Origin of the sequence: Dactylosporangium sp. NPDC051484 (assembly GCF_040689395.1) — a bacterium.
GTDB lineage: Bacteria > Actinomycetota > Actinomycetes > Mycobacteriales > Micromonosporaceae > Dactylosporangium.
Genome location: NZ_JBFAZX010000004.1, coordinates 358,317 through 415,110, shown reverse-complemented (window position 1 = coordinate 415,110; position 56,794 = coordinate 358,317). Strand labels below are relative to the sequence as shown.

The following is a 56,794-nucleotide window of genomic DNA, read 5'->3' as shown; positions in this document are numbered from 1 at the left end:
CGACGGCGAGGGTCAGGGCCTCCAGCTGCGCGTCGGCGCGCGGCTCGGTGTCCGTGTCGCGCAGCAGGGCGAGCAGGTCGGCGGCGACGTCAAGCGTGGGCATAAGCATGGGCATGCGGCATCACCTTGGGTGTGTGAAGGGAAACGGTGGCGAGCTTCGGGGGCCGCGCCGGGGCGGCCGTCGCGGTTGGTCAGGCGCTCGTCGCGTTGCGCGGGTGGGCGCGGACGCCGCCGCGCCGACGGGGATCGCGGTGGGGCGGCGCGGCCGGCGCGCGCGGGTCCAGCCCCGCGCGGAACATGCTGTGCGCGAGGCGCCGCCGCGTCGCCGTCTCCAGGGCGTCGCGCAGGGCGCCGCCGCGCAGCGGCCCGCCCGGCCCGAGCAGCCCTTCGACCGCGGCGAGCGCACCGTCGGCGTCGCCGTGGTCGAGCCGGGCGCGGACGTCGTCGAGGCCCTCCGGGTGCCGGTGCGCCTCGTCGATGGCCTGCAGGCAGGGCAGTGGCGGCCCGCCGAGCGCGGCGAGCAGCTCCTCCCGGCGCAGCTGCTCGGGGTCGTGGTCGAGGGCGACCAGCGCCCCGCCCACGAGCCCGATGCGGTGCCGCGCGCCGCGGCAGTCGACCGGCCGCGTCCCGCCATCGCCGCCCGGGCCGCCGTTGTCGTCGTCGCGGTGGCCGGCCGCCCGTTGCGGGGCGAGCGCCCGCGCGACGAGCGGGTGCAGCCGGCCGGCTTCGATCAGCCCGGCGCGCAGCAGTTCGGCGTCGGGCGGTTCCCACGTCGCCGCGTGCGGCAGGACCGGAGGCGACGCGCCGCCCCGGCGGGCGGGCCGGGTCCGGCCGGAGCGCTCCAGCAGCAGCCGGTGCCGCCCGCCGAGCCGCACGACTACGGCCTCGTCGTCGCCCCGCCCGTCCGCCCGCCGCAGGATCTCGGCCTCCGCCGCCCACCGGCCCGGCCCGCCGCACCGCTCGGGAAGCTCCCCCGCCCGCCCGGCGTCCCAGAGGTGGCGGTGCAGGTCAACCCGGAAGTGCCGGTCGGGCCGCGGATGCGGGTGCCCGCACGCCCCGCCCCCGTCCCACAGCGCGAGGCTGATCCGCTGCCCGGCACCGGCCCAGGCGGGCGGCGTCCGGGCGACGAGGTGCAACCCGCCCGTGCCGCTCGGCCCGTACCGGGCCAGGGCCACGGTCAGCCCCGGCCGCAGCAGCCCGTCCGGCGCGATCCGCGGCATGTGCCAGCGCAGCAGGTCCGGCGCCAGGTGCCGCAGGTCGGCCCGGACGAGCCCGGCGAGCTCGTGCCCCCGGGTCTTCGCGAGGATTCGCAGGTTGAGGTCGACATCGACCCGCGCTGCCGCGCAGGCCCCGCCCCAGTCCCCGGCGGCGCGCCGGGCGGTGGCTGATTCGATCATCGGCGGCGGCACGGCGAACTCACGTATCCGCTGCCAGAAGAGAAGCCGGGTTTCACCATTCGCTTCGTGAGTGCGCATCAGCACGCACCTTCGGCGAACGGGACCCCCGATCTGCACTTGTAGGTAAGCATCGTGGGTAGGTTACAACGCCCCGCGCCGTCTGTCAGGCCCGTCCGCCAAGCGCGGAGGTGCGCCGAGGCCGCGTGGGGGCTCCTCATCGCCCGACGAGGAGCCCCAGCAGGGCACGGTCGCTACCGGGCGGGCCGACGAGCGCGATGCCGGCCGGCGGTGCGGCGCCGGTCGGCACGCAGACGCTCGGCAGACCGTAGGCGCTGGCCGGCACGGCGCAGTGCAGCGCCTCCCGGCGCCACGTGTCGCGGCCGGCCGGGCTGAGCTCGCGCGGGTGGCCGGGGCCGCCGGCCGGCAGGGCCAGCCAGGCGTCGTCGCCGAGCAGGTCGAGCAGCTCGGCCCGCCACTCGGTCAGCCGCGCCCGGGCGCCGGCCTCGTCCTGCGCCGAGACCTGCGCGCCGAAGCGGAAGCGGCCCTCGACGTCGGCGGCGAGGGCGCGCGGGTGGGCCTCGATCCAGGCGCCGTGCACCCGCCACGCCTCCGCCGCCTGCACCTGCCGGAAGGCCAGCAGCAGCGCGTCGGGCTCGTCCCAGCTGGACAGCGTCACCTCGGTCACCGGAGGGCCGAGCAGGGCCGCAGCCCGCGCCGTACCGCCGGCGCAGAGAATGCGCGACGGCGGGCCTTGCGGGCCCGGCGGCAGCAGCACGTCGCCCACCGCGGCCAGGGTCCGCGCGTCGCGCGTGATCCAGCCGACCGTGTCGAACGACGGCGCGAGCGGCAGCACGCCCTCCGTCGGGACGGCGCCGTGGGTGGGCCGCAGCCCGAACAGGCCGCAGCACGACGCCGGCACGCGGATCGAGCCGGCGGTGTCGGTGCCGAGGCCGACATCGGCGTGGCCCGTGGCCACCGCCGAGGCCGGGCCGCTGGAGGAGCCGCCGGTGACGAGGCCGGGCGCGGCCGGGTTGGGCGGCGCGCCGTAGTGCGGGTTGGTGCCTGACAGGGAGTAGGCGAGCTCGTCGGTGTGCGCGATGCCCTGCACGTGGGCGCCCGCGGCGCGCAGCCGGGCGAGCGCCGGGGCGTCCTCGGCCGCCGGCAGCGCCTCGGCGAGCCAGGCCGGGTTGCCGCCGCCGACCGCGAAGCCGGTGACGGCGAAGAGATCCTTGACCGCGAGGCGGAGGCCGTCCAGCGGGCCGTGGCCGGCGGCCGGCGCCAGCGGCATTCCCTTGACCCGCCATACCCTAGGGTCAGCTGTCACATGAGCAGCGTGTCACGTGAGCAGGGCACTGCGCTACCAGACCGGCGAGCCCTGCCACGGTGCGGGAATATCGCCGCCCGGCCCGGTGCTGAGCATAGTTTGTGAGTGAACTACCGCTTTCCGTCCTCGATGTCGCACCGGTCGCCGTCAACGGCTCCAACGGCGAGGCCCTGCGCAACACCACCGAGCTCGCCCGCCGGGTCGAGGCGCTGGGATATGGCCGGTTCTGGGTCGCCGAGCACCACAACATGCCGGCCATCGCGAGCTCCTCGCCGGCCGTCCTGCTCGCGCACCTCGCCGCCGCCACGTCCACGATCCGGGTCGGCTCCGGCGGGGTGATGCTGCCCAACCACGCCCCGCTCGTGGTGGCCGAGCAGTTCGGCACGCTGGAGGCGCTGCACCCGGGCCGCATCGACCTCGGCGTCGGCCGGGCGCCCGGCACCGATCAGTACACTGCGCTCGCCCTGCGCCGCACGATGGAGGGGCTGTCGGCGGAGCACTTTCCCGAGGAGCTGCAGGACCTCATCGCCTACTTCGAGGGCGACGCGCGCATCCTTGCCTCCCCCGGCAAGGGCGACAAGCCCGACGTGTGGCTGCTCGGCTCCAGCGGCTACAGCGCGCAGCTGGCCGGCGCGCTCGGCCTTCCGTTCGCGTTCGCGCACCACTTCAGCGCGCAGAACACGCTGCCGGCGCTGGCGCTGTACCGCACGAACTTCCGCCCGTCGCGGTGGCTCGCCGAGCCCTACGCGATGGTCGCGGTGAGCGCGATCGCGGCCCCGACCGACGAGGAGGCCGAGTTCCTGTCCGAGCCGAGCGCGCTGTCGTTCCTGCGGCTGCGCTCCGGGCGGCCGGAGCCGCTGGCCACGCCCGAGGAGGCGGCGGCCTATCCATACAGCGAGCGCGAGCGCGAATTCGTGCTGCAGCGCCGCGAGGGGCAGGCCCTCGGCTCCCCGGACACGGTCCGCAAGCAGCTGATCGAGCTGCTGGAGGCGACCCGAGCCGACGAGTTCATGCTCACCTGCATGGTGTACGACCTGGAGGCCCGGGCCCGCTCGTTCGAGCTGATCCGCGCCGAGGTCGCACCCGCGCTCCGCAAGGTGGACGGCTGGGCTCGGGGCTAGCTCGGGACGCTACGCGAAGCGGCGGGCCAGCTCCCGCGCGCGGGCCTGCTGCACGCCCCGGGCCTGGCGCACCACGAACCGCCGCAGCGGCGCCGGGGACTCCACGGTGATCGTCTCAGTGACCGTGGTGTGGCCCGGGGCATCTGCGTGCGGCGCCAGGTCCACCTCGGCGCGCAGCCGCACCCGGCCCGGGCTGGCCACCTCGCTGACGATGCGGTCCTCACCCACCGTCAGCGCCACCCGGATCGCGTTGCGGTAGAGGCCGAAGCGCTCCACGGCCACGTAGCGCACCACGTCCCCGTCGCGCCGCACGTCGCGCACCGCCACCACCAGCGGCGACAGCCCGACGTAGGAGTCCGGGTCGGCCAGGTGCGCGCGCACCGCCCCAGGTGTCGCGGCGACGACGAACGAATGCGCGAAGACGTCGACGGCCATGGTCTGACACGCTAGCGTCACGCGATTACGGACGATCCGCCGGATGGCGGCGGCCGCGATCTTCGGCGAAGATGACGGGCGATCTTGCGGGTCGAGTGAGGTGGGGGCACGTGAACAAGACCTGGGTGCGACTGCGGCCGGTGCTCGAGGGCGACCTGGCGATGTTCCGCCGGTTCGCCACCGAGCCGGGCCTGGCGGGAGCGGCCTGGACCGGCTACCAAGAGCCGAACGGCCCGGCGCGGCGCTTCGCGCAGGACGGGTACCTCGGCGCCGAGGACGGCCGGCTCATGGTCGAGGCGGACGAGACCGCCGCGGGGTTCGTGCACTGGTTCCCCATCGGGTCGGGCCTGGCGCAGTACTGGGGGATCGGCATCGTCCTGCTGCCGGAGTGGCGCGGCCGCGGCGTCGGCTGGCGGGCTCAGACGCTGCTGTGCGACTACCTGTTCACGAGCACCCCGGCGCAGCGCATCGAGGCGCGCATCCAGCCGGAGAACATCGCCGAGCAGAAGGCCCTCGAAAAGGTGGGCTTCCTCAGCGAGGGCATACTGCGCTCGGCGGACTTCCGCGACGGCGCCTGGCGCGACGTGCTCGTCTACGGCCGCGTGCGCGGCGACCGCTGACTCCCGCTCCGCAGCCGCCGGCGTCAGGTCACGTCCGGGTGGGCTTTCAGGATCGCCTCGACGATCCCGCTCGGCGGTGACTCGACCGAGACCTCGGTCGCGGCCTCGTCCGGCGCCGGCGGCTCCAGGGCGGCGAACTGGCTGTCGAGCATCTCCGCGCGCATGAAATGACCGTGGCGGGTCGCGAGCCGGCGCGCGATCAGCTCGGGGGAGCCGTCCAGGAACACCATGCGCACCTGCGGGCGGTCCCGGCGCAGCCGGTCGCGGTATGCGCGCTTGAGGCCCGAGCACGTCACGACGCCCGGCTCGCCGGCGACGGCGCGCTCGTCGATCCAGCGGCCGATCGCCGCCAGCCAGGGTTCCCGATCGGCGTCGGTGAGCGGGATGCCGGCGGCCATCTTGGCCACGTTGGCGGCTGGGTGGAAGTCGTCGGCCTCCGCGTAGCGCCAGCCGAGCCGGGCGGCCAGCAGCGCGCCCACGGTGGTCTTCCCGGCGCCGGCGACGCCCATCACGACGAACACCGGCGGCGCGTCTGACATGCCGACACCGTACCCGCGCGGCCGGTTCGCCACACCCCGACAATATCCTTGCAAGTTCGGATATTTCACCATTTATCGCGGTGCATGGCGCGAGGTAGGGTTCATCGCGTGATCGTGCGCGCCGCAACCGATGCCGACCGGCCCTGGATTCGTGAGACCCTCGTCGCGAGCTGGGCCGGCACCCGCGTCGTCGTTGACGGGCGCGCGCGGGACGCCGCCGGGCTGGACGGGCTCGTGGCCGAGGACGGCGGGCGACTCGTGGGCCTGCTGACGTATGAGATCGGGCCGGCGGGACTGGAGGTCGTGACGCTCGACGCGACCGAGCGCGGGCGCGGCACCGGGACCGCGCTGCTGCTCGCGGCGCGGCGGGTCGCGGCGGAGCGGGGCACGGGCCGGGTCTGGCTGGTCACGACCAACGACAACCTCGACGCGCTGCGGTTCTACCAGCGGCGCGGGATGCGCATCGCCAGCGTCCGCCCCGGCGCTGTCGACCGCGGCCGGCTGGTGCGGCCGTCGATCCCGCTCGACGGGGAGTACGGCATCGCGGTGCACGACGAGATCGAGCTGGAGCTGACCGAGGCGCCCGTGCGCATCCGGACCGGCGCGCTCGGTGACCTCGACGCCGTGCTGGAGCTGCTCGACGGCGCGACCCGGTGGCTGGTGTCGCTGGGTCGCACCGGCCAGTGGGGCACCGAGCCGCACTCGACGAACCCGCGGCGCCGGGAGTCGACGGCCCGCTGGGTCCCGCCGGGCCACCTGCACGTGGCGGAGCTCGGCGGCCGGCCGGTCGGCGCGCTGGCCGTCGGCACGGCGGCGGACTGGATCCCGCCCGCCTCCGGCCCCGAGCTGTACGTCAACCTCCTCGTCACCAGCCGCGAGCACAAGGGCCTCGGCCTGGGCGGCGCCCTGCTCGACCACGCGAGGGCCCTCGCGATACGGCGCGGCCTGCCGCTGCTGCGCGTGGACTGCTACGGGGGCGGCGACCGCGCACTCGTCGGCTGGTACGAGCGGCAGGGCTTCACCGCGACCGAGCCCTTCACCGTCCGGCTGGCCGACGGCACCGAATGGCCGGGCCAGGTCCTGGAGCAGCGCCTGCCCTGAGCGCGGGACCGCTACACCGAGCGGTACGGCGGCTCGGCGGCCGCCGCGTCCACGAACGGCAGCGGCGCGGCGTCCAGGGTGTCGGCGAGCAGCTCGAGCAGCCACAGGTCGTACAGATAGCCGGACGCCCCGGAGCGGCGCACCGCGACCAGGCCCCCGGCGCCGCAGCGGACGCGCACGTCGCGCCAGACCTGGCGGACCGCGGCGAGCGAGGCGAGGGCGGCGGCGCCGGCCGGGGGCGCGCCGGCGTCGACCACGAACGCGCCGGCGGCGTTGCCCAGGGCCTGCAGGTCCGCTGCCGCGGCGCGCACCCACGTCACCGTCGTGCCGGCGGCGTTGCGGATCTCGACCTGCCGGCCCGCGCGGAAGCCGGTCAGGCGGACCCGCTCGTCCTCGTCGACGCGGACCAGCCCCGGCGGCAGGACCTCCGGCATGCCGGCGATTCCCAGGGCGGCGAGCACGGTCTCGGTCAGCTGCGCATCCACGCTGCCAGGGTCCCGCGGCGCGGGCCCCGCAGGCCACGAGGGGCACACCACGGAATCCGCGTCGCCTTGTGGTGCGCACACCACTGACTCCTGATCGGCCGGCCTACCGATCGGCGAGGTACAGCAGGACCGCACCCACCCGGCGGTGCGTCTCGCCCTCCTCGGCCAGGCCCAGCTTGGCGAAGATCGAGTTGATGTGCCGCTCGACGGCGCGCACGGTCACGAAGAGACGCTCGGCGATCGTGGCGTTGTTCACGCCGGTGGCCATCTCCGCGAGAACCTGGCGCTCGCGCGCGGTGAGGTGGCGCAGCGCACTGCTCGCCGGCCGGCTGCGCGCGCTCAGCATCGACTCGACGATGCGCGGATCGATCACCGAGCCGCCTGCGGCCACCGCCCGGACCGCCTCGGCGAGCTGACCCGGCTGCGCCAGCCGCTCCTTGAGCAGGTACGCCCGGCCCGCCACCCCGTTCTGTAGCAGCGCGGTCGAGTGCGCCGGGTCGTCGTACTGGCTCAGCACAACGACGCCGACCGCGGGGTGGCTCACCCGCAGGGCGAGCGCGGCCCGCACCCCCTCGTCGGTGTTGGTCGGCGGCATGCAGATGTCGGTGACAACGACATCCGGCACCAATTGCTCCACAGTGGACAAAAGCTCGTCGTGGTCCGCGGCGAGTCCGATTACCGACAGGTCGGACTGGTCACTGAGCAGTGCCCGCACGCCTTCCCGGACCAGCAGACTGTCATCGGCCACCACGACCCGGATTCCCATGGGTCCGTAACCTACCCGGGGGGAGCGCGTGACACAGCTGGACGACCCGCCGGCGGAGCTGCTGGGCACGGCGAAGAGCCTCGGGCGGCGCATCGGCGACGCGCTGCACCACGCCCGGGCCGACGAGTCCGTGCACCGCAGCGAGGCCCTGCTGCGCGCGGTGCTCGACTCGGCCCTGGACTGCGTGGTGATCGCCGACGCCGACGGCATGGTGCTCGAGTTCAACCCGGCGGCGTGCCGGACGTTCGGCTACGAACGGCACGAGGCGATCGGGCGGGAGCTGGCCGAGCTGATCGTCCCGCCGCAGCTGCGCGAGTCGCATCGCGAGGGCCTGCGGCGCTACCTGCGCTCGGCGCAGCCGCGCGTGCTGGACCAGCGGGTCGAGATCACCGGCATGCGCCGCGACGGCTCGCAGTTCCCCGTCGAGCTCACCATCACCCGCGTCGCCGTCGAGGGCCGGCCGGTGTTCAGCGGCTACCTGCGGGACCTCAGCGCGCGGTACACCGCCGCCGAGGAGCTCAAGGCCTCCCGCCGCCGGATCATGGAGACCGCGGTCGGCGAGCGGCAGCGCCTGGAGCGCGACCTGCACGACGGCGCCCAGCAGCGGCTCGTCGGGCTCGGCATGGCCCTGGCCCGGGCGCGCACCGCACTGCCGGACGAGCCGGCCCGCGCCGCGGCGATCCTCGACGACGCGATCGGCGCGCTGGAGGAGGCCGCGATCGAGCTGCGCAACTTCGCCCGCGGCATCCACCCGAGCAGCCTGACCCGCTACGGGCTCGGCGCCGCCCTGGCGGACCTGGCCCGCCGCTCCCCCGTCGAGCTGCGCGTCGGCGCCCTGCCCGAGGAGCGCTTCCCGCCGGCGGTGGAGTCGACGGCGTACTTCGTCATCAGCGAGGCCCTGACGAACGTCGCGCGGTATGCCGGTACGGATGCGGCGGAAGTCAGCCTCGGCGTCGAGGACGGTGTGCTCGTCGTCACGGTCGTCGACGACGGCCGCGGCGGCGCCGACGCGGAGCTCGGCACGGGCCTGCGCGGGCTCGCCGACCGTATGGCGATGCTCGACGGGTCGATCGAGGTGCACAGCCCGGCTGGGCAGGGCACCCTCGTGCGCGCGCGCATCCCGGTATAGCGCCACGGCGAACCCCCTGTGGTGCTGACACCACATCGAGGGTTCGTGATCGACGGGGCCCGATCCTGGTGCGCACGCCATGCCGGGAAGGGGCGGGTTCGCCGAGACTTTGTCCTGCGACCGCCGGGCGGCGGTGGCGGGACGAGGGGGAGGAAGCAGCCATGACCGCGATCGTCACGACGCGCTGGGCCGGCCCGACGTGATCAGGACAGGGCCGACAGATCGGACCTGTCAGTGATGCGGTGCACGGCGGCGACCGCGGATCGCGGCAGCGGCGCGTAGAGGTGCGGGTACACGCCCCCGGACGGGCTCCGCTCCCACCTGAGCGCCTCGCCGAGCGGCTGCGGGTCGACGGCGAGGATGACGAGTTCGGGCTGGTCGGCGAAGTATCGCTCGACGGTGCCCGCCACCTGGTCGCCGCCGGAGAGGTGGACGAACCCGTCGGCCCGGTCGAGCGGCGAGCCCTCGAAGACACCGGACACCCCGGCGGCCTCGAACGCGGACCACTCCGCGGGGAGCAGGATCTTGTAGATCGGCACGCACCCACTCTGCCACGATTCACCCCCGCCGGGTGGGCGGCGGGCGGCGACGGCTCACCCGGCGGCCGCCTAGCGTGCCCCGCGATGAAGACCAGGGCATGGCAGTGCGTCGCGGGCGCGGCGCTGATGGCGGGCACGCTGAGCGCGGCGCAGGCGGCACGCGAACCGGCTCCGCCGCCGATGGTGGAGCGGTCCAACGCCACGACCATCCACCCGGACGGGACCGGAACCGCCGTCGCGCGGCGCGACGAACGCGCCGTCTACTACGTGCTCACCGGCTCCGGCCTGCTGGCCTTCGCGGGCGTGGTCCTGGTCGGCGGCGTCGTCGGCCTGGGCGGGATGCGCGTGCCCGGCGGCGTCTCGATGGGCGTCGCGCGGTCGCGGCTGTGGTACCGCTCGATTCGCCGCGCCGGCGCACACGCCGCGTCGCGATGAGCGCGCTACTCGAACAGCGAGCCGCGGCCGCCGCCCTCGCGGAAGCGGGCCCGGCGGCGCAGCACCACCACGACCGTGTCGACCAGCGCCGTCGCCGCCAGCACGAACAGCGCGACCGCCAGCCAGGTCAGCCCGGCGATCAGCGAGAGGACGCCGAGCCCCACGCCGACGACGAGGCCGAAGAGCGCGAGGAGCAGGCGGAGGTTCAGGGCGCTGTACGGGTGCCCGACGGTGCCGCGGGCGCCCCGGGGCTGGGCGCGCATCGTTCGATCATCCCTTCAGCTGCGTGATCCTGTCCTCGAGGATCGTGGTGGCGATCGCGACGCGATGCGGCTGGCCGCGCAGGAACGCCTCGGCGAAGCGCACGGCCTGCTGGTAGGTGACCTTCGCGGGCATCGGCGGCTCGTTCGGGTCGACCGCGACGTCGACGAGGGCCGGGCCGTCGTGGGCGAGGGCCGCGCGCAGCGCCTCGTCCAGGCGGCCCGGTTCGCTGACGTGGACGCCGAAGCCGCCGCAGCCGCGCGCCCACGAGGCGTAGTCGGGGGCCGGGTCGCCGAAGCGGACGCCGTACTCCGGGAAGCCGAGCACCATCTGCTCCCAGACGATCATGCCGAGCGCGTTGTTGTTGTTGATGACGACCTTGACCGGCAGTCCGTAACGGGCCGCGGTGTGGAACTCGGCCATGAGCATGGCGAAGCCGCCGTCGCCGATGTAGGCGATGCACTGCCGGCCCGGGTACTCGTGCTGCAGCGCGATCGCGTAGGGCAGCCCGGGCGCCATGGTGGCGAGCGTGCCCGACATGTAGAACTCGCGCCGCCCGACGATCTGCCAGTGCCGCGCCGCCCAGGTGGCCACCGTCCCGGAGTCGCAGCACAGGATCGCGTCGGTGGAGGCGGCGCGGTTCAGGGCCGCGGCGAGGTACTGCGGCGCGATTGGCGAGCGCTCCGCGTTCTCCAGCCCCGCCATGCGCTCCCGCCAGTCGCGCATCTTCTCCTGGTACCTGCGCAGGTGCCTGCGGTCCTCCCGGCGGCGCAGCCGCGGCAGCAGCGACTCCAGGGTGGCCGCGGCGTCGCCGACAAGCGGCACGTCGGTCGGGATGCGCGTCCCGGCGCGGGTGGCCTCGGCGTCGATCTGCACCACGTGCGCCTGCCCGGGCTCGGGCAGGAACTTCGTGTACGGGAAGTTCGTGCCCACCATGAGCAACACGTCGCATTCGTCCATGAGGTCCTCGCTCGGCGCGGAGCCGAGCAGCCCGAGACCGCCGAGGGCGAACGGGGAGTCGTCGGGCACGACCATCTTGCCCAGCAGCGACTTGACGATCGGCGCGCCGAGCACGTCGGCGGTGAGCTCGACGAGGGCGCCGGCGCCACGCGCGCCGACACCGGCCAGGATCGCCGGGCGGCCGGCCGCGTTGAGCAGGTCGGCGGCGGCCTGCAGGTCGTCGTCGGCGGGGCGGACGGGCGGCGGGACCCATACCGGCTTGGTCGCGGGCTCGCGGACCGGCCCCACGTCCTCGTACGGGTTGTCGCCCGCGGTGGCGACCTGCACGTCGTTGGGGATGGTCAGGTGTGCCACGCCGCGGCGGGCCAGGGCGGTGCGCACCGCGATGTCGACCAGCGACGGCACCTGGGCCGGATTGACGATCGGCTCGTTGTACTCGGCCACGTCCGCGAAGAGCCGGTCCAGGTGTACCTCCTGCTGGTACGCCGTCCCGAGCACGCCCGACTCCTGCATCCCGGTGATCGCCAGCACCGGGGCGTGGTCGAGCTTGGCGTCGTACAGCCCGTTGGCCAGGTGGATGCCGCCGGGCCCGGACGTGGCGACGCAGACGCCGAGCCGGCCGGTGGCCTTGGCGTGCGCGACGGCCATGAACGCGGCCGCCTCCTCATGGTGCACGAGCACGAACCGGACCCGGTCGGCGTTGCGCCGCAGGCCCTCCATCAGGCCGTTGATGCCGTCGCCCGGCAACCCGAACACGGTGTCGACGCCCCAGGCGGCCAGTCGCGCGATGATCGCCTCGCCCACGGTCTGCTTCGTCATACGTTGCGCTTAGCCGCATCCGTCGCTTCCAAACCTCCGGGCGGCGATCCGGTACCGTGCAGCATCGACCCGCCCCCTGAGGCACGACCCCGCGTTACGGCATCGGATGCAGCAGCGCGCGCAACCGGGCCCGCACCGCCGGGTCCTTCGCGTCGGGGTGTGGCTCGGCGACGCGCTGCCCGTCGAAGCGCGGGGGCCCGGTCAGCGACCGGGCCCGATGCGCCTAGTTGCCGCCGGGGATGGTGAGGCCGCCCGAGGCGTCGGGGGCCTCGATGTCCAGGATGTCGACATAGAAGCGCAGGTCGCCGGCGGGGGCGCCGGGCTGTTGCGGGGTGTCGCCGTACGCCTCCTTGGCCGGAATGTCGAGGATGACCCGGCTGCCGACCTTGAGCCCGACCAGGCCGCGGTCCCAGCCCTCGATGACCTGGGGCTGCTGCTTCTGCTCGAGCATCCCGACCCCGACCGGGAAGGTCTGCTTGTGCTGCCAGGACGAGTCGAAGACCTTGCCGTCCTTGTACGTCAGGCCGACGTAGTTGACCACGATGGTGTCGCCGGGCTTCACGGTCTTGCAGTTGCCCTGGATGAGCACGTCAACGTGGCGCACCCCGACGCTCGGCTCCTTGCCGGCCTCCGTCTTGGGCTCCTCAGCCAGTCGCTTGTCGAAGCCGCCGAGCAGCGGCGGATACGCGGCCTGCTCCGGTGCGGGCGACGCGTTGTTCGAGGCCTTCGGCGCCGGCTTCTTGCACAGGGTCTTCTGCTCCTCGGCGCGGTTGCCGAAATACCACACGCCGGCGAACGCGCCGCCGATGGCGAGCAGGACGATGAGCGTGCCGGCGATCGCCTGGCCGGTGCGGCGCCGCCGGGCGGACTTCGCGGCGGCGACCCGGGCGGCGGCGCGCTGCTCGGCCTTCGTCAGCGGCGCGGGCGCCTTGCCCTTCGACTTCGCCGACTTGTCTGACTCTTCCGGCGCATCGCCGGCGGCGGACTCAGCGTCGGTCTCGGCGTCGGTGTCCCCCGAGGCGGCGGCCGTCTCGTCCGCGTCGGTCCGCTCGGACGCGATCTGCTCGGCGGCGGTCGCGTCGGTGACCTCGGCAGACGACTCCTCCACCGACGCGTCCGGCTCGGCCGGCGCCCCAGCCTTCGGCGAGGTGGCATTGGTCGACCTTGCCGGGCGGCGGTTCCTGCCCCGATCGCTCACAGTTCGTCGACTCCCCTGGTGGACGGCCCAGCACACGGACGGACCTGAGTTTCGTTCGGCAGAGCTTCCCATACCACACGCTTCGCGGCACGCACCGGGGTACCGCCCGATATGGCCTAAGGTCGGTCGTATGGGCAACGCTACGGGCGTCGAGATTACCGGACCTCTCGGCGAGCGCTTCGCTGAGATCCTCTCCGAAGAGGCTTTGAGTTTCCTGGCAGATCTGCATCGCGGCTTCGACGCGCGGCGCCTGGAGCTGCTCGGGCTGCGCGAGCAGCGCGAGGCCGCGCTCGCCGCCGGCGGCACCTTCGGCTTCCTGCCGGAGACGCTGGACGTGCGTGAGGGCGAGTGGCGAGTCGCCGAACCGGCACCCGGCCTGCAGGACCGCCGCGTGGAGATCACCGGGCCGACCGACGCGAAGATGACCATCAACGCGTTGAACTCCGGCGCGAAGGTCTGGCTCGCCGACCATGAGGACGCCAACACCCCGCTGTGGGACAACGTCGTGCGGGGCCAGCTCAACCTGCGCGACGCGGTCGCCGGCCGGCTGGAGTACACCTCGCCGGAGGGCAAGCGGTATGCGCTGAGCGACGGCCCGCGGCCGACCATCGTGGTGCGGCCCCGCGGCTGGCACCTGCCGGAGAAGCACATCCTGGTCGACGGGCAGCGCACCTCCGGGTCGTTGACCGACTTCGGGCTGTACTTCTTCCACAACCACCTCGCCACCCGGCCGTACTTCTACCTGCCGAAGATGGAGTCGCACCTGGAGGCGCGGCTGTGGAACGACGTGTTCGCCTTCGCCGAGGAGCGCTACGGCCGCCCGACCGGCACGATCCGCGCCACGGTGCTCATCGAGACGTTCCCGGCCGCGTTCGAGATGGAGGAGATCCTCTACGAGCTGCGCGAGCACTCCGCCGGGCTCAACGCCGGCCGCTGGGACTACATGTTCAGCGTGATCAAGAAGTTTCGCACCCGCGGCCGGGAGTTCCTGCTGCCCGACCGCAACTCGGTCACGATGACGGTGCCGTTCATGCGCGCCTACACCGAACTGCTGGTGCGCACCTGCCACAAGCGCGGCGCGCACGCCATCGGCGGCATGGCGGCGTTCATCCCGAGCCGGCGCGACCCCGAGGTCAACCGGGTGGCGATGGAGAAGGTCACCGCGGACAAGACGCGCGAGGCCGGCGACGGCTTCGACGGCTCGTGGGTCGCCCACCCGGACCTGGTCCCGGTCTGCCGGGAGGTCTTCGACGCGACGCTGCGAGACCGGCCGAACCAGCTCGACCGGCTCCGCGAGGACGTCTGCGTCGGCGCGGACGACCTGCTGGCCATCGGGCAGACACCGGGCGGGCGGACCGAGGCCGGGCTGCGCAACGCGGTCAGCGTCGGCGTGCAGTACCTCGACTCGTGGCTCAAGGGCACCGGCGCGGTCGCGATCAACAACCTGATGGAGGACGCGGCGACGGCCGAGATCTCCCGCTCGCAGGTCTGGCAGTGGCTGCACAACGACGTCACGCTGGACGACACCGGCGAGAAGGTCACCCGCGAGCTCGTCGAGCGCATCGCCGACGAGGAGCTCGCGGCGCTCGCCGGGGACTCCGGGCGGGATCTGGCCGAGGCCCGCGCGCTGTTCATGGAGGTGGCCGTGGCCGACGACTTCGTGGACTTCCTGACCGTTCCGGCGTACGAACGTATGGCATGAGTGTCGATGCGCTCGCTTCGGCGGTGCGTGCGGTGCTGCTGCCGGAGCAGATCATCACGGACCGGCAGCGGCTGCGCACGTACGAGTGTGACGGGCTGACCCACTACCGGGTCGTGCCGGGCATCGTGCTGCTGCCCCGCACCGCCGAGGAGTGCGCGGCCGTGGTGCGCGCGTGCGTCGCCAACGCGGTGCCGTTCGTCGCCCGCGGCTCCGGCACCGGGCTGTCCGGCGGCGCGCTGCCGCACGCCGACGGGGCGCTCATCGTCACCTCGCAGCTGCGCGCGATCCGCGAGATGGCGCCGCGGGACGAGCGGGCCGTCCTCGAGCCAGGGGTGATCAACCTGCAGGTCAGCCGGGCCGCTAACCCGCACGGGTACTACTACGCTCCCGACCCGTCCAGCCAGCAGATCTGCTCGATCGGCGGCAACGTCGCGGAGAACTCGGGCGGGGCGCACTGCCTGAAGTACGGCTTCACGGCCAACCACGTCACCGGCGTGCAGATCGTGACCCCGGACGGTGACCTGGTCCGCCTCGGCGGGCGGGCGCCCGACGCGCCCGGCTACGACCTGCTCGGCGCGTTCGTCGGCTCCGAGGGCACTCTCGGCATCGCGACCGAGGTCACGGTACGCCTGGTGCGCCTGCCCGAGACCGTGCGCACCCTGCTCGCCGCGTTCGCCGGCACCGACGAGGCCGGCGCGGCGACCTCGGCGATCATCGCCGCCGGCGTGGTGCCCGCCGCCGTGGAGATGATGGACGCCCTGGCGATCGAGGCGGCCGAGGCCGCGGTGCACTGCGGCTACCCGGGCGGGGCCGGCGCGGTGCTGATCGTCGAGCTCGACGGCCCGGCCGCGGAGGTCGACGCGCAGTTCGCCGCGGTGGAGGACTTCTGCCGCGCGCACGGCGCGTTCGAGATCCGCATCGCCGCCGACGACGCCGAGCGGGCGCTGTTCTGGAAGGGGCGCAAGTCCGCGTTCGCCGCGGTCGGGCGCATCTCCCCCGACTACATCGTGCAGGACGGGGTCATCCCCCGCACCGCGCTGCCGCAGGTCCTCACGCGCATCGGCGAGCTGGCCCGCGAGCACGGCGTGCGGGTCGCCAACGTCTTCCACGCCGGCGACGGCAACCTGCACCCGCTGGTGCTGTTCGACGAGTCGGTCGCGGGGCAGGCCGAGCGGGCCGAGACGGTGTCCGGGGCGATCCTCGACATCTGCGTCGAGCACGGCGGCTCCATCACCGGGGAGCACGGGGTCGGGGTCGACAAGGCCAAACACCTTCCGCGGATGTACTCCCCGGCCGACCTCGACACGATGCAGCTGCTCAGGTGCGCGTTCGACCCGCGCGGCCTGGCCAACCCCGGCAAGGTGTTCCCGACCCCGCGGCTGTGCGGCGAGGTGCCCGGCCGGCGCAAGGGCGTCCATCCCCTGCACGAGTCCGGCGTGGCTGAGGTGTTCTGAGGATGGTGTTCTGTGAGGGTGAGGTGGTCACACGGTGACGGTGCTCGCTGAGATCGCCGGGGTGCCCGCCGCGGCGGTGGCCTCGCCCGCGTCGACCGCGGAGGTCGCCGACGTGGTGCGCGGCGCGGCGCGGGACGGGCTGGCCCTGGTCGCCCGCGGCGCGGGCACCCGGCAGGACTGGGCGCTGCCGCCGCAGCGGCTCGACCTGATCCTGGAGATGAGCGGGGTGAGCGGCCTCGTCGAGCACGCCGCCGGCGACCTCGTCGCGGTGGTGCGGGCCGGCACGCCGCTGCGCGACGTGCAGGAGGCGCTGCGCCCGGCGGGGCAGCAGCTGGCGCTGGACGAGCCGCTGCCCGGGGCGAGCGTCGGCGGCACCGTCGCGGTCAACGCGTCCGGCCCGCGCCGGATGCTCTACGGCACCGTCCGCGACCTGCTCATCGGCGTGACCGTGGTGCGCGCCGACGGCGTCGTGGCCCGCGCCGGCGGCAAGGTGGTGAAGAACGTCGCCGGCTATGACCTGGGCAAGCTCGTCGCCGGCTCGTACGGCACCCTGGGCGTGATCACCGAGTGCGCGTTCCGGCTGCATCCCCTGCCCGCCGCCGCCCGCTTCGTGTCGGCGCCCGCCGTCGGCCCCGACGAGGCCGGCCGGGCCGTGGCCGCGGTCCTCGGCTCGCAGGTCGTGCCCAGCGCACTTGAGGTCGACATGGCCGACGGCCGGCTCACCGTCGCCGCCCTGGTCGAGGGCGTTCCCGCCGGCGTCGACCGGCGCGCCGCCGACCTGGAGAAGCTGCTCGGCGACGGTGCCGTGCAGGGCGAGACGCCCCCGCCGGGCTGGGGCGAGTACCCGTGGGCACCCGGCGACGTCGGCATCAAGCTGACCTGTGCCCTTTCGAGGGTTTCGTACCTGCTCACCGCCGCCGGCGTGGCCGCGCAACTGCACGACGTGCCGCTGCGGGTGCGCGGCTCGGCCGGCACCGGCGTGCTCTACGCCGGCCTGCCCGGCGGCACCGACCCAGGCGTGGTGGCCGGCGTCGTCAGCGACCTGCGCGCGGCCGCCCGGGCCGGCGCCGGGCACTGCGTGGTGCTGACCGCCCCGCCCGCGGTCCGCACCCGCATCGACGTCTGGGGCCACGTCGACGGCCTGGACCTCATGCGCCGGGTCAAGGACCAGTTCGACCCCGCGGGCACGCTCGCGCCGGGCCGCTTCGTCGGGGGCATCTGATGAGCGGGGACCGGCCCGAGCTCATCAACGACTGCGTGCACTGCGGCTTCTGCCTTCCCACCTGCCCGACGTACGTGCTGTGGGGCGAGGAGATGGACTCCCCGCGCGGGCGCATCCAGCTCATGCTGCAGGAGAGCCAGGGCGAGCCGCTGACCCAGACGATGGCCGGCCACTTCGACGCGTGTCTGGGCTGCATGGCGTGCGTGACCGCGTGCCCGTCCGGGGTGCGCTACGACGAGCTCATCACCGAGACCCGCGCGATGGTGGAAGAGGTCCGCCCGCCGTCGGGCCGGGTGCTGCGGACGGCCCTCTTCGCGCTCTTGCCGTACCACCGCCGGCTGCGGGTCGCCAAGGCGCCGCTCGTGGGGTACCGATCGCTCGGGACGCCCTTGAAACGGCGCCTGCCGGCGACCCTGCGCACGCTCGTCGACCTGGCCCCGCCGCTGCGCCGCGCGGTCCCGCTGCCGCCCCTCGTGAACGCGCTGGGCCCGCGCCGCGCGCGCGTCGGCATGCTCACCGGCTGCGTCCAGCATGCCTTCTTCCCGTCGGTCAACGCCGCGACCGCGCGCGTCCTGGCCGCCGAAGGCTGCGACGTCGTCATCCCGCCGGCGCAGGGCTGTTGCGGCGCGCTGAGCCTGCACAGCGGCCGCCGCGACGAGGCCGCCCGCTTCGCCTCCGCGATCCTCGACGCGTTCGCCGACGTCGATGCGTTGGTCGTCAACGCCGCCGGCTGCGGCTCGGCGCTCAAGGAGATCGCCCAGCTGCTCCCCGACGACCCGCGTGCCGCGGCCCTGGCCCCGAAGGTGCGCGACCTGTCGGAGTTCCTGGCCGAGCTGGGCCCGGTCGCCCCGCGCCACCCGGTCCCGGTGACGGCCGCCTATCACGACGCGTGCCACCTCGCGCACGCCCAGGGCGTGCGCGCCCAGCCCCGCGCCCTGCTCCGCGCGGTGCCGAGCTTGGACCTGCGGGAGATCCCCGACCCGGAGATCTGCTGCGGCTCGGCCGGCATCTGGAACATCCTCAACCCCGGCCCCGCCGCCGAGCTGGGCGACCGCAAGGCCCGCGACGTCCTGTCCACGGGCGCGTCGCTGCTGGTGACCGCCAACCCCGGCTGCCTGATGCAGATCGCCGCCGCCGTCCAACGCGCGGGCGCGACGATCCGGCTGGCCCACACGGCGCAGGTCCTGGACGCCTCGATTCGCGGCGTCCGCCCGTAACTCGCAACGTCGACCGTGTGCCCTGTGACGCGAGGGTCAGTTGGGGCGCAGCGGGCGGCCCTGGCCGTCGACCGGGCGGCCGGCGAACATCATGATGCCGTCGATGATGAACCACAACCACAGGCCGCCGGTGATGAGGAACGGCACGAACAGGAAGAAGCCACAGAAGAAGGCGACCCAGCCGACGGCGAAGCTGAGGATCAGCTGGGTCACGCCGAGGGCGATGTTGCCCGCGTAGAGCCGGCCGATGCCGCCGACGGCGAACAACAGGCCCGGCAGCAACTGCAGCAGGCCCGCGACGAGCTTGCTCTTGTCGGAGTACGGCTGGCCGGTCAGCGGGTCGTAGGCGGCCACGGCGACGACCGGGTAGCCCCCGGGCTGGGCGTAACCGGGCTGGGCATAGGCGGCCTGGGGGTAGATGGGCTGCGCGTAGGCGGCCTGGCCGTAGGGATCGAATCCGCCCGAGATCGGGGCGCCCGAGACCGGGGGCATCTGATAGGCCGTCGAATACGGCTGGCCGGACGCGGGCAGGCCGGAGGCCGGCGGCGCGGACATCGGAGGCGGCGGCAGCGCGGGCTGGCCGTAGGGGTTGGACTGCGGGTACGGCACCGGCTGGCCGTATGGCGACGGCTGCCCATACGGCGACGGCTGCCCGTACGGATCCTGCTGCCCATACGGATTGGGGGTTCCATACGGTGGCTGCGTCATGCCGAGCAGGCTACAACGAGGGCAGCGGGCAAACGACCCGGTCTGCAAGACGCGAAGGGCGGCGCGGCCGAAGCCGCGCCGCCCGCCGCTATGGCGCCGGTCAGTGCGCCGCCGCCATCCGGCCCCGCCCGGTGCGCTGGTGCGTCAGCTGATACGCGGCGACGAGCAGCAGCACGCCGCTGATGATCGCGTATATGCCGATGGCCCAGGCGATGGCCAGCGCCCCGGCGGCGGGGCGGACCATGATGAACAGCCCGGCCACGATCGCGAGCGCGCCGATGAGCGCCAGCGACCAGCCCCCGTGCTGGCGGGTCGCCAGCCAGAGGTCGGCCAGGCCCGTCACGACCGCCCACACGCCGACCATGATGGCCAGCACGATGGCCGTGATCCCGGGCCACACGATGGCCAGGATGCCGAGCACGAGGCCGACGGCACCGGCCACGCCGCGGGCCACCCGCGGCCCCGTACCGTCGGCGAAGCCGGTGATCACGTTCGACGGCCCGGGCGACGGACGGATCGCGTGGACGAGCTGCTCGACCCCGGTGACGATGGCGAAGATGCCGAACAGCAGCGCCAGCGCGATCACCGTCACCCCGGGCCAGACCACCGCGATGATGCCGAACGCGATCGCGAGCACACCACGGATGCCCAGCAGCCAAGCTTCCCTTTTCAGCATGTGATCCCCTCTTCCTGCGTTGTCTAGATGAGCCGGGCGTCGAACGGCGACTCTCGGGCGAGCGAGCTGTACAACGCGTGCTCGCCGGGGGTGAGCCGCTCCGGCACCACGATGCGTATCTCCGCGAACAGGTCACCGGCCGGGCCGCGCGGGTTGGGCAGGCCCTGGCCGCGCAGGCGCAGGCGCCGGCCCGAGGACGAGCCCGCCGGCACGTCCAGGCGCAGCTCCCCGGCGGGCGTGCCGACCGGGACGACCGCGCCCAGGGCCGCCTCCCACGGGCTGAGCGGCACCTCGACCATCACGTTGCGACCGGACACCTTGTATCTCGGGTGCGGCGCCAGGCGTACGACCAGGAGCAGATCCCCCGAGGGACCTCCCCGCGTCCCGGGCGCGCCCTGGCCGGGCAGCCGCAGCCGCTCGCCGTCAACGATGCCGGCCGGGACGTTCACGTCATACTGCCTGGGCCGTCCCGCCGGGCCCGGCAGCGTGACGCGCCGCCGTCCGCCGGTGTAAGCGGTCTCCACGCCGATCGTGAGCTCGGCTCGGGTGTCGGTGCCGCGCGCCCCGCGGAACAGCCCGCTGGACAGATCGACGTCGATGCCGCCGCGGTACCGCTGGTGCCGGCCACGCCGCCCTGCGTCGTACTCGCGCCGGCGTTTCGGGTCGGCCAGCACGCGGTACGCCGCGGTGATCTCCTTGAACCGCTCCTCCGCGCCCGGCTCGGAGCTGACGTCGGGATGGTAGCGGCGGGCCAGGCGCCGGTACGCGCGCTGGACCTCGTCCTGCCCCGCGCCCCGCGCGACGCCGAGCACCTCGTACGGGTCGCGGAAGTCGACCGCCATGACGACCCGCCCTGGGTCCCTGTGGCCCGCCTCAGCCCATCGAGCTGCGGCCGACCTGGCCGGTACTGCCGGTGCCCCACGAGCCGGCGCGCTGGCCCGCCGGGCCGGGCCGCGACTGGCCCTCCTTCATCTGTTTGGCCTTCGCGGCCGGATTGTCCGGCGATTTCAGGTGTTCCGTGGACGGCTCCGGCGGCACCACGGAGGAGTCGACGATCTCCTGCTTGCGATGTATCTCGATCCGCCGCGCCTGCTGCCCGCGCGCCTTGGGCGCCAGGATCGTGAGCACCCCTGCGTCCAGGTCCGCCTGGACGCCCTCGGGGTCCACGTCGCCGGGCAGGGCGACGATGTACTCGAACTCGCCGGTCCTGCGCGCGTGGTGGCGCAGTGTCCCCTCACGGCGGCGCTCGCCGAACGTGCCGATGACCCGGATCTCGTTGTCGCGCAGCTCGATCTCCACGTCGCCGGGCGCGACACCCGGCAGGTCCATCTCGACCCGGAACGCGTCGCCGGTCTCCTCGATGTCGACGGGCGCACCGCTCGTCAGGGGCATGCCCAGCGCCGGATACACGGCAAGCGACCGGCGGGGACGGGTGACCAGCAGTGTCATGGTGGCGCCTCCCAGTTGTGCGGGCTGCACGTACCTCGCCATGCTGGGCGGGGAGCGGGTGAGGCGGTCCCACCCGCGGCGGATGACCCGCCACCGCCCGCCCGCCAGCGCCGTCCCCGCCGAGTGATGGCCGCTCACCTGCGCGCCCGGCAGCGTTCGGCGCATGTACGAAGACGTGTTCATCGCGGAGGTACGCGAAAAGACCGGCATCACCGATCCCGAAAGCGCCCGCCGGGCCCTGCGCGGCGTGCTGCACGCCCTGGCCAACCGGCTGCCCGACGGCTGGGTGCACCAGCTGGCCGCGGAGCTCCCACCGACGCTGGCCGAACCGCTGTGGTCCTACCAGCACCTGTACGACCAGGAGGTACACCTCGACTTCCTGGCCGACGTCGCGGCCCGGTCCGCGGTCGCGCCGGCCGACGCGGAGCGCCTGGCGCGTGCCGTGTTCGCCGCCGTGGCGGGAGTCTGCGACCCGGCCCTGCTGCGCCGCGTCTACCGGCCGCTGTCCAGCGACGTGCTGGTGCTGACCGAGGCGGACTCGTCGCTGCTGCCGGTCTGATCGGCGCTTCGACCGCCGGAGAATACGACGGAGCGCGGCCGAAGCCGCGCTCCCCGACCCCAGCGAGCGCCCTACGCTCCGGCGCGCAACTCCTCGACGAGCGCCGCTCCAGACGGGCTCCAGCCCAGCGACCTGGCCTTCGCACCCGTGGCCTGCTGGTCCAGCAGCAGCGCGTCGGCGAACGGTGCGCTCAGGCGCGCCCGGGACGCATCGGCGGTCTCCGGGGCGACGCCCGCGCCACCCGAAGCGGCCTCGGCGAGCTCCCGGACGGTGGGGTTGACGCCCGACGCGGCGACGAGGCGGCCGAGCCGCTCGCCGCGCTCGACGACAAGCGCGTACAGTGCGGCGACATCGTCGACGTGCACGGTCGCCCAGTGCTGCGAGCCGTCGCCGACGAGCCGGACGCGCCCGTCCTCGTCGCGGGCCGCCACGAGCACCCCGGCGGGGATCCCGCCACCGTGGCCGTAGACGACGGCGGGGGCGACGACCGTAGCCACCAGGTCAGCGTCGAGCACCGACTGCTCGATCTCCGACCGCCACGCCGTCAACGCCGGCGGCGCCAGCGGCGACTCCTCGGTGATGTCGGCGTTGTCGCCCCAGCTCCAGATCCCGCCGGTGTGCACATACGGCTTCCCGGTGCCACCCAGCGCCCGCACGGCGGCGGCAACGATGGCCTGGTCGAAACGCGCGGACTCGCCATCACCGGTAGCGGCGAGGTGCACGACGGCGTCGCCGCCGACGAACTGGTCCGCGGTCCACTCGGAGTCGAACAGGTCACCGACGACCGCCTCGGCGCCGGCCTTGCGTACCTTCTCGGCCGCCTCCTCGCCGCGCACGAGCGCGGTGACGGCGTGCCCGCCGGCGACGAGCCGCTCCACCACGGCGGAGCCGATGTAACCGGTCCCACCGGTCAACACAATCTTCATGGCCTCGACGCTAGATCGACGGAGCCGCACGCGGGACGTGGGTTACGCCTCCCCGCCGGCCGGAATAAATCCGCTTCAGCCACGCGCAGCCGCGCAAAGAGGCGGTGACGCACGTCGCCAACCCAGAACTCGCTGATCACGACGGGCTCGAAATCCCGCCGCGCACCACGGACCGTCTCATGTGGACATATGACGGAGGCCGGGCCTCGGCTGGGTCCATCGACAGTATTCCGGCCCGCTGAGTCGGAATACTGACGCAGAACGAAGCGTATCCGCAAGGTCGACAGGGCGACACTCAGGTGGGTTGCGGCCAGGTGCCGGCGGCGTACGCGGACATTGTCGGCGCGTCCGGGGTGTCAGCGCCGACGGTGATGAACGGACCGGACGGGGGCGCGCCGAGCAGGTGGATGTCGTGGTACACGTGCTCGGCCACGAACCGGCACACCGCCCGGTCCATGGCCGGCGAGCCGGAGAAGTCCAACGGCAGGCGCAGCCCCTCGTCGAAGCAGACCAGCCCGGCCTGTCCCGGCACCGCGAGCCGGTCGTCGAAGCACGCCAGTTTCGCGCCGTCGGTCACTGTGACACCTCCTGGAAACGGTCGGATCAGGTGCCGCCAGGGTCACAGGCGTTACCCATGTTGGCTCCGTGGCGTCACCGGAGCTGAGCTACTGCCCTCGCGCGGGCGCCCGACCGACGCTCACGCGGCGGAGCCCAGCCGCCGGCGCAGTTCGTCGAGTGCCGTTGCTGCTGTGCGCAGTTCTCGCCGCGCTGCCTCGAAGTCGATCGCCGCCGACGTCGCGAGCGCGACGTTGCGTATGTACGTCGACACCGGCTGACCGGCCGCAGCCGCCGCCGCGACGATGCTGTCGAGCTCGCCGCGACCGAACCGGACGGACACCACCGAACGGATATCGGCGGCGGGCTCGCTCGGGACCTCGCCGCCGACGGTCTGGTCGCGATGCACGTACAGATCCTCGCCTGCGGGTATTAACAGAGTGAGTCCTCACTCCCTAGCATGGTTTGCATGACTGATGCACCGGCCCGGTGTAGAGCGCCGGCTGGGCAGTGCTCGCGCTTATTGAACGGCAGTTGCCCCGGATCGTCCGCCGAGTGCGTGACCGGACGGCTCGCGCCGCCACGGCAGCATCGAGGCAACACGCAGGCGACTTGCGGAAAGCCAGTAACGCTGCAATCACCTCATTGTCGAGACATTCGGGAATTGGCGCCGGTGGTCCACGGGGACAGCGATTGCTTGTCCCCGCCGTGCGGAGCATACGGCGGAAATGCCGCCCGGCCCTGCGTGGCATTGTCGAAAGACCGCCGCGATACACCGGCAACCGTGCATTGCCGCCAACCATTCGATGCGTTGCCGGACCGGCGGGCCGGCGCAGCTGTGGCATGGATGCGCGACGACGCTTCGGGACAGGACCGGGCCGCCCGGCGCCGCCCGCCTGGCGCGGTGCGGGATCGCAGTCGTTTGCCGCGGCGCTGCTCGCGGGACGTCGTTCCTGGTCAGACGGCGTGACCGGCGGCGACGGCGACACCGGCCCCTGCCCCTGCCCCGATCCGTCCCGCTGGTCGCTGGCCGCCGGCGGGGTGTCACCGCGGACGCGGCGGAGCTTCTCGGCGTGGCGTCTGGCCAGGCCCCATTCCCGATGCCGAGCATGCTCCCGGCGGAACTGCTCCTTCGCCGGAGAATAATTACGTGACCTGGTCCGGTCACGCATGGCAGCCAATTCCGTCCTGGAAAACAACTGCAACTGGCCCATGCGTGTAATTATCCCAGAACCCGCCCGAAACCACCGCCCAGAACGGCAGTCCATAATGTCAAATGGTGCACGCGCATGCCGCAATCCGCGCCGCGGCACCGGTAGGCCTCCGGACCGCATCCGCCGTGCCGGCTTTCCGGGCAACGGGCTCTCCAGTGACCGTCTCGTGGGTGGTGACGAGCCGTATCTGGACGATCACCGCCGTCGCGATTCTGCTGGTGCCCTTCGTGCCGATACTGGGTATCGGCATGGACGCCGCGACTCGCGCCACCCTCGGTGCCCTGCGCGTCGTGGTTGCCGCTGTCCAGGTCCCGGCCATGACCCCCATCGTGTCCGCAGTCGACCATGAGAGGGCCGCCCGATTCTTCGCCCGCATTTGGTGGCATAGGTGGTGCTGGCGCCCCACTGGACCAACAAAACCTTGACCGGTGGCATCTACTGCCACTCTCGATGTAGGACGAACCAACGGCTTGCGCAATACGCGGCAAGGTGAAATCAGGCGACTTACGGTTACGACGCGGCCACCGCCGGGGCCGGCGCGGGCGAGGTCGTGGTGCGCGCTGCCGCATCCCGAATACATGGGGCCGATGTCGCGCGTCATCGCGGCGTTCCGTGGCCGACTAAACTGGGGCCATGATCGTCGAGTGCACGTCGCAGCGCGGCGCCGCTGGGCCGGGGTGCTCGCAGGCGTGACGACACCGGAATTCTGGGGGACCCGGACCGTCCGCGTCGAGGGTGGCATCCGGGCCCGCAGCACGCGCGGCGCCATCGGCGAGAGCTGGTGGTCCAAGCGGTTCCTGGCCGTGCTCGAGTCCTTCGCGCTCGGCACCCGCCTGACCCGGGGCCGCAACTATGCCCGCGCCGGCCAGGTGCTGCGGCTGGACGTGGCCCCCGGCGCGGTGACGGCGACCGTGCAGGGCTCGCGCCCCACGCCGTACAAGGTCTCCATCGGCCTGGCCGTCTTCCCCGACAGCGTCTGGTCGGCCGTCGAGCACGCCCTGGCCGCCGAGGCGCTGGGTGCCGCGAAGCTTCTGGCCGGCGAGCTCCCGCCGCACGTCGAGGACGTCTTCCACGCCGAGTCGGCGCCGCTGTTCCCGGCCCGCTTCGCCGACCTCGCGATGCGCTGCTCGTGCCCCGATCAGGCCGTACCGTGCAAGCATCTCGCGGCGACGTGCTATCTGCTGGCCGAGCGCTTCGACGCCGACCCGTTCCTGATCCTGCTGTGGCGCGGCCGCTCCCGCGAGGACCTGCTTTCGGCGCTGCGCACCCTGCGCGCCGGCGGCCCCGCGGAGCCGGACGACCACGAGCCGGCGCCCGCGCTCTCCCCGAACCCGATGATCGGCACGGCGGGCGCGCTGGCCGGCCTCACCGAGCCCGACGTGGAGATCGAGCGGTTCTGGCTGCCGCCGGTCCCGCTGAGCGACCCGGAGCCGTCGTACGTCACCGAGCGGGACCTGCTGCTACGTCAGCTCCCGACGCCTCCGCCGGACCTCGGCGGCTCGGAAACCCTGCGAACCCTGCGCCGCTGGTACCGCTGAGCGCTGTTCTGCGTGCCGTGCCCGAGTGGCGGATGCGAGCGGCGCGCGAAAGCTACCATTGCGCGTCGGCGCGTACCGGGACGGAACGGAGCACATCGTGAACGCGTGGGAGCAGGTCGAGGCGCTGCGGTTCCCGGGGCGGGAGTTCGACCCGTCGACCGGGGTAGCGCGCTTGCACTACGCGCTCGGCGACCTCGTACTCACGGAGACCGTCGACTTCGGGCCGCCCGCCGCCGGGCACCCCGCGCTGGATCGGGTGCTCGACCTGCTGTATGTCGCCGCCTCCACCTCGTACTACAAGATCGCCGCGCCGAAGCGGGTCGAGCTCGGCGGGGTGGCCCTGGCCGAGGGGGCGCTGCCGTGGGTGCGCGCGCTCTTCCACGACGGGCTGGGCGAGTTCGCCTACCGCAACAAGCTCGAGTATGTGCTGGACCTGCCGATCGAGGCGGAGCGCGCCGTGGCACCGCCGGAGTGGACGCACACCCCGGCCGGGCCGCCGCTGGCCGCCGTCGGCGGGGGCAAGGACTCGATCGTGACCATGGAGGCGCTGCAGCGCGCCGGTCTCGACCCGGTGCTGTTCGCGGTCAACCCCAACGCGATCATCCGCGGGGTGATGGCGGTGTCGGCGCAGCCGGTGCGCGCCGTGCGCCGGCAGCTCGACCCGCGCATGCGCGAGCTCAACGAGACCGGCGCGTACAACGGGCACATCCCGGTCACCGCGATCAACTCGCTGGTCGCGGTCGCCACGTCGCTGATGCACGGGCTCGGGCCGGTCGTCATGTCCAACGAGAGCTCCGCCTCGGTGCCGAACCTGACCTGGCTCGGCCGGGACATCAACCACCAGTGGTCGAAGGGGCTGCCGGCCGAGGCGCACCTGCGCGCCGCGTTGCTGGCCCATGCCGGGCTGCAGGACGCGTACTTCTCGCTGCTGCGCGGCCTGTCCGAGCTGCACATCGCCGGGCTGTTCGCCAAGTTCAGCGCGTACGACGAGGTGGTCACCAGCTGCAACGCCGCGTTCAAGCAGCGCGACGCGAGCGAGCGCTGGTGCGGGCACTGCCCGAAGTGCCGGTTCGTGTTCCTGGCCCTGGCGCCGTTCACCGGGCGGGAGCGGCTGGTGCACATCTTCGGCACCGACGTGTTCATGGATCTCACGCAGCTCGAGGGGTACCGCGAGCTGATGGGCCTGACCGCGCACAAGCCGTTCGAGTGCGTGGGCGAGATCGAGGAGTCCCTCGTCGCGCTACGGCTGCTCACCGAGCACCCCGACTGGCGCGACACCCCGATCGTGAAGGCGCTCGCCGCCGAGGTGCCGGCGCTGCCCACCGACGCCGAGGTCGACGCCGCCTTCCGGGGCGACGGCCTCAACGTAGTCCCGCCGCGCTATCTCGACGCGCTCAGCGCCCTGGGGGTGCCCCGGTAGGCGAGGCGATCGGCGCGCGACGGCCCTGACAGTGCGAAGCGTCCGAATTGTCGCGGAAACGCACGCCCGGTAGTGTCGTCGGCATGTCCGGCGCCTACCCTCAACCGCCGCCGTCGTACGGCACGCCGCCCTACCAGCCGTCGCCCTACCAGCCGCCGTCCGGCAGCAATCGACGGCTGGTCATCGCGCTGGTGAGCATCGTCGGTGTCCTGGCGCTCGCGTGCGTCGCCGGGATCGTGGGCGTGGTGTGGTACACGACGAAGAAGACCTCCGGCGGCGACGCGTCGGCGGACATCGCCGGGCTCATCGACTATCGCAGCACGCACCCCGAGTGGCTCGAGCGCGACCACCGCGACGAGGGCGAGAAGATCGAGTATCCGATGGTCCCGGCCGCCGGTGGGCCGCACCACCCGGTGTGGGAGCGCTGCGCCGGCGACGTGTACACCGCGCCGGTCGACGAGGGCAACGCGGTGCACAGCCTGGAGCACGGCGCGGTCTGGATCACCTACCGCGCGGGGCTGGCGCCGGCCGAGGTGGAGCGGCTCGCCAAGCGGGTGCGCAACAACAACTACATGCTGATGAGCCCCTATGACGGGCAGCCCACGGCGATCTCGCTGCAGGCGTGGGGGTATCAGCTGCGGGTGACCTCGGCCGACGACCCGCGCATCGACGCGTTCATCCGCGAGTATCGCCAGACCGCGACGCTGGAGCCCGGCGTGCCGTGCAGCACCGGCGGCATCTCGAGCGACGCGAGCGCCGCACCCTCCGCCACCGGCTGACCGGGACCGGCTTGCGGCGCAGGGCGTCCGGCCGGCCCGGGAAGCGCGCGGGTCAGTCGGCCGCGGCGCCGGGGTCCAGGGTGAGCAGGGAGCGCAGGTCCGCCGTGGACAGCTCGGTCAGCCACTGCTCACCGGTGCCGACGATCTTCGCGGCGAGCCCGCGCTTGTCCTTGATCAGGGCGGCGATCTTCTCCTCGACCGTGCCGGCCGTGACGAACTTGCGGACCTGCACCGCACGGCGCTGGCCGATGCGGAACGCGCGGTCCGTCGCCTGGTCCTCTACGGCCGGGTTCCACCAGCGGTCGGCGTGGATGACGTGGTTGGCGGCGGTCAGGGTCAGGCCGGTACCGCCCGCCTTGAGCGAGAGCACGAACAGCGGCGGCGAGGACGGCGACGCCTCCTGGAAGCGGGCCACGAGCGCGTCGCGCGACGCCTTGGGCAGGCCGCCGTGCAGGAACGCGACCTCGCGGCCGAATCGGGCGGAGAGCTCGGCGCGCAGCATGGCGCCGAACTCGGCGTACTGGGTGAAGATGAGCGCCCGCTCGCCGGCGGCGAGGATCTCCTCGGCGATCTCCTCCAGCCGGGCGAGCTTGCCGCTGCGGCCGGGCAGGCGGCTGCCGTCGCGCAGGGCCAGGGCCGGGTGGTTGCAGATCTGCTTGAGCCGGGTCATCGTCGCCAGCACCAGGCCGCGGCGCTCGATGCCCTCGCTGCTGTCGATGCGGGCCAGCATGTCGTCGACCACGGCCTGGTAGAGGCTGGCCTGCTCGCGGGTCAGGCTGCACACCACGTCCATCTCCAGCTTCTCCGGCAGGTCGGAGATGATGGTGCGGTCGGTCTTGAGGCGGCGCAGCACGAACGGCTGGGTGATGCGGCGCAGCCGGGCGGCGGCGTCGGCGTCGCCGAGGCGCTCGATCGGCTCGGCGTAGCGCTCCTTGAACTTCGTCGCGCTGCCCAGCAGGCCCGGGTTGGCGAACTCCATGATGGACCACAGGTCGGCGAGGCGGTTCTCCACCGGCGTGCCGGTGACCGCGACACGGTGCCGGGCGGGCAGCCGCCGCACGGCCGCGGCCTGTTTCGTCGCGGCGTTCTTGACCGCCTGCGCCTCGTCGAGCACGACCCGGTGCCACGGCACGGCCCGCAGTTGTTCCGCGTCGCGGGTCGCGACGGCGTAGGTGGTGACGACGAGATCGAACGCGGCCGGGTCGAGCTCGCGGACGCGATCGGCGCCGTGGTGGACGTGCACCCGCAGCCCCGGCGCGAAACGGGCCGCCTCGCGCTGCCAGTTGCCGACCAGCGACATCGGGCAGACCAGCAGCGTCGGACCGGTGCTCCCCCGCGCGTCCCCGGCGATGAGGGCGAGCAACTGCACCGTCTTTCCCAGACCCATGTCGTCGGCGAGGATGCCGCCGAGGCCGGCGGCCTCCAGGAACCGCAGCCAGTTCAAACCCCGCTGCTGGTACGGCCTGAGGCTGCCCTCGAACGCCGCGGGCACCTCGGCGTCGCCGATGCGCAGCTCCGCCTCCCCGCTGAGCAGGTCGCCGAGCCAGCCGTCGGCGGCGACCTCGACGACCGGCAGGCCGCCGGGCCCCTCGGCCGCGCCGCCGGCCAGGTGCAGCAGGTCCGCGACGGTCATCGACTCCTGCGCCCGGTGCCGCTCCAGGAACGACAGGCCCTCGGCGAGCCGGCGCGGGTCGAGCTCGACCCACTGGCCGCGCAGCCGTACCAGCGGCGCCTTGAGGTCGGTGAGGCGGCGCAGCTCGTCCTCGGTGAGCGACTCGTCGCCGACGGCGAGCTCCCACCGGTAGTCCACGACGGCGTCGAGGCCGAGCCCGCCGTCGGTGGCGACGGTGCCGGGCGCCGCCGAGCTAGATCCGCTGGCCCTGAGCCGGGCGCCGAGGCGCGCCGACGCCCGGCGCCACCAGCCGGGCAGCACCACACCGAACCCGGCCGCGGCCAGCAGCGGCGCGGCCTCGCTGAGCAGCCGGTGCGCGCCGTCGGTATCCAGCGTCAGCGCGACCGGGCGGGGCTCGCGCAGCGCGTCCTCGATCGCGGGGTACAGCCGGCTGGCCCGGCCGAGCTCGGCCAGCAGCGTCTCCTGGGGCGCCGGGATGTGCCGCTGCAAGGCCTTGAGCGCGCCGCGGGAGCGCCACACCCGGCCGGCGTCGACGACGAGGGTGGGCTCGTCGGCGGCCTGCAGCGCGAACTCGAGGGTCCACCGCGGGTCGGTGGGCGGCTCCTCGTCCTCGCCGGGCTCCGGCGGCTCGACGAGGCGGAAGCAGGCCCGCACCGCGCCGCCGACCGCGTCGGCCTCCCAGGCGGCCAGCTGCGTGCGCAGCCGCTCGAGCGCGGCGGGCGCGACGCCGGCGATGCGGCGGTCCCGGCCGGTGAGCGCGGCGAGCCAGGCGCCGGCGGCGTCCCCGGGGCGGTGCCCGGCGGCCCGCGGCCCGGCATCGGCGGGCAGCGCCGCCCGCGCGGCGGCATCGGCGAAGGCGTCGAGGACCTCGGCCAGCGCGGCGGCGCGGGTGGTGTCCGGGGTGGCGGCGAGCACGGCCTGGGGCAGCGCGAGGGCCAGGGCGCGGGCGTAGGCCGCGTCGCGGCCGGTGAGCACCGGCAGCCAGCGGGCCTCGTCGCCGGCGGCGCCGGCCGAGCCTGCTTGGCTGACCGAGCCGACCGAGCCGGCCAAGGCGGGCAGCATGCGGCCGCGGGCGACGAGCCCGGCTGCGAACGCGGCGACGCCGGCGAACCAGCGGGCGGAGTCGCCGAGCACGATGTCCTCGCCGGCGGCGGACGCGAGCCCGCGCAGCAGGCCGAGGGCGTCGTCGGGGTCGTACTCGACGGTGTCGACGGCCCACCGCCGCAGCACCGGCCGGCCGCCCTCGACCGGCATCGACGCGGCCGGCGAGGGTTCGGGCCGGCCGCCGCGGGTGGGCAGGGCCGGCGTGCGCACGGCGGTGGTGCCGGTGCCGCCGTCGAGGTCGAGCCCGGCGACCGCGAACGGGTGCCGGCGGGCGACCCGCGCGGATCCCCGTCGAGCCGCGACGGGCGCCGCCTGCTGCGGGCCGGCCGGCGCGGAGCCCTGTCCAGCCGGACCAGATGCGGGGGGCGAGGCGGTCGACGGGTCCTCCGCCCACAGGGCGACCCGGCCTTCGACCCAGAGCGCATGGACCACGAGCACCCCGGAAGCGTAGTAGAGGCCCAGCGTATCGATGGTGCGACACCTCTGTTCAGTGACCGGCGTCGTTGTTACCATCCGGTAATCCGAGTCATTTTCATGTTGACTCGCAACCCCCGGAAGGGATCCGCCATGTCCCTACCCCTCCTCAAGCGCGTCCTGGAACGCGCCGTGGGGGCGCTACTGCTCACCTCCGCGGTGCTCGTCGCCCCCACGCTCGCCGCACCCGCCCGGGCGGCCGTCCTGGCACCCAACGACTACTGCCTCGATCAGTGCAACGACATCCTGCCGCCGGGCCAGAACGGCAACGCCACGCTCGCCGACATCCTGGCCCACCAGGCGCTGGGCACCAGGCCGGCGCACGCGGCCGACCAGCTCGGCCCGTACGCGAACCTCGTCGCGGCCTACACCGGCCTGACGGACGAGCAGATCTCCTCCTTCTACAACAGTGCCTCGTTCGGCGTTCCGGCCGATCAGGTGGCACGCAGCTACAGCCCGCGTTCCGACGTGCGGATCGTGCGCGACAAGGCGCTCGGGGTGCCGCACGTGACCGGCACGACGCGGGCCGGGACGATGTTCGGCGCCGGGTACTCCGGCGCGGAGGACCGGCTGTTCGTGATGGACCTGATGCGCCGGGTCGGCCGGGGGAAGGTGACGCCGTTCGCCGGCGGCGCGCCGGGCAACCGTGAGCTGGAGCAGAGCATCTGGCGCAACGCCCCGTACACCGAGGCCGACCTGCAGGCCCAGGTGGCGGCGCTGCGCACCAAGGGTGCGCGCGGCGCGCAGCTCTACGACGACGTGCAGCAGTACGTCGCCGGCATCAACGCCTACATCGCCGCCTGCATGGCCGGGCGCAACTGCCCCGGCGAGTACGTGCTCACCGGCCACCTCGACGCGATCACGAACGCCGGCGGGCCGGAGCCGTTCCAGATGACCGACCTGATCGCGATCGCGGGCGTGGTCGGCGGCCTGTTCGGCGGCGGCGGGGGCGGCGAGGTCGAGTCCGCGCTGGTGCGGGTCACCGCCCGGGCCCGCTACGGCGCCGCCGAGGGCGACCGGCTCTGGGCCGCCTTCCGCGAGCAGAACGACGAGGAGGCGGTGCTGACCCTGCACAACGGGCAGTCCTTCCCGTACGGCGCGGCCGACCCCGACGCCCCAGGCGTCGCGCTGCCGGACCTGGGCAGCGTCGCGGCGCAGCCCGTGGTGTTCAACCCGAGCGGCTCGGCGGCGACCACCACCGGTCTGGCGCCGGGCGCGGCGACGAAACGCGGCATGTCCAACGCGGTGGTGATCGACGCCGCGCACTCGGCGACCGGGCATCCGATCGCCGTGTTCGGGCCGCAGACCGGGTACTTCTCGCCGCAGCTGCTCATGCTGCAGGAGCTGCAGGGGCCGGGGATCAGCGCGCACGGCGTCGCGTTCTCCGGGCTCAACCTCTACGTGCTGCTCGGCCGCGGGCAGGACTACGCCTGGAGCGCCACCTCGGCGGAGCAGGACATCACCGACACGTACGCGGTGCCGCTGTGCAACACCGACGGCTCCGCGGCCACGACGCAGTCCTCGGCGTACCTCTTCCATGGCGTGTGCACGCCCATGGAGGCGCTGGTGCAGTCCAACGCCTGGACGCCGACCGTCGCGGACTCCACGCCGGCCGGGTCCTACCAGCTCATCACGTACCGCACGAAGTACGGCCTGGTCGCCTGGCGCGGGACGGTCGGCGGGCAGCCGGTCGCGTTCACCCAGCTGCGCTCGACCTACCGGCACGAGGCCGACTCGGCGATCGGCTTCCAGGCGTTCAACGACCCGGCCGCGATGGGCACACCGGCCCAGTTCATCACCGCGGCCTCCGACGTCGGCTACGCCTTCAACTGGTTCTACGTCAACGCCACGGACACCGCGTACTTCAACTCCGGCAGCAACCCGGTGCGCAAGCCGGGCGCGAACCCGAACCTGCCCACGAAGGCGGACGCCGCATATGAATGGTCCGGCTGGAATGCGGATACGAATACGGCCGACTACATTCCGGTGACCCAGCATCCGCAGTCGACCGGGCAGGATTATTTCGTCTCTTGGAATAACAAGCAAAGTAAGGACTTCGGCGCGGCCGACGGAAACTTCAGTTTCGGCGCCGTGCATCGCGCGGATCTGCTCGACAAGCGGGTCAAATCCGCGCTCGGCGCGGGCAAGGTGGATCGGGCCGGGGTCGTGCGGCTGGTCGAGGACGCCGCGGTCACCGACCTGCGGGCCGAGAACCTGCTACCGGAACTGCTGCGCATCCTCGATCCGTCCGGGACGAGCACCGACCCGAACGTCGCCGCGCTGCGGGCCTGGCAGGCGGCCGGCGCGAAGCGCGTGGAGACCTCCCCCGGATCGCACGTCTACCAGCACGCGGCCGCGATCCGCACCTTCGACGCCTGGTGGCCGAAGTTGATCGACGGGGCGTTTCGGCCCGGGCTCGGCGACGACGTCTACACCGCGCTGACCAGGGCACTGCAGATCGACGAGTCGCCCTCCGGGGCCACCGGGCCGACCAGCGGTGGGTCGCTGAACCAGAGCCAGACCCACAAGGGGTCCTCGTTCCAGTACGGCTGGTGGGGCTACCTCGACAAGGACCTCCGCTCGGTCCTCGGCGACCCGGTGCGCAGCGGCCTGGGCCGCACCTACTGCGGCGGCGGTTCCCTGACGGCGTGCCGGCAGGTGCTGGTCACGACCCTCGCGGCGGCCACCGCGGAGCCCGCGACCACCACGTATCCGGGCGACAAGTACTGCTCGGCCGGCGACCAGTGGTGCGCGGACACGATCGTCCAGTCGCCGCTGGGCGGGATCACGCACGACAAGATCTCCTGGCAGAACCGGCCGACGTACCAGCAGGTCGTGTCGTTCCCGGCCGGGCGCGGCGACGACCTGACGAACCTGGCGCAGGGCCGGACGGTCACCGCCAGCGGCACCCAGCTGGGCTACAGCGCCGGCGCGGCGGTCGACGGCAACCCCGCCACGCGGTGGAGCAGCGGGTGGAGCGACAACCAGTGGATCACCGTGGACCTCGGCTCGGCGCGCCAGGTGCAGCGGGTCATCCTGCGCTGGGAGGCCGCGTACGGGTCGCGGTACCGCATCGAGGTCTCCACCAACGGCAGCACCTGGAGCGCCGCGGCCGTGATCGACGCCGGCAACGGCGGCACCGACAATGTCACGTTCGCGCCGGTCAGCGCCCGGTACGTGCGCATGGCCGGGGTGGCCCGCGCCACCGGCTACGGCTATTCGCTGTGGGAGATGGAGGTGTACTCCAAGTAGGTCACGTCTTGCCCCGCCCGGCTGAGCACGCACGTGCCGACGAGCACGTGCTGGGCGAAGCCGGGCGGCGGCGCGCCCAGCGCCCACGGCCCGCGGGTCCGGCTCTCACGTCGCGCGCCAGCCGGTGATGAGCTCCTGGACCTCGTCGGCGACCTCGTCCGGGACCAGGTCGTCGGTGTCCACGACCGCGCCGAACGCGCGCAGCTCGCGCCGCGCGGTGAGGTAGGCGCCCAGGTTGTCCAGCCGCCAGCCTTGCGGGCCGGGGTCCTCGTCCGCCTCGATCCGCTCCACCAGGACCGGCGCGGAGACGTCCAGCAGCACGTGGCGCACCTCGTGGCCGCGGCCGCGCAGCCCGGCGACGATCTCCTCGAGGTAGCGACGGCGCAGCACCGTCATCGGCACCAGCAACGGGTCGGCGCCGCGTGCCTGCCAGGCCGCGGCGGCCACGGTCGCCGCCCGCCAGGCCGGCAGGTCCTGGTAGTCGCCGTGGCGGACCTCCTGCCGGACCCAGCCGAGGGTCCGCTTGAGCACCCAGCCGATGCGCTCGGGGTCGAACGCCCTGGCCCTCGGCTCGCGCCGGCACAGCTCGGCGGTGAGCGTCGACTTGCCCGCGCCGAACGGGCCGTTGATCCACACGATCACGGGCAGCCTCCCTGTGGTCCGGCCTTCCAGGATTCTCGCAGGCGGGGCCAAGGGTCGTATCAGGCCGGCAGGCGATAAAGGAGGCATGAGAATCGTGACCCTCCCCCAGCGCACCGCCGCCGCCCACGCCGGCAAGCACGTCGACGTCCTGCTCATCGCCCCGCCCGGCCGCCACGCCGACCTCGAGCGGCACCTGCCCCAGGGCTGGGTGGTGACCCGGCGCCACGAACCGCCGGCCGGCTGCCGGGAACCCGACATCGTGCTGCTCGAAGACCCCGGCCCAAGTACGGTCGCCGCCGCGTGCCTGCGTCACCCGGCCGCCTCGATCGTGGCCGTGCTCAGCCCGTACAGCGATCACCAGGCCGTCGTCGACGTGCTGGAGGCCGGCGCGGACGCCTGCGTGCGCTCCTCCACCGACGCGGTCCTCGCCGCACACCTGGAGGCCTGCGCGCGCCGCCAGGCGGCATGACGGTTTTGGCGTTTCCCACAACATATTCCAGAGAGCGCTCTCACCCGATTCTCGGATTGACATTAGGCTAGTCATGAGCCAGTCTGATTGCAGTCTTGAGAGCGCTCTCCGGCCGAGCGGCGGCCCGGGCGACCGGCGAAATCGTGACTCAGGGTGTAACCGGTGTGAGGGTGCGACGGGCGGTGGAGCGACATGCTCCATCGCCCGTCCCTTTTTGTGCGCTACACAATGCCGAGCTTCAGTCATGATGGTCCGCGGAACAGAATATGGGGGACGCCAGAATGGTGCTGTCGGGGCGGGACCGGCCCACACTCGAAAACGTCGCGCAACGCGCCGGTGTGTCGCGCGCCACGGCCTCCCGCGTGGTCAACGGCTCGACCTCCGTCGCGCCACACATCCGCGACAAGGTGCTCAGCGCGGTCGAGGCGCTCGGCTACGTGCCCAACCAGGCCGCGCGCAGCCTCGTCACCCAGCGCACCGACTCCATCGCGCTGGTGGCCTCCGAGACGGCCAGCCGGGTGTTCTCCGACGACCCGTTCTTCTCCAGCATCATCCGCGGGGTGAGCCTGGAGCTGGAGGCCGTCGACAAGCAGCTCGTGCTCATGATGGTGGGCCCCTCGGGGCCGAGCCACGACCGGGTCGAGCGCTACGCGACCGGCGGGCACGTCGACGGCGCGATCATCTTCTCCATGCACGGCGCCGACCCCCTGCCCGAGCGGCTCAGCCGGGCCGGCGTGCCGGTCGTGTGCAACGGGCGCGTGCTGATCCAGTCCTCCGTGCCGTACGTCGACGTGGACAACGACGACGCGGCCCGCACGGCGGTGCGCCACCTGCTCGACACCGGGCGGCGGCGAGTGGCCACGATCGCCGGGCCGCAGGACATGAGCGCCGGCATCGACCGCCTCAAGGGCTACCGCTCGGCCATGCAGGACAGCGGCAGGCGCTCGCTGGTGGCGGTCGGCGACTTCACCCGGCAGTCCGGCGCCCTGGCGATGAGCCAGCTGCTCGGCGACGACCCGGACCTCGACGCGGTCTTCGCCGCCTCCGACGCGATGGCCGAGGGCGCGCTGCGGGCCCTGCGCCAAGCCGGCCGCCGGGTGCCCGACGACGTGGCCGTGGTCGGCTTCGACGACATGGACTTCGCGCGCGACACCGAGCCGCCGCTGACCACCGTGCGCCAGCCGATCACCGACCTCGGCCGGATGGCGGCCCGCCAGGTGCTGCGGATGGCCGGCGGCGAGCAGATCGAGCCCGTTTTGCTGTTGCCCACGGAGTTGGTGAAGCGCGAGTCGGCATGAGGCTGGCATTGTGGCAGGGGTGAGACTTGCCACCTGGAACGTGAACTCGGTCAAGGCCCGGCTGCCCCGGCTGCTGGAGTGGCTGGAGCAGGCCCGGCCCGACGTGCTGTGCGTGCAGGAGACGAAGGTCGCCGCCGACGCGTTCCCGGCCGCCGAGGTCGGCGAGCTGGGGTACAGCACGGCGCACCACGGGGAGGGGCGCTGGAACGGCGTCGCGCTGCTGTCCAGGGTGGGCCTCGACGACGTGCGGCGCGGCTTCGCCGGTGATCCCGGCTGGGCCGGCGAACCGGGCGGCGCCGAGGCCCTGTTCGACCAGCCCCACCAGGAGGCTCGCGCGGTGTCGGCGCTGTGCGGCGGGGTGCGGGTCTGGTCGGTCTACGTGCCCAACGGGCGCACGCCGGAGTCGGCGCACTACGGGTACAAGCTCACCTGGCTCGGGGCCCTGCGCGCCGCGGTCGCGGCGGACCTCGCGGGCGGCGGCCCGGTCGCGGTCTGCGGGGACTTCAACGTCGCCCCGGCCGACTCCGACGTCTTCGACCCCGCCGCCTTCGTCGGCGTCACGCACGTCACGAAGCCCGAGCGCGACGCGCTCGCCGCCCTGCTGGACACCGGACTCGCCGACATCGTGCCGAAGCCGATGAAAGGGCCCAATCCATTCACATACTGGGATTACCGGGCGGGCATGTTCCATCAGGACAAGGGGATGCGGATCGACCTGGTCTACGCGAGCCCGTCGATTGCGGACGCGGTGACGGGCGCCTACATCGACCGGGAGGCGCGCAAGGGCAAGGGCCCGTCGGACCACGCGCCGGTCGTTATTGATTTCGATGTCTGAGCACTCTGTGTCACCATGATGCCTGACCGGACTGTACTGTTAAGTGTGAAACGATCAATGATCGTCCTGGATAGCCCACTCTCGCCGGTCTTGCCGCCATGTTTCCACCACACTGCGTGATCATGCCGTTACGATTCGCCGGTAAATCGCCCGCTTAGGTGGCGTATGCCCCAAAAGTCGCCGTGCTTGGATCACGCCCTCATCACGGCGCGGCGTGGACTTGATTACAGGACAGGGCGTGACCCTTGACGAGCGGCCAAACGGGAGACAGGGTTCCTCCAACGAAGGCGACAACACCACGTCGTCTTCGTGCACGCTCTGCCCGTGGACCGAACCTGCGGATGGGGCACCAGGAGTCCACGAAGACACAGCCGATCGGCTGCTGACTGCCACGGGCCCCGGTCTGGCCGACGCATGCGCGCTCCACGGTGCGACGGCCATCGCTGGCGGTTGCGTGAGACGGGCAGGCGGCCGGGGAGAGGGGCACCACGCCCATGACTATGGGACCCGTCACGTCGAAGAGCGACGAGCAGGTGCCGACGGTCGAAGAGGCGACCGCCACGCCCTCAGGTGTTCCCGCGAAGGCCATCGAAGGCCGCTCGCTCAGTCAGATCGCGTGGACCCGGCTCAAGCGCGACAAGGTCGCGCTGACTGGAGGCGGGTTCATCATTTTCCTGGTGCTTGTCGCGGTGTTCGCCCCCTTGATCAACAAGGTCTGGGGGCACCCGGTCAACGATTACCACCAAGACAAGATCGATCCGAGCCTCGGCGGCATCCCGCCGGTCGGCACCTGGGGCGGGATCAGCAGGGAATTCCTGCTCGGCGTCCAGCCGGTCACCGGCCGCGACCTGTTCTCGCAGATCATCTACGGCGCCCGGGTCTCGCTGCTGGTAGCGCTGGCCGCCACGATCGCGGCGGTCACGATCGGCGTGGTGCTCGGCATCGTCTCCGGCTACTTCGGCGGCCTCGTCGACAACCTGATCAGCCGGTTGATGGACCTGATCCTGGCGTTCCCGTATCTGCTGTTCTCGATCGCGCTGATCTCCGTCGTGCCGGTGAGCACCGGCTGGCGCATCGGGGTGGTCATCTCGGTCATCGCGTTCTTCAGCTGGCCGTACATCGGGCGTATCGTCCGCGGTCAGACCCTCTCCCTACGGGAACGCGAGTTCGTCGAGGCCGCACGCAGCATCGGGGCGGGCCCGGCCCGCATCCTCTTCCGCGAGCTGCTGCCCAACCTCGTCGCGCCGATCCTCGTCTACGCGACGCTGATCATCCCCACGAACATCCTCTTCGAGGCCGCGCTGTCGTTCCTCGGCGTCGGCGTGCTGCCCCCCACCCCCTCGTGGGGCCGCCTGCTGTCGGACGCCGTGCAGTACTACACGTACGACCCGATGTACATGTTCGTGCCCGGTTCCGCGATCTTCCTCATGGTCCTCGCCTTCAACCTGTTCGGCGACGGCCTGCGTGACGCCCTCGACCCGAAGGCCAACCGGTAGGCCGCAAGGGCCGCCGGCCGGGCTTCGGGCCCGTCGCGCAACCCTCGCACCACCACGTCCGGCCGCCCGCCAGCCGGTCGAACCCTGTGCGTACCCCGTCTCCACCCCGCACAGCCGCACAGCTCGGACGGCCCGTCCCTCGGCGGGTCGTGCCAAACAAGGAGGGAAACCCAGTGAGAATGAGGACAGGGGCACTGGTGGCCGGCTCGGCCGCCGTCGCCCTGGTGTTGTCCGCCTGTGGATCGGGCGGCGACAAGGCCAACGAGGGCACAAAGGGTGAGTCCGGCTTCAACGCCGCCACCAAGGGCGTCGTGAACCCGTCCGACAAGAAGGGCGGCACGCTCAAGCTCGTCAACCAATCTGACCCGGACTCGTTCGACCCGGCGCGCGCCTACTACGCGTTCGTGTGGAACTTCATGAAGGGTTACTACGTCCGCACGCTGCTCACGAATGAGGCGAAGCCCGGCAAGGACGGCCTCACGCTGGTTCCCGACCTGGCCCAGGCGCTGCCGGAGATCACCGACGGCGGCAAGACCTACACGTTCAAGCTCAAGGCCGGCGTGAAGTTCGAGGACGGCTCGCCGATCACCTCGAAGGACGTCAAGTACGGCATCGAGCGCACCTTCGCCTCCGACGTCCTCTCCGGTGGCCCGACGTTCCTGGTGGATGTTCTCGACCAGGGCCAGAAGTACCCCGGCCCGTACAAGGACACCGAGAAGGTCGGCCTCAAGTCCGTCGACACCCCGGACGACAGCACGATCATCTTCAAGCTGGCCGCGCCGCTGGCCGACTTCGCCAGCCTGCTCGCGATGCCCGCCTCCAGCCCCGTTCCGCAGGCCAAGGACACCGGCGACAAGTACGCCCAGAAGCCCGTCTCGAGCGGCCCGTACAAGTTCCAGTCGTACGACCAGGGCAAGAAGGCCGTGCTGGTCCGCAACGACCAGTGGGACCCGAAGACCGACACCGTCCGCAAGGCGCTGCCGGACCAGATCGACTTCACCATCGGCACGGCGCCCGAGGAGATCGACAACCAGCTGCTGTCCGGTGACGTCGACGTCGACACCGCGCAGACCGGTGTCCAGCAGGGTGCCCAGCCGAAGATCCTGCTCGAGGCCGACAAGAAGAAGTACGCGGACACCCCGAACACGGGCTTCATCCGCTACTTCTCGGTCAGCACCAAGGTCGCTCCGTTCGACAACGTCCACTGCCGCAAGGCCGTGCAGTACGCCACGGACAAGATCACGATGCAGACCGCTCGTGGTGGCGCCGAGGCCGGTGGTGACATCGCCACCAACATGCTGCCCCCGAACATCGCGGGTCACGACGACTACGACCCGTACAACACCAAGTCGGGCAAGCCGCAGATCGACAAGGCGAAGGAAGAGCTCGCGGCCTGTGGCAAGCCGGACGGCTTCGACACGGTGATCGCCACCCGCAACGCGGGTAAGGAGCTGAAGTCTGCCGAGGCCCTGCAGGCGGCACTGAAGAACGTGGGCATCAACGCCCGCCTCGACCCGATCGAGCCGTCGCTGTACTTCCGCTCGGCCATCGGTGTGCCGTCGAACGTCCACACCAAGGGCTACGGCCTGATGATGGCCGGCTGGGGCGCCGACTTCCCGACCGCTTACGGCTTCCTGGCCGTGCTGGTCGACGGCCGCCAGATCCTGCCCTCGGGCAACAACAACTACGGCGAGCTGGACGACCCGGAGATCAACAAGCTGATCGACGACGCCAAGGCGGAGACTGACCCGAAGAAGGCGGCCGAGATCTGGACCAAGATCAACCACAAGACCATGGACGCGGCGGTCATGGTGCCGTTCGTCTACGACAAGGCGCTCAACTACCGCAACCCCCGCCTCACGAACGTCTTCGTGACGGAGTACTACGGCATGTACGACTTCGGCAGCCTGGGCGTCGTGAGCTGACCCTCGGGTCAGCACCAGCCCCAGGCTCCGAAGCAGCAAGCCCGAACAGCCGCTAACCCGCCCTTCACGAGTACAGAAGGCAGGTGAGGGCCACGGTGCCGGCCGGTGCGACGGGAACCCCGTCGAACCGGCCGGCGTCAGGCCGCACACGTGATCAACTACATCCTGCGCCGCCTGGTCACCGCGGCACTGCTCATCGTGGCCGTCTCGATGGTCACCTTCGCGATCTTCTTCCTGATCCCGAAGGCGGCGAATGCCGATCCCGCCGAGATGTACGTCGGTAAGACGGCGACGGCGCGCGAGGTGGAGGCGACCCGGATCAAGTTGGGTCTGGACAAGCCCATCTACGTCCAGTACGGGCAATTCGTGAAGGGTCTCGTCGCCGGGCGGGACTACGACAGCGGCCCGAGCGTCACGCACTGCTCGGCGCCGTGCTTCGGCTACTCCTTCCGCACCGACCGCGAGGTTTGGCCGCTGCTGCTCGACCGGCTCCCGGTCACCATCTCCCTCGCCCTCGGCGCCGCCGTGCTCTGGCTGGCCGGCGGCGTGGCCGGCGGCGTCATATCCGCGTTGAAACGCGGGAAGCTCGCCGACCGGGCCGTGATGATCATCGCGCTCGCCGGCGTGTCGCTACCGGTGTACTTCACCGGTCTCGTCTTCCAGTCGCTGTTCGTCCACCAGTGGAAGATCTTCAAGGGCGGCGAGTACGTCAACTTCGTCGACGACCCGCTGGGCTGGGCCAACAAGCTCTTCCTCGCCTGGGTGAGCCTCGCGCTGTTGTTCGCCGCGACCTACGCGCGGCTGACGCGGGCCACGATGCTCGAGACCCTCGGCGAGGACTACATCCGCACCGCCCGCGCGAAGGGTCTGAAGGAGCGGGTCGTGATCGGCAAGCACGCCATGCGCGCGGTGCTGACCCCGATCGTCACGATCTTCGGCCTCGACCTCGGCACGCTGCTCGGCGGCGCGATCCTCACCGAACGGGTGTTCAGCCTGCCCGGCATCGGCAAGCTCAGCGTTGACGCCGTGACCCAGAAGGACCTGCCGATCATCCTCGGCGCGACACTGTTCGCCTCGTTCTTCATCGTCATGGCCAACCTGATCGTGGACGTGCTCTACGCCGTGATCGACCCGCGGGTCCGGCTCTCATGACCATTCCCGCGCTCCGGTCCGCACCGCACGGCACCCCTGGAAAGGAGTGAGCATGTCCAGTAGCCTGCTCACCGACGTCAACCCGAGCCGGGGCGGCTCCGGCTCGCAGCCCGCCGAGTCCTTCCTCGACGTGCGCGACCTGCGGATCCACTTCAACACCGACGACGGCGTGGTCAAGGCCGTTGACGGCCTGACGTTCCAGCTGGAGCGCGGCCAGACCCTCGGCATCGTGGGCGAGTCCGGCTCGGGCAAGAGCGTCACCAGCCTGGGCATCCTGGGCCTGCACCGGCGCGGCTCCGCCAAGATCTCCGGTGAGGTCTGGCTCGACGGCGAGGAGCTCATCGGCGCCTCGCCCGAGCGGGTCCGCCTGCTGCGCGGCGCGAAGATGTCGATGATCTTCCAGGACCCGCTGACCGCGATGCACCCGTACTACACGATCGGCGCGCAGATCATCGAGGCGTACCGCGTGCACCACAAGGTCAGCAAGGCCGAGGCCCGCAAGCGGGCGATCGAGATGCTCGACCGGGTCGGCATCCCGCAGCCGCAGCGGCGCGTGGACGACTACCCGCACCAGTTCTCCGGCGGCATGCGCCAGCGCGCGATGATCGCCATGTCGCTGGTCAACAACCCGCAGCTGCTCATCGCCGACGAGCCCACCACGGCGCTCGACGTGACGGTCCAGGCGCAGATCCTGGACCTGATCCGCGACCTGCAGTCGGAGTTCAACTCCGCGGTCATCATCATCACCCACGACCTCGGCGTCGTGGCCGAGGTCGCCGACGACATCCTGGTGATGTACGGCGGCAAGTGCGTCGAGCAGACGACCGCGGAGGCCATCTTCCGCCGCCCCGAGCACCCGTATGCCTGGGGCCTGCTCTCGTCGATGCCCCGCGTCGACCGGGAGGTGCGCGAACGGCTGGTGCCGATCAAGGGCAACCCGCCGTCGCTCATCAACCTCCCGAGCGGCTGCTCCTTCCACCCGCGCTGCCCCTACACGCAGCGCAACGGCATCCCTTGCAAGACGGTCGAGCCGACCCTGGCGGAGGGCACGCCCGAACACGGCGTCGCCTGCCACATCCCGCCGGCGGACCGCACGGCCATCTTCAAGTCGGACATCGCCCCGAACCTCTGAGGAGCACGACAGTGTCGACGAGCACCCAACCCCAGCCGGCGGCGGCGCAGCGCAGCGGCGAGAACCTCCTCGAGGTGCGGGGCCTGGAGAAGCACTTCCCGATCATGCGGGGCGCCTTCGTCAAGCGGAAGGTCGGCGCCGTGCGCGCGGTCGACGGCATCGACCTGGCCGTCAAGACCGGCGAGACGCTCGGCCTGGTCGGCGAGTCGGGCTGCGGCAAGTCCACGACCGGCCGCCTGATGACCCGCCTGCTGGAGCCGACCGCGGGCCAGGTGCTGCTGGAGGGCCGGGACATCTCGCACCTGGGCGTGGGCCAGATGCGCCCGCTGCGCCGCGAGGTCCAGATGATCTTCCAGGATCCGTACTCCTCGCTGAACCCGCGCCACACGGTCGGCACGATCGTCGGCGCGCCGCTGCAGGTGCAGAACATCAAGACGGCGCAGGGGCAGAAGCGGGAGGTCCAGCGGCTGCTGGAGCTGGTCGGACTCAACCCCGAGCACTACAACCGCTACCCGCACGAGTTCTCCGGCGGCCAGCGCCAGCGCATCGGCATCGCCCGGGCGCTCGCCCTGCAGCCGAAGCTGATCATCGCCGACGAGCCGGTGTCGGCGCTGGACGTGTCGATCCAGGCGCAGGTCGTCAACCTGCTCGACGACCTGCAGCGCGAGTTCAACCTGACGTACGTGTTCATCGCGCACGACCTGTCGGTCGTCCGGCACATCTCGGACCGGGTCGCGGTCATGTACCTCGGCAAGGTCGTCGAGGTCGGGGGGCGCGACGGGCTTTACGCCAAGCCACTGCACCCGTACACCTTCGCGCTGCTCTCCGCAGTGCCGGTGCCCGACCCGGGCCGCCGGGACAAGGCGCACCGGGAGCGGATCCTGCTCACCGGCGACGTGCCGAGCCCGATCGACCCGCCGTCCGGCTGCCGCTTCCGCACCCGGTGCTGGAAGGCGCAGGACCTGTGCGCCCAGGAGGAGCCGCCGCTGCGCGAGCTCGAGCCCGGGCAGACGGTCGCCTGCCACTTCCCCATCACCGACGAGGAGCGCTCGGCGCGCGGTGCCGCCGCGGCCCGGGCCGCGGCCGCGGAGATCCCCGTGGACACCGCCGAGGACCCGTTCGCCGAGCCGATCGCCTGAGTTTTTCCGACACTTCGCAGAGCCGCCTACTGGCGGCTCTCCGACTTTTCTCCCCATCCCTGCGCAATATCGTGTCGGGATGCACCCCGACGAAAGCTCGCGCCTGCTCCGCCTGGAGCGCCAGGTCGCCTATCTCTACCGCCATTTCGGCCTCGACCCCCAGCTCGCCGACGCCTTTCCGGGCGCCGCCAGCATGCCGCCGGAGTTCACGGAGGCGTTGCGGCAACAGAACCTCATCGCCGCCATCAAGATCTACCGGCAGGTGACCGGTGCCGGCCTGGCCGAGGCGAAGACCGCCGTGGAGCGGATCGCCCGATCCGTCTGAACAACGACGCATTCATCGCCCTCGAATCGAAGATCTTGAGCGGAAAGGGTTTCGCCGCCGCAGGGGCTCTTGTTCTCATATCCCCATCCCGTCGACCAGGGAGGTTATGTGGGATTCAACAAGAGGCTCACCGGCGCCGCGGTCCTCACCGCGACGCTGACGGTGACGGCGGCCGGCCTCGTGTCGGCCCCGGCCAGCGCCGAGTCCACGGCGACGACGCAATACACGGTCGTCGCCGCGGACAACGTCTCCGCCGCCGACGCGGCCGCCGCCATCAAGCGCGCCGGCGGCCGGGTCATCGGCAGCAACGACACGGTGGGCATGTTCACGGTCGTCGCGCCGCAGAACGGCTTCGTCGCGAAGGCCGCGGCGACGCCGCAGCTCGTCGGCGCGACACACCAGGTCGCCGTCGGCAAGGCGCCGAAGAAGGACCGGCCGGGCAATGTCGAGCGCGAGGCCCAGCGGGCGGCCAGGGCCGCCGAGAAGAAGAGCGGGAACAAGCCGGCGACCGCCGGGATGGACCCGCTCGACGACAAGCTGTGGGGCCTCACGACGGTCAGGTCCGACAAGGCGCGCAAGGTCAACGCCGGTGACAAGCGGGTGACCGTCGGCATCCTCGACACCGGCGTCGACGCGTCGAACCCCGACATCGCCCCGAACTTCAACTGGGCGCTGTCGAAGAACTTCGCGCCGGACCTGCCCGACATCGACGGTCCGTGCGAGGTCGCGAGCTGCCTCGACCCGGTCGGCACCGACGACGGCGGCCACGGCACGCACGTCGCCGGCACGATCGGCGCGGCGGCCAACGGCATCGGCGTCTCCGGTGTCGCGCCGAACGTCTCGCTGGTGGAGCTCAAGGGCGGCCAGGACTCCGGGTACTTCTTCCTGGAGCCGGTCGTCAACGCGCTCGTGCACGCCGGGAACAACGGCATCGACGTGGTCAACATGTCCTTCTACGTCGACCCGTGGCTGTTCAACTGCACCGCCAACCCGGCCGACTCCCCGGTCGCGCAGGCGGAGCAGCGCACGATCATCAAGGCGATGTTCCGGGCGCTCACCTACGCGCACTTCAAGGGCGTGACCCTGGTCAGCGCGCTGGGCAACAACCACGAGGACAAGGGCAAGCCGCGCACGGACATCTCCAGCCCGGACTACCCCAGCGGCGCGGCGTACGACCGCCCGGTGGACAACAACTCGTGCTGGGACCTGCCCACGGAGGGCCCGTTCGTCATCGGCGTGTCCTCGCTCGGCCCGTCGCTGAACAAGGCCGACTACTCCGACTACGGCCTGGAGCGCATCGGCGTCTCGGCGCCGGGCGGCTGGTTCCGTGACGGCCTGGGCACCGACACCTACCGGACCGTGGGCAACGAGATCCTGTCCACGTATCCGAAGAAGGTGCTGCAGGAGGAGGGCTCGGTCGACGCCGACGGCAACGTCCTGCCCGAGTTCGCCGACTCGGTGTTCAAGCAGTGCACCGCGTCCGGGCAGTGCGGGTACTACACCTACCTGCAGGGCACCTCGATGGCGTCGCCGCACGCGGCCGGCGTGGCCGCGCTGATCGTCAGCGCGCACGGCAGCAAGCACGGCAACGACTTCGGCCTGGAGCCGTGGAAGGTCGAGTACCTGCTCTACACCACGGCAGCCCAGCACGCCTGCCCGAACCCGCCGCTGGTGTCGTATGGCAACGTCGGGCGCCCGGCCGAGTTCGACGCGCTCTGCGAGGGTACGAAGGCGTTCAACGGCTTCTACGGCTTCGGCATCGTCGACGCCTACGCCGCCGTCACCGCGCACGCCTGGTGGGAGCACCGCTAAGACGGGCCGGTCCGGGGCCGTCCCGGGCGCCTGACCTAAGATCATGGTCGTGGCGTACGAGGCGGCCTCGGGCCGATACCAGGACATGCTCTACAAGCGCAGCGGGCGAAGCGGGCTCAAGCTGCCGGCCATCTCGCTCGGGCTCTGGCACAACTTCGGCCCCGACCGGGCGTTCGAGACGCAGCGCCAGATCGTGCGGCACGCCTTCGACGCCGGCGTGACCCACTTCGACCTGGCGAACAACTACGGCCCGCCCCCGGGCTCGGCGGAGGAGACCTTCGGGCGGATTCTTGCCGAGGACCTGCGCCCGTATCGCGACGAGCTCATCATCTCCACGAAGGCCGGCTACGACATGTGGCCGGGGCCGTACGGTGAGTGGGGCTCGCGCAAGTATCTGCTGGCCTCGCTCGACCAGTCGCTGGCGCGCATGGGCCTCGAATACGTCGACGTCTTCTACTCCCACCGGCCCGACCCGGACACGCCGCTCGAGGAGACGATGGGCGCCCTGGACGCGGCGGTGCGGGCCGGCAAGGCGCTCTACGTCGGCATCTCCAACTACAGCGCGCAGCAGTCCCGGGAGGCGGCCCGCATCCTGCGCGAGCTTGGCACGCCGCTGCTCATCCACCAGCCGTCGTACTCGATGTTCAACCGCTGGATCGAGCCGGAGCTGCTCGACGTCCTGGCGGAAGAGGGAGCCGGCTGCATCCCGTATTCGCCGCTGGCGCAGGGGCTGCTGACCAACCGCTACCTCGACGGCATCCCGGAGGACTCCCGGGTGCGCACCAGCCGGTCCCTCAACGAGAGCGCCCTGACCGCCTCCCGGCTGGATCTGATCCGGGCGCTGGACGAGGTGGCCCGCGAGCGCGGCCAGAGCCTGGCTCAGCTGGCGCTGGCCTGGGCGCTGCGCGACCCGCGGATCACTTCGCTGATCATCGGGGCGTCGAGCGTGAAGCAGCTGTCCGACAACCTCGGTGCCCTGCAGAATCCGGTCCTCTCCCCCGAGGAACTGGCCCGCATCGACGGGCTACTTGCTCAGGAAGCCGCTTAGCGCGCTGATCACCGGCTGGAGGGCGGGCGGGATCGCACCGTCCTTCGCCGTGATCTGCCGGCCGGCGTAGGTGATCGTGTACGTGTAGCCGTCGGCCATCGCGCCGTTGTCGTTCACGCTCGGCATCTTGTTGAAGTCGGTCCCGGCGAGCGCCGCCTTGAGCGCGCTGAGCTCGTCGGCGTTCAGCTTGCCGGTGCGGGTGCCCTGGCGGGTCTGGATGGTGTACGAGCCGTCGGGGCGCACGACCAGCGAGTCGCTGACGCCGGCCAGGCCGCCGGTGCGGCTGAACGCGATCAGGGCATCGACGGCGGTCATGTTGCCGCCGGTGTCCGCCGAGGAGCTCGAGCCGGCCTGCGCGCCCGAGCTCGGGCCCGACCCGGTGCCGGCGCCGCCGCTCGCGCCGCTGGTGGCACTGGTGGCACTGGTAGCGACCGGAGCACCGCTGGACGCGCCACCGGTGGCCGCCGCGCCCGTGGGGCCGGTGTTGTCCGAGCAGGCGGCGAGCGCGAGCGTGAGCAGGGCGGCGGCGAGGATCCGAGACTTCATCGCGTTCAGCTCCATCCATAGGTAATGCTGATTGGACTGCGGCCCGGAGCCTCCGGTTCCCCAGTGACGTGCGGCACAGCCACACGGAATAATCAAGCGCTTTTGTCGTACCCCCAAGACATGATGACCCCATGCGTCTCGACCCCTACCGCCGCGTCCTCGCCCTACCGGGCGTGCGGCCCCTCATGGTGCTGGCCCTGCTGGCCCGCATCCCGATCACCGCGGTCGGGGTGACCATGACCCTCCACGTCGCCCAGAACCTCAACCGGGGCTGGGGCGCCGCGGGGCTCGTCGGCGCGGCGCTGACGGTCGGCACGGCACTGGGCGGCCCGCTCAACGGCCGCTTCGTGGACCGCCGCGGCCTGCGACCGATGCTGCTGGTCACCACGATCGCCGAGGCCGCCTTCTGGTCCGCCGCACCGTTTCTGTCCTATTCGGCACTACTGGCCGGCTCGTTCGTCGCCGGGGTGTTCGCGCTGCCGGTGTTCTCCGTGGTCCGCCAATCGCTCGCCGCGCTGGTCCCGACCGAGCAGCGCCGCCAGGCATATGCCCTTGATTCCATGTCCGTGGAGCTGTCCTTCATGGCCGGTCCGCCGCTGGCCGTGCTGCTCACCAGCACCCTCTCCGGCCATGCCGTGATGTGGTCGATCGGCGCCGCGATGGTCCTCTCCGGCACCGCCCTCTATCTCGTCAACCCACCCGTCCGCGAGGCCTCGGCCGAGCCGGACGCCCCCGGCGCCGCCGCCGTGCGCCGCCGCGACTGGCTGACCCCGCGCTTCCTGGCCGTGTGCGCCGCCGCGGCCGCCACGACGGTCGTGCTGGCCGGCACCGACCTGGGCGTCGTCGCGATGCTGCGCAACGCGGGCCAGGTCAGCCTGATCGGCGCCGTGCTGGCCGCGTGGGGCGTCTACTCCCTGGTGGGCGGCTTCGTCTATGGCGCACTGCCCCGCGCCGTCCCGCTCGTGGTCCTGCTTGGCGGCCTGAGCCTGTTCACCGTGCCGGCGGGGGTGTTCGGCGACGCCTGGCCCCTGCTGTTCCTCACGCTGCTGCCGGCCGGCGCCCTGTGCGCCCCCACGCTCAGCGCGAGCGCCGACCTGATCAGCCGCCTGGTCCCGGCGTCGGCCCGGGGCGAGGCCATGGGCTGGCACGGCTCGTCCCTGACCGTGGGCCTGGCGATCGGCTCCCCGCTGGCCGGCTGGGCGATCGACCACGGCTCCCCGTCGTGGGGCTTCGCCGCCGTCGGCGCGGTAGGCGCCGTGATCACCGCGATACTGCTGACGTTCCGCCACCTGGACCACCCCTCGGCTCCCGCCACCGAAGACCCCGCCACCGAAGCACCGGCCAGCGCGACACCCACCGTCGCCGCACCGCCGACCGCCACCCCGGGCACCTCGACGCTGGGCACCGCCACCATCGCCGCGTAGGCACCACACGGCCGCATCGCCCACCGCTTCAGGGGACTCGTCAGTTAATACTGAAAGACTGGAGGGGTTCCAGTCTTTTGGATCGCGCAGTCCGCTCACGGTAACGATGGGACCGTGATGAACACATAACCCAATAACTGTATGTCTTCGATCAACTGCGCTAAGTATTGTTGACCCAGGAACGGTTGTCCCGAACCACCGATTGGCGCCTCGCGGAGGCGAGCGGATCCGGGACCAGCCGGACGCCGCGCCGGTTAAATCTTCGTGTTGCAACGTTTCCAAGTGTTTCGGGGATGATCGGCACGCCGTATGCGCCTTTTACGAGATATGGGAAGAACTGGCTCACGGAGCGTGTTGCGGTCCCGCCCAGGACGTCGTTGAAGCGCAGGGCCCGCCCATAGCGGGCGCGGATGCCGGGCGCCGAACCGGCCCCGCGATCGTCCGTCACACTGGCCGTGCGGTGCGGAAACGCCCAGATGCCAGGGGCCGCGAGGCCCGCCTTCGCCCACTCCAGCCGGGCGGAATCCGAGCGCCCATTCGGCCCAGTCGCCGGCGACTGGGCCGTCGAGCACCACCGCGCCGGCAGCGTCCACGTGGGCGCGGTAGAACTCGTCATCCTCGGCACTGACGCCGTACGGATTCGGCGCGCCCGTGAATGTGCACAAAGCCGTGCATGATCAGCGTTCCGTCGCGCGGCATCATGCCCCGCAGGGCCTCGACGACCTGCGGCGATCCACTCAGCATGCGATGGGCGGGCGCATCCGCCGCAATAGACGCCCTGCGGCGTCATAAACGCGGGGGAAACCGCCACGGCGAACGGAACATTACGGAACTGCGGACAATCGGCGATCTGGCACAACGGGGCGGGATCGGCGTGCGGGCCGAAATCCTCGATGCGCACGAGCGCCCGCATATCCAGGGCGAGTAGGTCGGCGACGTAGATGAGCGCGGACCCACAATCCCCCGTGGCGCCGTCGTGCCGTCCGCGCGCACCGCCTCGGCCAGGTCGCCTTGGCCAGGTCGTCGAATGCACGCCCAGGGACGGCACGACGTGGACCTGGCCGCCCGCCGCCGGGTTTCTCGCGAGAGCGAAGCCGCGGTATCTGACCTCCGCGAGGACCGCATCGTCGATCATCACTGTCTGAAAGCCGATTCCGTGGTACTTCGGGATCGGCTGCCGCACATTGCCCCAGCCACAGCACGGACGCGCCGACGGCGACGCCGGCCAGGGACTCCGGCGGCAAGAGCTCGTCAAACGTCGATCAGATATGGATCGCCAGCAGGCGTTTCTGTGCCGATCCGGACGTGTACTTCGTCACTGGCCCGGCCGATCGGCGACCGAGACGCGACGCCAGAATCCCTGCTCGCACCGCTACAACTCGCCCGGCGACTCGTATTGCCTGGAGGTGTCATACAGGACGAGAACCCCGCTCGCCGGGTATGCAGGAGACAGGCCCAGCGACGACCCGGCCCGTAATGTACCGATTGGAGAGATTTTGCAGGCGGCCAGCGAGAACGCAGTGACGACGGCCAGCACGATCCCGATGACCATGACGGCGCGGCGCCGTTCGGGCCCGAAGGTGACAGCCAGTATTCGGCGGACTGCAGCTCGATGCATGCACAACTCTCCGGAAAACTCGTCATCAATCCGATCAAATCGGGTGGAATCGGCTCACCGGTCGGTCATATCTGGCGGGTCCGCAGAGAAACGGGATGGTTGCGTCCGTCACTCAGCGCGGTACGATCCGGCAGAGCCGCCCTGCGGTGATCGGTGTGGAACCCCCTCCACATCGCACCGCTCGTGGCACACCCGACGGAGGACGATCTTGAATCGTTGCTGCCCGCTTGCAGCTCGCACGCCGATCACGCTGGGCCGTTCGCGGCCGCCAGCCGGAACGGCGGCCGCGCGGCTGGCAGCCGCCCTCCGCGGGGCGGGGCTCCATAGTGCTGAGAGGTCCGCATGAGCACGGCGATGCAGGTGCGGCTGCGGCACTGGCCCGGGATGAAGGTGTCCTGGCTCGGTGCCGGCGCGGTCGTCCACTCCGGTGAGGAACCGAGCCCGGGCTCGGCGGCGCTGGTCGTCTCCCCCCACGGATCCGCCGAGTGCGCGGTGGTGATCAGTTCCCACACGGTCAAGCTGCAGCCCGCGATGATCGAGGAACTGGCCGAGGTACTCGCCAACGGCCTGCCCCGCGGGTTCACCGCGATGCGGTTCGTCGCCTGGGACGGCGCCTGCGCCACCAACGAGCGCCCCGCCGCCGCCCACATGATCGCCATGCGCCTCGGCATCGACGTCATCGCCGCGGCCGGCCCGCTGCTAGGAGTGCCCGGCGGCTCACTGTTCGCCCCCGTTGGGCGCGGCGAGCACCGGCCCGGCGGCTTCTGGCGGTTCCGCACCGGCGTGCAACCGGTCCGCGTCGGCTGGCGCTTCCCCGCCCCGGCCTGGGAGTCCGACCTCTGCACCGAGATTCCGGAGCTGCCCGGCGACCTCGTGCTCGACCAGATTCCGGCGGGCCTGTGGCTGCACCGCCGCCGGGTCGGCAGCGTGACCGACCTGGCCTACTCGGTGCCGACCGACCACGCCAACCCGGCGCTCATCCTGGGGCACCCGAGCGACCAGCCATTGCACCGTGACGAGCTCGCGCAGGCGGTCTCGTCCGTCCCGACGCTCGCCGCCGATCGTTGCGTCTTCACGCCGTATGGCCAGAATCCCATCGCCGACGGCCCGGTCGGTCCCGTCGTGGCCGACGTCCTCGGCCGCGCGGTCCACGTGCGCACCGGCCTGCCGCTGTGCGCGCCCGCCGGCCAGCGTGCCGTGGTCACGATCGACGCGAAAGGCCTGCCCCGCTGGCGTACGTTCGCCCGCGAGCTGTGGCACGCACCCCGCACCGGCGCTCCGCGCCCGGTCGACTGGGTCAACCCGTGCCCCGACGTGCTCGACACCCCGGCCGGCCAGGCGACGTTCTCGCTCGGTTCGGGCTGGGTCCTGGAGGTCGTGCAGGCTGGCCTGTGGATCCGCCCGGAGCACCTCAGCGACCCGGCGGACTGGATACGCGGGCTGCCGGTCGACGTCAACCGCTGCGCCGTCATCGTGGGCGCGCCCAACGCGGCCGAGGCGCCGCCGCCGACGCACACGATCGCCGAGGTGCTCGAGAGGCTGCCGATCGACGCACGTAAGCGCGCATACCTGACCGTGCCGCGCGGTACCACGCCCAACATCTTCATGCTCGCCACGGAGCTGCGCGACGCGCTGCCCGAGCCCGGCGAGGTGGAGCTGGTGGCCCCGTCGGCCTCCGCGGCGACGACCACGACCGGCTCGTTCCCGGCGGTACAGGACGCGCCGCGGCACGCGAGCCACTCGGCCGACGGCCGCCACGGCGATGCCAACGGGCCCTACCTCGTCGACGGCCGCCACGGCGATGCCAACGGGCCCTACCTCGTCGATGGTCGCCCCGCCAACGGCCACCCCTCCGGCGCGCACCCGACGGTGTCACGCCCGGCCACCTACGAGTCGGGCTACGACAAGCGCGGCATCGAGGACAGCCGCGGGTATGAGACACGCCCCGACTACGGCGCCGCGGCGCACGGCGGCTACACCGAGCCGCGCACGTCCTCGTTCGACGCGCCGCGGCCCAACGGCTTCGACGACCGCGCCCCCCGCACGGGCGCCCTGCCGGCCGTCGACCCGACGACGCACGCATTTGACACGCCACGGACCAACGGCTTCGACGACCGCACCCCGCGCACCGGTGCCTTCCCGGCGGCCGACCCGACGAACGGCTTCGACGGCCGCGGCCAGCGCACCGGCTCGTTCCCGGCCCAGGCGGATCCGGCGGCGGCGGCTTTCGCGCCGCCGACCCCGAACGGCACGCAGCGACCCCCGCGCCCGGGCGGCTACCCGGCCGAGCCCCCGATGCAGCAGCCGCGGCCGCGCCCGGCCGACGCTACGGGCGCGTTCCCGGCGGCGGGCGGGTTGCGCAACAACCCGGACTCGACCACCCCGATGGTCCCCGTCGTGCCCGGTCCGAACCCGAACGGCGGTAACGGCAACGGCCACGGCGGCAACGTTCACGGTGGTCCGAACGGGCGCGGCGGCAACGGTCATGGTCCCGGCGTCGCCAACGGACACGGCGGCAGCGGTCACGGCGGCAGCGGTCACGGCGCTACCGGGCACGCCGCGGTGTACAACGGCTTCAGCGGCCCGGGTCACAACGGCAACGGTCACAACGGCGCCCCCGGCGTCAATGGCCACCCCGGCGCCGCGCCCAACGGCCACGGCGGTCCGGTCCCCAACGGCCACGGCGGTCCGGTCCCCAACGGCCACGGCGGTCCGGTCCCCAACGGCCACGGCGGTCCGGTCCCCAACGGCCACGGCCCGAGCGGGCTCAACGGCAACGGCCACCCCGGGCCGGTGCACAACGGCAACGGCTACGGCGGGATGCACCCGGACCTGCACGTCGCCCCGCCGCACGCGTTCCACCGGGAGGACCGGCCGCTGCCCACGCCTGGGCCGAACGCGCCACACGGGTACAGCTTCGACGCGCCCGACTACGACGAGCACCACTTCGACCCGGTCACGTCGCCGAGCCGGCACCACGAGGAGCCCTCGGGCCGCATGACGGCGCAGCGGCCCTCGGTGGAAGAGCAGAACGAACTGGCCGAGGAGACCTCCTCGATCAACACGGGCCGGGAGATCCGCTCGCACAACAAGAAGGGCAAGACCAGCCGGGCCGACGACAAGACGAGCACGCAGGAGCTCGACCGGCTGCTCGGGTTCTTCGACGAGATCCGCCGGGCGAAGGCGTGGGACGAGGACCCGAACTCCCCGGAGGCGCAGGCCGCCAAGCGCGCCGCGGCGGGCCAGCCCCCGGCCGGTCCGCGGCGAGCCCGGCACTGATTGGACGCACCGAACCGGCCCATCCGTTGACACGGGTGGGCCGGTTTTTTACGTACTCCCACGCGGCGCACCCCGACACGGACAAAAAGGGCGGATCAGAGGAGGGCGTGGTGGCAGGCAGATCCGGGGGTGCGCGCTCGGGCCGTTACGATCGCACGGTGCTCGACATCATGCTGCCGCACTACGGCGAACTGCCCCTGCTCAAGATCGCCGTCGAGAGCATCGTGGCGCAGAGCGACGAGCGGTGGCAGCTGACGGTGATGGACGACAACCCGGTCGAGCGGGACACCGGCATCCCCGAGTACTTCGCGGCGCTCGGGCACCCGCGCGTGCGATACGTGCGCAATCCTCGCAATCTCGGGGTCACCGGCAACTTCCAGCAGGGTGTCGACCTCGCCACGGCGCCGTTCATGGTCATCATGGGCTGTGACGACGTGATGCTGCCCCGGTACGTCGAGCGCGTCCACGCCCTCATCGACGCGCACCCCGAGGCGGTGCTGGTGCAGCCGGGGGTCGAGGTCATCGGGGCCGACGGAGCCGTGGTGCGGACGCTGACGGACACGACGAAGCGCAGGGTCTACGCGCCGCGCTTCGCCGGGACGGTCACCATGGCGGGCGAGGAGCTCGCGGTGAGCCTCCTTCGGGGCAACTGGCTGTACTTCCCGTCGCTGGCGTGGCGTACCGAGGAAATCAAGGCCGTGGGCTTCGACCCGGACCTGAAGGTGATCCAGGATCTCAAGCTCATTCTGCAGCTGGTGACCCGTGGCGGCACGCTGGTCGCCGACGACGACGTGGTGTTCCAGTACCGCCGGCACGGCGAGAGCCTGTCGGCGTCCTCGGCGGTGACGGGCAACAGGTTCAGCGAGGCTCGTGAGTTCTTCCTCGGCGCCGCGGCGCGCATGGACGCCCACGGCTGGCCGCGCGCGGGGCGGGCCGCGCGCTGGCATCTGTCCTCGCGCATCCACGCGCTCACGATGCTCCCGGCGGCCGCGCGGCAGCGCGGCAGCGGGAGCGTGGGGGTTCTGACCCGGTACGCGTTCGGCAGCCCCCGCCCGCGGTAGGCGCTGTGGGGCAGAGTGCGGGAAGGGTGGGAGTCGAACCCACACGGGCGTGAACCCAACGCCGTTTTCGAGACGGGTGCCGGCACCAATCGGCTGGCCTTCCCATTGCACGTACCCCTGGAAGGATTCGAACCTCCGACCTCCTGGTTCGTAGCCAGGCGCTCTCTCCACTGAGCTACAAGGGCGCGGAAAGTGAGGGGATCGAACCCCCGCGGGGTCGTCCCCCGTCGACGGCTTAGCAAGCCGCAGCCTTACCTCTCGGCCAACCTTCCATGATCGTGACTTTCGACGGCCGGCCGGTGGGCCGGCGCCATGCGTACCCGGGAGAGGATTCGAACCTCCAACCTTCTGACCCTGAATCAGACGCCTCTTCCGTTGGGCTACCCGGGCTTGGACTGGGTGTGGACCCGGCCGGACTTGAACCGGCCACCTCCGCTTTGCAAGAGCGGCGCTCTACCAGATGAGCTACGAGCCCGTGGCCCCGGCGGCGGGCGGTAGCGAAGGAGCCGGCCGCCGGGGTCCTATCTCAGCGCTGGACGAGCGCGCCCCAGGTCGGAACCGACGGCTGGACGCGCAGCACCA

The 56,794-nt window shown here is 72.2% G+C and carries 52 protein-coding genes and 5 tRNA genes (2 of these 57 only partly in view); 30 read left to right on the top strand and 27 right to left on the bottom strand.

Translation table 11 applies throughout. The annotated features are described in order from the left end of the window. From AB0367_RS10675 to AB0367_RS10665, 3 genes are all read right to left on the bottom strand, one after another. On the bottom strand, positions 1-115 hold the 5' end (the start) of the coding sequence (locus tag AB0367_RS10675; protein WP_366225983.1) for a MoxR family ATPase. Its footprint begins 1,100 nt before the window's first position; the window shows 115 of its 1,215 coding nt (coding positions 1-115); the start codon lies at positions 113-115; its stop codon lies off the left edge, out of view. A 76-nt stretch (positions 116-191) separates the two neighbouring features. Beyond that, positions 192-1,475: a hypothetical protein gene (locus AB0367_RS10670; RefSeq protein ID WP_366225982.1), complete on the bottom strand. Its 1,284-nt coding sequence runs from the start codon at positions 1,473-1,475 to the stop codon at positions 192-194. Between the two features lie 136 nt (positions 1,476-1,611). Further along, positions 1,612-2,721: an amidase family protein gene (locus AB0367_RS10665; RefSeq protein WP_366225981.1), complete on the bottom strand. Its 1,110-nt coding sequence runs from the start codon at positions 2,719-2,721 to the stop codon at positions 1,612-1,614. A 101-nt stretch (positions 2,722-2,822) separates the two neighbouring features. On the opposite strand from AB0367_RS10665, the gene AB0367_RS10660 reads away from it, so the two are divergent. Continuing rightward, a complete protein-coding gene (locus AB0367_RS10660; protein ID WP_366225980.1) occupies positions 2,823-3,842 on the top strand; it encodes an LLM class flavin-dependent oxidoreductase in 1,020 nt (339 codons plus the stop codon). A gap of 9 nt (positions 3,843-3,851) precedes the next feature. On the opposite strand, the gene AB0367_RS10655 is transcribed toward AB0367_RS10660, so the two are convergent. Then, positions 3,852-4,277 (bottom strand): SRPBCC family protein, encoded by a 426-nt coding sequence (locus AB0367_RS10655; protein WP_366225979.1) that lies wholly within the window; start codon positions 4,275-4,277, stop codon positions 3,852-3,854. A 110-nt stretch (positions 4,278-4,387) separates the two neighbouring features. On the opposite strand from AB0367_RS10655, the gene AB0367_RS10650 reads away from it, so the two are divergent. Beyond that, a complete protein-coding gene (locus tag AB0367_RS10650) occupies positions 4,388-4,897 on the top strand; it encodes a GNAT family protein (RefSeq protein WP_366225978.1) in 510 nt (169 codons plus the stop codon). A gap of 23 nt (positions 4,898-4,920) precedes the next feature. On the opposite strand, the gene AB0367_RS10645 is transcribed toward AB0367_RS10650, so the two are convergent. Beyond that, positions 4,921-5,436 (bottom strand): gluconokinase, encoded by a 516-nt coding sequence (locus AB0367_RS10645; protein WP_366225977.1) that lies wholly within the window; start codon positions 5,434-5,436, stop codon positions 4,921-4,923. Between the two features lie 108 nt (positions 5,437-5,544). Here AB0367_RS10645 and AB0367_RS10640 point away from each other — a divergent pair, with 108 nt between their 5' ends. Continuing rightward, entirely contained in the window at positions 5,545-6,537 is a 993-nt protein-coding gene (locus AB0367_RS10640) for a GNAT family N-acetyltransferase (RefSeq protein ID WP_366225976.1), read from the top strand. 11 nt (positions 6,538-6,548) lie between these two features. Here AB0367_RS10640 and AB0367_RS10635 read toward each other — a convergent pair whose 3' ends face one another. Together AB0367_RS10635 and AB0367_RS10630 are read right to left on the bottom strand one after the other, a co-directional pair. After that, on the bottom strand, positions 6,549-7,022 hold the full coding sequence (locus AB0367_RS10635) for a hypothetical protein (protein WP_366225975.1): 474 nt from the start codon (positions 7,020-7,022) through the stop codon (positions 6,549-6,551). A gap of 103 nt (positions 7,023-7,125) precedes the next feature. After that, the gene (locus AB0367_RS10630; RefSeq protein WP_366225974.1) at positions 7,126-7,788 is read right to left on the bottom strand and encodes a response regulator transcription factor; all 663 of its coding nucleotides are present in this window, start codon (positions 7,786-7,788) and stop codon (positions 7,126-7,128) included. A 28-nt stretch (positions 7,789-7,816) separates the two neighbouring features. On the opposite strand from AB0367_RS10630, the gene AB0367_RS10625 reads away from it, so the two are divergent. Further along, positions 7,817-8,917, top strand: a complete 1,101-nt coding sequence (locus AB0367_RS10625) for a PAS domain S-box protein (protein WP_366225973.1) — start codon at positions 7,817-7,819, stop codon at positions 8,915-8,917. Positions 8,918-9,120: 203 nt separating this feature from the next. Here AB0367_RS10625 and AB0367_RS10620 read toward each other — a convergent pair whose 3' ends face one another. Continuing rightward, positions 9,121-9,456, bottom strand: coding sequence for a DUF952 domain-containing protein (locus tag AB0367_RS10620; protein WP_366225972.1), 336 nt, complete (start codon positions 9,454-9,456; stop codon positions 9,121-9,123). Positions 9,457-9,540: 84 nt separating this feature from the next. Here AB0367_RS10620 and AB0367_RS10615 point away from each other — a divergent pair, with 84 nt between their 5' ends. Next, positions 9,541-9,891, top strand: coding sequence for a hypothetical protein (locus tag AB0367_RS10615; RefSeq protein WP_366225971.1), 351 nt, complete (start codon positions 9,541-9,543; stop codon positions 9,889-9,891). 5 nt (positions 9,892-9,896) lie between these two features. Here AB0367_RS10615 and AB0367_RS10610 read toward each other — a convergent pair whose 3' ends face one another. The 3 genes from AB0367_RS10610 to AB0367_RS10600 form a co-directional block, all read right to left on the bottom strand. Further along, positions 9,897-10,154 carry a hypothetical protein gene (locus tag AB0367_RS10610; RefSeq protein WP_366225969.1) on the bottom strand — a complete coding sequence of 86 codons (258 nt, stop codon included), beginning with the start codon at positions 10,152-10,154 and terminating at the stop codon, positions 9,897-9,899. Between the two features lie 7 nt (positions 10,155-10,161). After that, positions 10,162-11,931 carry a thiamine pyrophosphate-dependent enzyme gene (locus AB0367_RS10605; RefSeq protein ID WP_366225968.1) on the bottom strand — a complete coding sequence of 590 codons (1,770 nt, stop codon included), beginning with the start codon at positions 11,929-11,931 and terminating at the stop codon, positions 10,162-10,164. A gap of 223 nt (positions 11,932-12,154) precedes the next feature. Beyond that, positions 12,155-13,039, bottom strand: coding sequence for an FKBP-type peptidyl-prolyl cis-trans isomerase (locus AB0367_RS10600; RefSeq protein WP_366225967.1), 885 nt, complete (start codon positions 13,037-13,039; stop codon positions 12,155-12,157). Positions 13,040-13,259: 220 nt separating this feature from the next. Here AB0367_RS10600 and aceB point away from each other — a divergent pair, with 220 nt between their 5' ends. The 4 genes from aceB to AB0367_RS10580 are packed head-to-tail and all read left to right on the top strand — an operon-like array spanning position 13,260 to position 18,724. After that, the gene (aceB, locus tag AB0367_RS10595; RefSeq protein ID WP_366225966.1) at positions 13,260-14,831 is read left to right on the top strand and encodes a malate synthase A; all 1,572 of its coding nucleotides are present in this window, start codon (positions 13,260-13,262) and stop codon (positions 14,829-14,831) included. Then, positions 14,828-16,285, top strand: coding sequence for an FAD-linked oxidase C-terminal domain-containing protein (locus AB0367_RS10590; RefSeq protein ID WP_366225965.1), 1,458 nt, complete (start codon positions 14,828-14,830; stop codon positions 16,283-16,285). The genes aceB and AB0367_RS10590 overlap by 4 nt, the downstream gene beginning before the upstream one ends. A gap of 34 nt (positions 16,286-16,319) precedes the next feature. Further along, entirely contained in the window at positions 16,320-17,507 is a 1,188-nt protein-coding gene (locus tag AB0367_RS10585; RefSeq protein WP_366225964.1) for an FAD-binding oxidoreductase, read from the top strand. Further along, a complete protein-coding gene (locus AB0367_RS10580; protein WP_366225963.1) occupies positions 17,507-18,724 on the top strand; it encodes a heterodisulfide reductase-related iron-sulfur binding cluster in 1,218 nt (405 codons plus the stop codon). Before AB0367_RS10585 ends, AB0367_RS10580 begins: the two co-directional genes overlap by 1 nt. Before the next feature lie 36 nt (positions 18,725-18,760). Here the strand turns inward: AB0367_RS10580 and AB0367_RS10575 are convergent, their stop codons facing one another. The 4 genes from AB0367_RS10575 to AB0367_RS10560 form a co-directional block, all read right to left on the bottom strand. Then, positions 18,761-19,432: a hypothetical protein gene (locus tag AB0367_RS10575; RefSeq protein WP_366225962.1), complete on the bottom strand. Its 672-nt coding sequence runs from the start codon at positions 19,430-19,432 to the stop codon at positions 18,761-18,763. A gap of 100 nt (positions 19,433-19,532) precedes the next feature. Then, entirely contained in the window at positions 19,533-20,108 is a 576-nt protein-coding gene (locus tag AB0367_RS10570) for a DUF308 domain-containing protein (protein WP_366225961.1), read from the bottom strand. Between the two features lie 23 nt (positions 20,109-20,131). Further along, positions 20,132-20,950 (bottom strand): DnaJ C-terminal domain-containing protein, encoded by an 819-nt coding sequence (locus AB0367_RS10565; RefSeq protein ID WP_366225960.1) that lies wholly within the window; start codon positions 20,948-20,950, stop codon positions 20,132-20,134. A gap of 31 nt (positions 20,951-20,981) precedes the next feature. Beyond that, complete coding sequence (locus AB0367_RS10560; protein WP_366225959.1) at positions 20,982-21,722, bottom strand: Hsp20/alpha crystallin family protein; 741 nt, start codon at positions 21,720-21,722, stop codon at positions 20,982-20,984. On the opposite strand from AB0367_RS10560, the gene AB0367_RS10555 reads away from it, so the two are divergent. Continuing rightward, positions 21,721-22,116, top strand: coding sequence for a DUF2267 domain-containing protein (locus AB0367_RS10555; protein WP_366225958.1), 396 nt, complete (start codon positions 21,721-21,723; stop codon positions 22,114-22,116). The genes AB0367_RS10560 and AB0367_RS10555 overlap by 2 nt on opposite strands. A 71-nt stretch (positions 22,117-22,187) precedes the next feature. Here AB0367_RS10555 and AB0367_RS10550 read toward each other — a convergent pair whose 3' ends face one another. From AB0367_RS10550 to AB0367_RS10540, 3 genes are all read right to left on the bottom strand, one after another. Further along, the gene (locus tag AB0367_RS10550; RefSeq protein ID WP_366225957.1) at positions 22,188-23,042 is read right to left on the bottom strand and encodes an NAD-dependent epimerase/dehydratase family protein; all 855 of its coding nucleotides are present in this window, start codon (positions 23,040-23,042) and stop codon (positions 22,188-22,190) included. Between the two features lie 295 nt (positions 23,043-23,337). Further along, positions 23,338-23,619, bottom strand: coding sequence for a hypothetical protein (locus AB0367_RS10545; RefSeq protein ID WP_366225956.1), 282 nt, complete (start codon positions 23,617-23,619; stop codon positions 23,338-23,340). A 120-nt stretch (positions 23,620-23,739) separates the two neighbouring features. Continuing rightward, on the bottom strand, positions 23,740-24,006 hold the full coding sequence (locus tag AB0367_RS10540) for a hypothetical protein (RefSeq protein WP_366225955.1): 267 nt from the start codon (positions 24,004-24,006) through the stop codon (positions 23,740-23,742). A gap of 867 nt (positions 24,007-24,873) precedes the next feature. Here AB0367_RS10540 and AB0367_RS10535 point away from each other — a divergent pair. The 4 genes from AB0367_RS10535 (at position 24,874) to AB0367_RS10520 (ending at position 28,548) form a co-directional block, all read left to right on the top strand. Then, positions 24,874-25,236, top strand: a complete 363-nt coding sequence (locus AB0367_RS10535) for a DUF6069 family protein (RefSeq protein WP_366225954.1) — start codon at positions 24,874-24,876, stop codon at positions 25,234-25,236. Between the two features lie 252 nt (positions 25,237-25,488). Continuing rightward, positions 25,489-26,349, top strand: a complete 861-nt coding sequence (locus AB0367_RS10530) for a hypothetical protein (RefSeq protein WP_366226048.1) — start codon at positions 25,489-25,491, stop codon at positions 26,347-26,349. 97 nt (positions 26,350-26,446) lie between these two features. Beyond that, positions 26,447-27,769: a hypothetical protein gene (locus AB0367_RS10525; protein WP_366225953.1), complete on the top strand. Its 1,323-nt coding sequence runs from the start codon at positions 26,447-26,449 to the stop codon at positions 27,767-27,769. 83 nt (positions 27,770-27,852) lie between these two features. Continuing rightward, a complete protein-coding gene (locus tag AB0367_RS10520) occupies positions 27,853-28,548 on the top strand; it encodes a DUF3105 domain-containing protein (RefSeq protein ID WP_366225952.1) in 696 nt (231 codons plus the stop codon). A gap of 52 nt (positions 28,549-28,600) precedes the next feature. Here AB0367_RS10520 and AB0367_RS10515 read toward each other — a convergent pair whose 3' ends face one another. Beyond that, positions 28,601-31,723 carry an SNF2-related protein gene (locus AB0367_RS10515; protein WP_366225951.1) on the bottom strand — a complete coding sequence of 1,041 codons (3,123 nt, stop codon included), beginning with the start codon at positions 31,721-31,723 and terminating at the stop codon, positions 28,601-28,603. Positions 31,724-31,852: 129 nt separating this feature from the next. Between AB0367_RS10515 and AB0367_RS10510 the strand changes: the two genes are divergently transcribed. Then, positions 31,853-35,011: a penicillin acylase family protein gene (locus tag AB0367_RS10510; RefSeq protein WP_366225950.1), complete on the top strand. Its 3,159-nt coding sequence runs from the start codon at positions 31,853-31,855 to the stop codon at positions 35,009-35,011. 105 nt (positions 35,012-35,116) lie between these two features. Here AB0367_RS10510 and AB0367_RS10505 read toward each other — a convergent pair whose 3' ends face one another. Then, positions 35,117-35,653, bottom strand: a complete 537-nt coding sequence (locus tag AB0367_RS10505; protein ID WP_366225949.1) for an AAA family ATPase — start codon at positions 35,651-35,653, stop codon at positions 35,117-35,119. Between the two features lie 94 nt (positions 35,654-35,747). Between AB0367_RS10505 and AB0367_RS10500 the strand changes: the two genes are divergently transcribed. The 11 genes from AB0367_RS10500 to mgrA all read left to right on the top strand — a co-directional run bounded on the left by AB0367_RS10500 (position 35,748) and on the right by mgrA (position 48,284). Further along, positions 35,748-36,122: a hypothetical protein gene (locus AB0367_RS10500; RefSeq protein WP_366225948.1), complete on the top strand. Its 375-nt coding sequence runs from the start codon at positions 35,748-35,750 to the stop codon at positions 36,120-36,122. Between the two features lie 287 nt (positions 36,123-36,409). After that, positions 36,410-37,420, top strand: a complete 1,011-nt coding sequence (locus tag AB0367_RS10495; RefSeq protein WP_366226047.1) for a LacI family DNA-binding transcriptional regulator — start codon at positions 36,410-36,412, stop codon at positions 37,418-37,420. A gap of 19 nt (positions 37,421-37,439) precedes the next feature. Continuing rightward, positions 37,440-38,255, top strand: coding sequence for an exodeoxyribonuclease III (locus tag AB0367_RS10490; protein ID WP_366225947.1), 816 nt, complete (start codon positions 37,440-37,442; stop codon positions 38,253-38,255). A gap of 494 nt (positions 38,256-38,749) precedes the next feature. Beyond that, complete coding sequence (locus tag AB0367_RS10485) at positions 38,750-39,751, top strand: ABC transporter permease (RefSeq protein ID WP_366225946.1); 1,002 nt, start codon at positions 38,750-38,752, stop codon at positions 39,749-39,751. 179 nt (positions 39,752-39,930) lie between these two features. Further along, the gene (locus AB0367_RS10480) at positions 39,931-41,676 is read left to right on the top strand and encodes an ABC transporter substrate-binding protein (RefSeq protein WP_366226046.1); all 1,746 of its coding nucleotides are present in this window, start codon (positions 39,931-39,933) and stop codon (positions 41,674-41,676) included. Between the two features lie 150 nt (positions 41,677-41,826). Further along, positions 41,827-42,828: an ABC transporter permease gene (locus AB0367_RS10475; RefSeq protein ID WP_366225945.1), complete on the top strand. Its 1,002-nt coding sequence runs from the start codon at positions 41,827-41,829 to the stop codon at positions 42,826-42,828. 52 nt (positions 42,829-42,880) lie between these two features. Further along, positions 42,881-43,960: an ABC transporter ATP-binding protein gene (locus AB0367_RS10470; protein ID WP_366225944.1), complete on the top strand. Its 1,080-nt coding sequence runs from the start codon at positions 42,881-42,883 to the stop codon at positions 43,958-43,960. Between the two features lie 11 nt (positions 43,961-43,971). After that, complete coding sequence (locus AB0367_RS10465; RefSeq protein WP_366225943.1) at positions 43,972-45,099, top strand: dipeptide ABC transporter ATP-binding protein; 1,128 nt, start codon at positions 43,972-43,974, stop codon at positions 45,097-45,099. Between the two features lie 79 nt (positions 45,100-45,178). Continuing rightward, positions 45,179-45,424: a hypothetical protein gene (locus AB0367_RS10460; RefSeq protein WP_366225942.1), complete on the top strand. Its 246-nt coding sequence runs from the start codon at positions 45,179-45,181 to the stop codon at positions 45,422-45,424. A gap of 108 nt (positions 45,425-45,532) precedes the next feature. Continuing rightward, complete coding sequence (locus tag AB0367_RS10455) at positions 45,533-47,236, top strand: S8 family serine peptidase (RefSeq protein ID WP_366225941.1); 1,704 nt, start codon at positions 45,533-45,535, stop codon at positions 47,234-47,236. Between the two features lie 43 nt (positions 47,237-47,279). Further along, a complete protein-coding gene (gene mgrA, locus AB0367_RS10450; protein ID WP_366225940.1) occupies positions 47,280-48,284 on the top strand; it encodes an L-glyceraldehyde 3-phosphate reductase in 1,005 nt (334 codons plus the stop codon). Here the strand turns inward: mgrA and AB0367_RS10445 are convergent. Then, on the bottom strand, positions 48,261-48,830 hold the full coding sequence (locus AB0367_RS10445) for a hypothetical protein (protein ID WP_366225939.1): 570 nt from the start codon (positions 48,828-48,830) through the stop codon (positions 48,261-48,263). The two genes, mgrA and AB0367_RS10445, sit on opposite strands and share 24 nt — an antisense overlap. A gap of 131 nt (positions 48,831-48,961) precedes the next feature. On the opposite strand from AB0367_RS10445, the gene AB0367_RS10440 reads away from it, so the two are divergent. The 4 genes from AB0367_RS10440 (at position 48,962) to AB0367_RS10425 (ending at position 56,212) form a co-directional block, all read left to right on the top strand. Next, the gene (locus AB0367_RS10440; RefSeq protein ID WP_366225938.1) at positions 48,962-50,254 is read left to right on the top strand and encodes an MFS transporter; all 1,293 of its coding nucleotides are present in this window, start codon (positions 48,962-48,964) and stop codon (positions 50,252-50,254) included. A 673-nt stretch (positions 50,255-50,927) separates the two neighbouring features. Further along, positions 50,928-51,182: a hypothetical protein gene (locus AB0367_RS10435; RefSeq protein WP_366225937.1), complete on the top strand. Its 255-nt coding sequence runs from the start codon at positions 50,928-50,930 to the stop codon at positions 51,180-51,182. Between the two features lie 1,032 nt (positions 51,183-52,214). Next, positions 52,215-55,151, top strand: coding sequence for a hypothetical protein (locus AB0367_RS10430; protein ID WP_366225936.1), 2,937 nt, complete (start codon positions 52,215-52,217; stop codon positions 55,149-55,151). Between the two features lie 158 nt (positions 55,152-55,309). Next, positions 55,310-56,212 (top strand): glycosyltransferase family 2 protein, encoded by a 903-nt coding sequence (locus tag AB0367_RS10425; RefSeq protein ID WP_366225935.1) that lies wholly within the window; start codon positions 55,310-55,312, stop codon positions 56,210-56,212. A gap of 18 nt (positions 56,213-56,230) precedes the next feature. On the opposite strand, the gene AB0367_RS10420 is transcribed toward AB0367_RS10425, so the two are convergent. The 6 genes from AB0367_RS10420 to AB0367_RS10395 form a co-directional block, all read right to left on the bottom strand. Continuing rightward, positions 56,231-56,316, bottom strand: a tRNA-Ser gene (locus AB0367_RS10420). An 8-nt stretch (positions 56,317-56,324) separates the two neighbouring features. Then, positions 56,325-56,397, bottom strand: a tRNA-Arg gene (locus AB0367_RS10415). Between the two features lies 1 nt (position 56,398). Further along, positions 56,399-56,484 (bottom strand) — tRNA-Ser (locus AB0367_RS10410). 45 nt (positions 56,485-56,529) lie between these two features. Beyond that, positions 56,530-56,602: transfer RNA gene (locus AB0367_RS10405), tRNA-Leu, on the bottom strand. A 12-nt stretch (positions 56,603-56,614) separates the two neighbouring features. Beyond that, positions 56,615-56,687, bottom strand: a tRNA-Ala gene (locus tag AB0367_RS10400). Between the two features lie 51 nt (positions 56,688-56,738). Beyond that, a protein-coding gene (locus tag AB0367_RS10395; protein ID WP_366225934.1) for an HNH endonuclease crosses the window boundary here: on the bottom strand, positions 56,739-56,794 show its 3' end. Its footprint extends 388 nt past the window's final position; only the last 56 of its 444 coding nucleotides appear in the window; its start codon lies off the right edge, out of view; its stop codon occupies positions 56,739-56,741.

Bases quoted from the DNA above. Each gene is read 5' to 3' on its own strand.
- AB0367_RS10670 (WP_366225982.1), bottom strand. From the start codon at position 1,475: ATGCGCACTCACGAAGCGAATGGTGAAACCCGGCTTCTCTTCTGGCAG.
- AB0367_RS10655 (WP_366225979.1), bottom strand. From the start codon at position 4,277: ATGGCCGTCGACGTCTTCGCGCATTCGTTCGTCGTCGCCGCGACACCT.
- AB0367_RS10645 (WP_366225977.1), bottom strand. From the start codon at position 5,436: ATGTCAGACGCGCCGCCGGTGTTCGTCGTGATGGGCGTCGCCGGCGCC.
- AB0367_RS10630 (WP_366225974.1), bottom strand. From the start codon at position 7,788: ATGGGAATCCGGGTCGTGGTGGCCGATGACAGTCTGCTGGTCCGGGAA.
- AB0367_RS10615 (WP_366225971.1), top strand. From the start codon at position 9,541: ATGAAGACCAGGGCATGGCAGTGCGTCGCGGGCGCGGCGCTGATGGCG.
- AB0367_RS10610 (WP_366225969.1), bottom strand. From the start codon at position 10,154: ATGCGCGCCCAGCCCCGGGGCGCCCGCGGCACCGTCGGGCACCCGTAC.
- AB0367_RS10605 (WP_366225968.1), bottom strand. From the start codon at position 11,931: ATGACGAAGCAGACCGTGGGCGAGGCGATCATCGCGCGACTGGCCGCC.
- aceB (WP_366225966.1), top strand. From the start codon at position 13,260: ATGGGCAACGCTACGGGCGTCGAGATTACCGGACCTCTCGGCGAGCGC.
- AB0367_RS10590 (WP_366225965.1), top strand. From the start codon at position 14,828: ATGAGTGTCGATGCGCTCGCTTCGGCGGTGCGTGCGGTGCTGCTGCCG.
- AB0367_RS10580 (WP_366225963.1), top strand. From the start codon at position 17,507: ATGAGCGGGGACCGGCCCGAGCTCATCAACGACTGCGTGCACTGCGGC.
- AB0367_RS10575 (WP_366225962.1), bottom strand. From the start codon at position 19,432: ATGACGCAGCCACCGTATGGAACCCCCAATCCGTATGGGCAGCAGGAT.
- AB0367_RS10570 (WP_366225961.1), bottom strand. From the start codon at position 20,108: ATGCTGAAAAGGGAAGCTTGGCTGCTGGGCATCCGTGGTGTGCTCGCG.
- AB0367_RS10565 (WP_366225960.1), bottom strand. From the start codon at position 20,950: ATGGCGGTCGACTTCCGCGACCCGTACGAGGTGCTCGGCGTCGCGCGG.
- AB0367_RS10555 (WP_366225958.1), top strand. From the start codon at position 21,721: ATGTACGAAGACGTGTTCATCGCGGAGGTACGCGAAAAGACCGGCATC.
- AB0367_RS10560 (WP_366225959.1), bottom strand. From the start codon at position 21,722: ATGCGCCGAACGCTGCCGGGCGCGCAGGTGAGCGGCCATCACTCGGCG.
- AB0367_RS10550 (WP_366225957.1), bottom strand. From the start codon at position 23,042: ATGAAGATTGTGTTGACCGGTGGGACCGGTTACATCGGCTCCGCCGTG.
- AB0367_RS10535 (WP_366225954.1), top strand. From the start codon at position 24,874: ATGGTGCACGCGCATGCCGCAATCCGCGCCGCGGCACCGGTAGGCCTC.
- AB0367_RS10520 (WP_366225952.1), top strand. From the start codon at position 27,853: ATGTCCGGCGCCTACCCTCAACCGCCGCCGTCGTACGGCACGCCGCCC.
- AB0367_RS10510 (WP_366225950.1), top strand. From the start codon at position 31,853: ATGTCCCTACCCCTCCTCAAGCGCGTCCTGGAACGCGCCGTGGGGGCG.
- AB0367_RS10485 (WP_366225946.1), top strand. From the start codon at position 38,750: ATGACTATGGGACCCGTCACGTCGAAGAGCGACGAGCAGGTGCCGACG.
- AB0367_RS10480 (WP_366226046.1), top strand. From the start codon at position 39,931: ATGAGGACAGGGGCACTGGTGGCCGGCTCGGCCGCCGTCGCCCTGGTG.
- AB0367_RS10470 (WP_366225944.1), top strand. From the start codon at position 42,881: ATGTCCAGTAGCCTGCTCACCGACGTCAACCCGAGCCGGGGCGGCTCC.
- AB0367_RS10460 (WP_366225942.1), top strand. From the start codon at position 45,179: ATGCACCCCGACGAAAGCTCGCGCCTGCTCCGCCTGGAGCGCCAGGTC.
- mgrA (WP_366225940.1), top strand. From the start codon at position 47,280: ATGGTCGTGGCGTACGAGGCGGCCTCGGGCCGATACCAGGACATGCTC.
- AB0367_RS10445 (WP_366225939.1), bottom strand. From the start codon at position 48,830: ATGAAGTCTCGGATCCTCGCCGCCGCCCTGCTCACGCTCGCGCTCGCC.
- AB0367_RS10440 (WP_366225938.1), top strand. From the start codon at position 48,962: ATGCGTCTCGACCCCTACCGCCGCGTCCTCGCCCTACCGGGCGTGCGG.
- AB0367_RS10435 (WP_366225937.1), top strand. From the start codon at position 50,928: ATGATCAGCGTTCCGTCGCGCGGCATCATGCCCCGCAGGGCCTCGACG.
- AB0367_RS10430 (WP_366225936.1), top strand. From the start codon at position 52,215: ATGAGCACGGCGATGCAGGTGCGGCTGCGGCACTGGCCCGGGATGAAG.